Here is a 57671-nt window from a genome sequence, read left to right on the forward strand (position 1 = left end):
GCGCTCGCCAGCAGCGGTGGCGCCAGCAAACGACTGGCAGTCATCGATTACAACTACCGCTACCGCTTCGAGGGCGCCGCAACGGACATGACCAGCGGCGATGCCGCGCTGAAGCAGATCATCGAGTCCTTCCGCCCGCTACAGCCGAAGGAAAAGCAGGCGGCAGAGCCCCACTACGTTCACTACTACCAGGTCCCGCGGGGGGCGACCTTTGCCAGTATCGCAGCGGGCATCAAGGTGCCCGATGCGGAAAACAAGTTGCGCCTGCTTAACGGGATGTACCCGCGGGGAGAGCCGCGGACCGGCGACTGGATCAAGGTCATCCGCTAGGCGCGGCAAATCGAGGCAGCCGCACGGGCCCGGGATAGGCAGGCCCTGCCGCACTCTGCTATTGTGCACCTCGCCCGGTAATTTCTGCTGAAGGATCAGGCACATCGGCACAAAACCCCATAGCGCAGCCAGCGATCGCATTTGCCGCATTTGCCGGACACTCGCGGTGCTCCTGTCCCTGCCCTACCTGTTTTACTCCCTCAATTCCGGCATCACCATCACCAACGACGGCAGCCATTTCGCCCTGCTGGATGCCCTGCTGCACGACGGCAGCGCGGAACTGAAGAACCCCCGGCAGTTCGCCTTCGGCGACAGCGCGCTGTATGAAAACCGCTACTACTCGGATCGCAATCCGGGTCTCGCCTTCTTTACCTACGCGGAGACGCTCCTGCTGATGCCCATCCGGGGCTGGTTCTACCCACTACAACTGGACCCGAGGATAAGCCCGCGTTACAACGAAGCACAGCGACAACTCATCCCCGGGGTAATGCTGGTACCCGCCTTCGCTGCCAGCGCCCTGTTCGCAGGAATGATCGCACTGTGCCGCACCCTCGGCGCGAATCTTCCCACTGCACTTAGCGCAGCGCTGATGCTGTGCCGGCAGTGCTGGCCGGACTGGTGCCGGTTTTCACCGGGGCGCTGCGGGCAAGGGAGCGCCGGGGCGCGGCACTGACCCTGGCCATCAGCATGCTGCTGGTGGTGATCGGCGCCGCCGGCGTATTCGCTGCCTATGGCGGGTGGAAACTCCTCGCGGCCAGGGGGGTTCCGCCGCGCGGCCAGGACCCCGGGGGCGGGCTTCAGTTTTCGCTGATTTCCTGTACCAGCACCCAGGGCGGCGCTACCACCGCCCAGAGCGTAACATCGGCCTCGTACCAGGCGAGCGCCTGCTCGTCATGGACGGCGATGATCTGCTGGTCGGCGATCCAGGCCTGAAACTGACTCGTGTTATCGAGGCCGAGCTGAACCGCGACTTCCACCAGGTTGAGACCGGGAGCAATACGGATCACGTTGCCGTGGGCATAGTAAGTCTGCAGTTCGTGCCAGCGGATTTTCGCGGTCTGGCTGTGGAACTCCTGGCGCAGGAAGGCTTCGTAGTCCGCTTCCTCAGCCATACTTCGCGTCCGCCACGAAGGGGTTGCTGCGGCGCTCCTCGCCGAAGGTGGAGGTCGGGCCGTGGCCGGGCACGAAGGTGATGTCGTCGCCCAGCGGGAACAGCTTGCCGCGGATGCTGGCGACCAGCTGGTCGTGGTCGCCGCGGGGAAAGTCGCTGCGGCCAATGGATCCCTGGAAGAGGACATCGCCGACCCAGGCGAGTTTCTGCGGCCGGTAGTAGAACACCACGTGCCCCGGGGTATGGCCGGGGCAGTGCAGCACCTCGAAGACCTGCTCGCCGACGGTGACGGTATCGCCGTCGTTCAGCCAGCGGTCCGGCTCGAAGGCATCGGCGTGGGGGAAGCCGGACATCTTGCACCACTCGGGCAGTTTATCCAGCCAGAAGCTGTCTTCCTTCTGCGGCCCCTCGATGGGGACTTCCAGTTGCTTGCGCAGGACGTCCGCTGCAGCGCAGTGGTCCATGTGGGCGTGGGTGAGAATGATCTTTTCCACCGTCGCGTCCATCTTTTCCACGGCTGCGAGGATGCGCTCGATATCGCCACCCGGATCGACGATGGCCGCCTTGCCGGTGGCCTGGCAGCGGATGACGGAACAGTTCTGCTGGTAGGGCGTGACCGGCACGACCGTACACTGAATTGACATGTTTACTCTCGAAAACAGGTTCGCTGGGAGTTCAGGATACCACAGGGCGGGGCACCGCCATTCAGTGCCCCGAACCGTGTGAGGGCCGCGCCGAGGCCTCCATGTCCGCGTAGGGATCGTCGTAGATCTTCTGGTTGAACTGCCCCTCGCTGCGGGCAACCACCACCGAGACCATGGCGTCGCCGGTCACGTTCACCGCCGTACGCACCATGTCGAGGATGCGGTCCACACCGATGATCAGGGCGATGCCCTCCAGCGGCAGGCCGGCCTGGCGCAGCACCAGGGCGAGGGTAATCAGGCCCACGCCGGGTACCGCGGCGGTGCCGATAGACGCCAGGGTCGCGGTCAGGATTACCGTCAGGTAAGCACCCAGTGACAGGTCCACGCCGTAGACCTGGGCAATGAACACGGTGGCCACACCCTGCATGATTGCGGTGCCGTCCATGTTGACGGTGGCACCCAGCGGCACGGTAAAACCGGCGACGGAATTATCCACGCCGAGGCGTTTTTCCACTGTACGCAGGGTGACCGGCAGGGTCGCGCCGGAGGACGCTGTACTGAAGGCGAAGGCCCAGACCGGGCGCATCTTGCGGATCATGACCAGCGGCGAGACCCGCACCAGCAGGCTGAGGATCAGGCTGTAGACCCCGAGCGCGTGCAGCAACAGCACAGCCAGCACCGTCAGGACGTAGGCGCCGAGATCGAGGATCGCGGAGAGGCCGAGGTCCGTGAACAGGCGCGCCAGCAGCGCCAGCACCCCGTAGGGCGCCAGGCTGATCAGGATTTCCACCATCTTCATGATCACCGCATCCATGTCCTCGAAGAACCCGGCGATGCGCCGGCCGTGCTCGCCGGCATGCGAAATGGCATAGCCGAACAGCAGGGCGAAAACGATGATCTGCAGCATGTTGCCCTCGGCCATCGCCGCCACCGGGTTAGAGGGGAAGATATTGATGATCACCTCGGTGAGCGGCGGCGGTGACTTGGCTTCGAAACTCACATCGCCGGCCAACTCCACCCCGGAGCCGGGGCTGACGATACGCGCGACCAGCAGCGCCAGGGAGATGGCGATCGCGGTGGTCGCGAGGTAGGCGAGGATGGTCTTGATGGCGATCGGCCCCATGCGGGCGCTGTTGCCGAGGGAGGCGGAACCGCAGACCAGCGAGACGAACACCAGCGGCACCACGAGCACTTTCAGCGAGGCGATAAACACCTTCCCCACCACGTCGAATACACCGTCCACCAGCCAGGTTCGCACCCAGGCCTGGTGGGCCGCCGTCAGGGAGTCAGTGGCCAACAGCAGGTTGAGCACCGAACCCACCACGATGCCGACCACCATGGCGATGAGTATGCGATTGGTAAGACTCACTTGCCGCATTCCCCCGTCTGGTAGCTGGTGACCTGGTCATCGGCACAGGCGTTGCACGCCGAGGCGTACTGCCTGGTGGCGCCGGCGAGGGTATTGGCGCAAACCGGCGCCCACTCCATGGTACAGACCTGCGGCCGGGGAGTGGCACAGGCGGTGCCACCGGGGCCCGCGCCGGAGGAATCGACGATAGGCGCCGGCTCCGCGCGGCCGCCGAAGCCACAGGCAGTGAGTAAAAAAGCCAAAAGACACACGGAACAGGCACCGAGGGCGCTGCGCATGGGAAGGACTCCAAGGGATGTTAATAATGCACAAAGACTATCATCACTTGGGCGCGAGCGCAGCCGATGGGGGCCCCATTATGGCTGTGGAAAGATGATTAGGAGGAAATTTCAGGGTTCGGGCAGGAATAGGGAGCCCCGGGGGACGCGGGCGTGAGGCCCGCGCCCTGTTCCGGCGGCTCCGGCAGGAGAGTGATATCGATCAGGCCGCGGGAGCGACCCCCAGCCGGCCCTCCTGGTAGTCGCGAATCGCCTGCTCGATCTCCTCGCTGGTGTTCATCACGAAGGGTCCGTAGTGGGCGATCGGTTCGCGCAGCGGTATCCCGCGCAACAGGATCAGTCCCGCGCCCTGCTCACCGGCGGTCAGCGGCCAGCGATCCCCGGCGCTGGTGACCAGCATCCGGCCCGCCGGCTGGCTGCCGTCGCGGGTGGCGATCGCGCCGTCGTAGACATAGGCGAGCACGTTCTCCTGGTCCGCCAGCGCCAGTTCGACCGAAGCGCCCGGCGCCAGCTGCAGGTCCAGCAGCCCGGCAACCTCCGCCAGAACCTGCAGCGGCCCCGTGACCTCGCCGCCCGGGCCGAAATCCCAGTGGCCGGCGATGGCGGAGGCGCGGAAGCCCGCCCCCTCGAGGTGTGACAACTCCGCCTCCGGCACGTCTCGGTACTGCGGCTCGGCCATTTTCTGCACCGCCGGCAGGTTCACCCAGATCTGGAAGCCGTGCAGTTCACCGGTGTCCGGGGTGGGCATTTCCGAGTGGATCACCCCGCGCGCCGCCGACATCCACTGGGCGCCGCCCCCGCGAATCTCGCCGCGGTTGCCCTGGGAGTCCTGGTGGATGATGCCGCCGCGCTTCATATAGGTCAGCGTCTGCATCCCGCGGTGCGGGTGGGGCGGAAAGCCGCCGATAAAATCCTCCCGCGAGGTGGACCGCAGTTCGTCCAGCATCAGTATGGGATCCATCCCCGCGTGGCCCATGCCGACGATGCGGGCAATGGCCACCCCGTCGCCATCGCGGCTGGGTTGGGCGGGACGTACTTCAATTACCTTGCGCTGTGTCATTTCGAGACCCTCCTTGATTGCCTGCAATAACGTCTTGCGTTGGGCCCAGATTATTGTCGTATTAGACGAAATAAAATCGCATAATTTAGCCACATTTGTTCTAAATATTAGGACGATTTATGAATACCCATCGCACAACCCTCGAGCAGTGGCGCATGTTCCAGGCGGTAGTGGAACACGGCGGCTTCGCCCAGGCCGCCGAGGCGATCCACAAGAGCCAGTCCAGTATCAACCACGCGGTGCACAAGCTGGAAGCACTGCTGGGCCTGCAATTGCTGGAGGTGGTCGGGCGCAAGGCGCAGCTCACCAAGGCCGGCGCCCTGATGCTGCGGCGCGCCGAACAGCTGCTGTCCCAGGCCGGCCAGCTCGAGGCCGTGGCCGGCAGCCTGGCCACCGGGGTGGAGGCGGAGGTGCGGGTGGCGGTGGATGAAGTCTACCCCAACTGCCCGCTGGCGGACGCCCTGCAGGCACTGTCCGAGGCCTATCCCAACACCCGGGTGCAACTGCACGAGACCGTCCTCTCCGGCGGCGCGGAACTGCTCACCGCGGGCGCGGTGGACCTGCTGATCAGCGGCCAGACACCGCCCGGCTTCCTCGGCGAACCGCTGATGCGGGTGGAGTTCATCGCCGTGGCCCGCCCCGATCACTCCTTGTTCGCCCTGCAGCGCGAACTCACCCTGCAGGACCTCGAGCAGCAGCGGCAGGTGGTGGTGCGGGACTCGGCCCGCCATACCAGCGTGGACTCGGGCTGGCTGGGCGCCGAGCAGCGCTGGACGGTCAGCCACATCACCACCTCGGTGGAGATGGTCGAGCGCGGCATGGGCTTCGCCTGGCTGCCAGGCTCGCGTATCGGCGCTGCCCTCGCCGCAGGCCGCCTGCAGGAACTGCCGCTGGGCGCGCAGTCCCGACGCTACGCCGAGCTCTACCTCATTTACGCCGACCGGGACCGCGCCGGCCCGGCCACCTGCCGCCTCGGGGAACTGTTCGCCGCGGCCTGCGCCAAACGGCGCTGATCAGTCGAGATCGCGCGGCCGCAACAGGCACTGCAGGCGCGCGCAACCGGGCTGCAGGTCCCGCCAGCTATCCACGGCCAGTTCCAGGCGGGCATAGGCCGCGGTGGGCAGGTTGTCCAGCTGCGCGTCTGCGGCCAGCCAGTTGACCAGGTCGGTGAGCGCGGGGTTGTGGCCGACCAGGAACAGGCTGTCGGCGCTGTCGTCACCGCTGAGCAGCCAATCGACCAGGTCCTCGGCATCGAATGTATACAATGCCTCTACGGTAGAGTGCTCAACGTCCGCCAGTGCCGGCCAGCCCTCGCACACGCCCTGCAGGGTGAGTTGCGCCCGCCGCGCCGGGCTGGCGTGTATGGCCATCGGCGCCAGTTGCGCGGACAGCGCCGCCCCCATGCGCGGCGCATCCCGGTAGCCACGCGGGCTCAACCCGCGCTCGCGATCACCGAGGCCCGGCTCATCCCAGGCTGATTTGGCGTGACGCAGCAGGTGCAGGGTCTTCACAATGGCGTCCCTCCGGGGATCACTTCGCTTCTGGACAGGGCATACCGTCGCCGGGAACTGCTATGCTGGCGATAGTCCAATTAAAGCGCACAACGGTGTTTCCAGTATGCAAATCGGTGTCATCTATCCACAAAAAGAACTCCGCGGCGACCCGCAGGCCGTGCGCCTGATCGGGCTCGCCAGCGAGGCCATGGGCTTCGATGCCCTGGTCGCCTACGACCACGTACTCGGCGCCAGCCACGACCGCGAGCCCCCGCTGCAGGGCCCCTACAACGAACACGACCCCTTCCACGACCCCTTCGTGATGTTTGCCTACCTCGCCGGGATCACCGAGCGGATCGAATTCGTCACCGGCATCCTGATCCTGCCCCAGCGGCAGACCGCGCTGGTCGCCCGCCAGGCGGCGGACCTCGACCTGCTCTCCGGCGAGCGCTTTCGCCTGGGTGTCGGCATCGGCTGGAACTATGTCGAATACTCCGCCCTCGGCCAGGACTTCAGCACCCGCGGCAAACGGGTGGGCGAACAGGTGGCCCTGCTGCGCCAGTTGTGGCGCGAACCCCTGGTGGACTTCCACGGCGAGTTCGACCGCATCGACCGCGCCGCGCTGCTGCCCCGGCCGCGGCGGCAGATTCCCGTCTACATGGGCGGCTTTGTCGATATCGCCCTGCAGCGGGCCGCGAAAATCGCCGACGGGTTTATCTTCGCCGATGGCGCCGCTGACGCCTTTGAGCAGTTGCCGCGCCTGCAGTCTCTGTTACAGGCTGAACAGCGCGACGGCGCGGACTTCGGTTTCCAGTGCAACATGCTCAGGGCAAAATCGGCCCGGGAGGTAGCGGACACGGTGTGCCGCTGGCAGGAGGCGGGCGGGACCCATGCCGCCATCAATACCATGGGCATGGGTTTCACCACCGCCGACGCCCACCTGGACTACCTTGATAAGGTGGCCGACGCCCTGGACAAGGCCGGGTTCAGTCTCGCCTGACCTGTCCGGCGGCACAATAACAATAAGCGGGCCGGTCCCTGACCAGGCCCTTGAACGGCACCGGGGCGCCCGCTCCCCGGTCATGTCGCGAGGAACCAGTATGCTCAATCGCTTTGAAGGGAAAGTCATCGCCATTGCCGGCGGCTCCGGTGGTATCGGCAGCAGTGTGGCAAAACGCCTCGCCAGTGAGGGCGCCGCCGTCCTGGTCGGCGACATCAATTTCCCCGCCGCGCAGCAGACCGCCGTCGAGATCGCCGAGGCGGGCGGGATCGCCACCCCCATGACCCTGGATATCGGCGATGAAACCAGCGTGCAGCACTTTGTCGCCGCCGCGACACGGCTCTACGGTGGCCTCGACGGTTTCCACGTCAATGCCCTGGACAGCTCCCGCGCGGCGGGCGACACGGACGCAGTGGCCATGGATATGGCGGATTACGACGCCATGACCGCGGTCAACATGCGCGGCTATTTTCTCTGCACCCGCCACGCGGTGCCGGCGCTGGTCGCCCGCGGTGGCGGGGGCCTGCTCTACACCAGTTCCGGTTCCGCCTACGCCGGGCTGGACAGCCGCCCCGCCTACTCGATGATCAAGAGCAGTATCCACGCCCTGGCTCGCCACGTGGCCAGCCGCTGGGGCAAGCAGGGGGTGCGCAGCAACGTGATCGCACCGGGGCTGATCATGCACCCTGCGGCGGAGGCCGCTGTCGGTGCCGACTACGGCGAAAAAGTCCTGCAGGGCCTGCCGGTCACGCGCCTCGGCAAACCCGAGGATATCGCGGCGATGGCGGCGCTGCTGCTGTCCGAGGACGGGGCGTTTATTACCGGCCAGGTGATCAGCGTGGACGGCGGGGCCTCGATGCGGCCCTGAGGCGCCGACCGTGCCCGGCCGGCAATTGCGGGGCTTGGCCGCAATTACATAGATAGCGTACACTATCTTTGGCTGGACGCAGGCGCGCCAGCCATCCTCGAATCGCGTGTCACCTGAGCCAGCCCCTTCACCCGGAGTGCGGCGGAACGCGCCCCGCTTAACGGAACCCGAGCAGCCATGACGACAGACAATAATATTCTCGGCTACCTGCAGGACCTGCAGAGAGCCGTCGACAACCTGGACAATACCTGGCGCCCGGAGGATCCCGCCTACCGCGCGGACGTCTACCGGCAGACCATGACCAGCCTCTCCTATGCCTATTTCGCCTACTTCCACGCCGATGCCGAGCACCCCGACTGGGCGCCCCTGTGGAACCCGGTGTACACCCTGCAGCCCAATCCCGACGACATCTACCTGCAGTCGCCGATTCGCGGCGACCTCAGCTACCGGGTTTCCGGCAACCGCGGCACCTGCAAGATTCTGTCTTTCACCACCCAGAAAGTGCTCTCCGGCACCGTCGACCAGATGCCCCAGCCCAGCGGCCACAACGAGGTGGACTGCAGCGACCTCGGCCTGGCATTGGGCGAGGACTTCGAAGTCATTTTCAGCGCCGCGCGCCCCGCGGGCTACACCGGCAAATGGGCGCCCATCGACCCGGAGGCCGGCGGCATGATGGTGCGCTTTCGCAGCTACGACTGGCTGAACGAGGTTGACCCGACCCTGTCCATCGAGTGCCTCGACCCGGTGCCGCCGAAGCCGCGGCTCTCCCCGGACGAGATTCTCGAGCGCATCCGCGAGATGGCGAAATTTCCCGCGCGCAAGACCAAGCTCTACTACGCCATGCAGAACGGCGTGAAGGAGCGGGTCGGTTTCAACGTCTTCGAACCCATCCGCTATCCCGGCGCGCTGGTCAAGCAGACCTACTGGCCGGCCTGCTTCCAGTTCGAGCCCGACGAGGCGCTGATCATCGAGACCGAGCTGCCGGCGCGACGCCCCTACTGGAACATCCAGCTCAACGACCCTTATTTCAACGCCCTGGAGTATGTCTACCGGCTCTCCAGCACCAACGGCCACTTCGCCAAAGTGAGTTCCGACGGCAAGTTCCGCGCGGTGATTTCACTGGAGGATCCCGGCGTGCCCAACTGGCTGGACCCCGCGGGCTACACCGAGGGCGGCATCTACGGCCGCTGGTACGACTGCGACAGCGAACCCTTGCCGACACTGACCCGGGTCAAACTTGCACAACTGCGCGAACACCTGCCGGCGGATACACCGGTGGTCACAGCAGAAGAACGCGCCGAAGAACTGCGCCTGCGGGTGCGCGCCTGCCAGCGCCGGAGGAGATGGTAATGATCAGCGAACAACTGGATTTCGGCGGCAAGGTCGCCATTGTCACCGGCGGCGCCACCGGCATCGGCTACGCCACCGCCCTGCAGCTGGCGCGGCTCGGCGCCAGCGTGGTGATCGCCAGCCGCACCGCGGAGGAACTGGAGGCCGCGGCGCAGCGCATTGCCGAAGCAAGCGGGAGCCGCTGCCTCGCGGTGCCCACGGATGTCAAAAACGAGGCGGCGGTGGTCCACCTGGTGCAGCGCACGGTCGATGAATTCGGCCAGGTCGACATCCTCATCAACAACGCCGGCGGCACCCGCATGGGGCCGCTGGAAAACATTCCCTCCCGCGGCTGGGATTCGATCTTCGAACTGAACACCCGCTCGGCCTACGTCGCCACCCGCGAGGCGGGACGCCACATGATCGCGCGCAAGTGCGGTGCCATCGTCAATATCTCCTCCAATGCGGGGATTACCGGGGTCAAGGGCGGCGCCCACTACTCCGCCGCCAAGTCGGCCCTGCAGATGTTCACCACGGTGACCGCCGCCGAGTGGGGGCGCCACGGCATCCGCGCCAACTGCGTGGCCGCGGGGATGATTGCCTCGCCCCGCGCCGCCGCAGCCTGGGAGGCGGCGGGCCTGGACGAGAAGGCCATGGGCGCGGGCATTCCCCTCGGCCACCCCGGCACCCCGGACGAGATCGCCAACATGATCGTCTTCTTCGCCAGCGACGCTGCGTCCTACATCACCGGGCAGACCGTCGCGGTGAACGGCGGGCCGTCGCTGGGCGGCATCGAGCTGGACTGAGCGACCATGGACCTCTCCTATGACCCGCCCGCCAGCTTCCGCCACACCCTGGACCAGTTGCACGCCACCGTCGCCCGCGAAGTGGGCAGCGACGACTTCGGCCCCGGCGACTACCTGCCCGGCCTGAAGGCTTTGCTGCAGTCGATGGACTACGACCCGCAGTTCTCCGAACAGGGACGCCGCGTGGCCTGGGGCATGGTGGTGGGCGTGCTCAGGGGCCGCGCCCAGGCCTTCCGGGCGATGGCGGAAAACCCCGGCTTTGACACCACGCCGATCACCAGCCCGGTGGTCATAACCGGCGTACCGCGCACCGGCACCACCGCCCTGCACCGCCTGCTGGCGGTGGACCCGCGCTTCCAGGGCCTGCAGACCTGGTTGCTGGATTCCCCGATGCCGCGACCGCCGGTGGCTGCCTGGGGGGATTACCCGGAGTTCCAGAAAAGCGTCGCCAGCATCGAGGCACGCTACGCGGCGGCGCCGCAGAAGCGCGCCGCCCACCACATCGCCGCGGAGGAAGTACACGAGTGCTGCATGCTGCTGCGCCAGTCCTTCGTCTCCAACATCTGGAGTTGCGGCTGGTCGGCCCCCAGCTACGACGCCTGGTGGCAGTGCCAGGACGAGGTCGCCGCCTACGACTATTACCGTCGCTGCGTGCAACTTATCGGCAGCAGCGAACCACACAAACGCTGGCTGTTGAAAAACCCCGGGCATATCGAGCACCTCGACCTGCTGTTCGCGGTATTCCCCGACGCCAGGGTCATCCAGACCCACCGCGACCCGGCGAAGGCGGTACCCTCGCTGGTCTCCCTGCTGATGCAGCTCTACCCGATCATGGAGAGCGGCGACCCGCAACTGCGCGGCGAGGTAATGCTGCGCCGGGAGGTGGCCAAGTGGGCCCACGCCGTGCGCAAGGCGGAGCGGGTTCGCGAACAGTACCCGGGACAGGTGCTGGATATCGTGCACGCGGACTTCCACGCGCAGCCGATGGCGGTGCTGGATACGATCTACAGTTTCATCGGCATGGACATTCCCGACAACACCCGCGCGGCGTTCGCCCGGCGGATCGAGGAAAAGCCCGAGCTGCAGCACGGCGTCCACCGCTACGATATCGCCGACTACGGCATGAGCGAGGCCGAGGCGCGGGAGCCCTTCGGGGACTATATCCAGCGCTTCGATCTCGCTGAACATAACAAATGAAAGAGGTATTCCGATGAAAGCGGCAATCTACCCCGGCGACGGCAGGGCCATCGCCATCGAAACCCTGCCCGACCCGGAGCCGGGTCCCGGCGAGGTCATTATCAAGGTCGAGCGCTGCGGCATCTGCGGCACCGACCTGACCATGACCAAGGGCGGCCAGTGGGACTACGGCAGCGGCGTGCAGTTTGGCCACGAGTACGCGGGCGAGATCATCGCGCTGGGCAGCCAGGTCAGCGGCTACCGGGTCGGCGAACGCGTCGCGGTGCAGCCCTCGGTGGCCTGCGGCGAATGCCACGCCTGCCGCAGCCACGGCAACACCATCCTCTGCCAGTCGCGGCTGGGCTCGGCGATGCACGGCTTCGCGGAACTGGCGCGGGTACCGGTCAGCGTCGCCACCCGCCTGCCCTCGGTACTCTCCGCGGCGGACGGCGCGCTGATCGAACCGCTGGCGATCAGCCTCTACGGCGCGCAACTGGCGCAGATCAAATCCGGCGAGCCAGTGCTGGTGCTCGGCGGCGGCACGGTGGCGCTGTACGCGATCTACTGGGCGCGGCGACTGGGCGCCGGGCGGATTGTCGCCATGTCGCGCTCGGCGCGGCGCAGGGACCTGTCGCTGGCCATGGGCGCCGACCAGTTCATCGCCTACGGCGACAACGAAATCGGCGAGGTCATCGAAGCGCTGGGCGCCCCGCCGGCCATCGTCTTCGAATGCGTCGGCGCCGAGGGCCTGTTGCACAAGGCGGTGATGCACGCCGCGCAGTTCGGCCGGATCATTTCGCTGGGTTTTTGCACCGCGCCGGACACGGTAATTCCCGCCCTGGCCTCCTACAAATGCGCTTCGATCCAGTTTTCCGTGGGCTACACGATGGGCGAGTTTCTCTACATCGCCGACCAGATGGACAAGGGTCACTGCGACCCCAAGGTCATCGTCAGCAACGAAATCGGCCTCGACGCACTGCCCGCCATGTTCGATACCCTGCGCGGTCCCAATGACGAGACCAAGGTGCACGTGTGCTGCGGCAGCTGATTACCAGCGCCGGCGGCGCTGGCAACCGCGTACCCGGCGGCGCAGCTCCCCGGCCCTTGCCTCCGGGCTGACCACCGGCGTATCCGTCGGCAGGTACTGGCGCAGTTCGGCAAATTTCACCCGCTTCAGGGTCGGTGTCGGACAGCTGTCGCAGTCGTACCAGCGGCCGTAGATCGTGCCCTCGGTGTAGCCCGCGGGGTCCAGCCAGTTGGGCACCCCCGGGTCCTGCAGGGAAATCACCGCGCGAAACCTGCCGTCCGCATCCAGCTGCGCAAAATGCCCGTTGGTGCTGGAGAGGCGGTAGACGTATTCAACCGCGTTGAAATAGGGGTCGTTGAGCTGGAAGTTCCAGTAGGGGCGCACCTCGGGCACGTCCGTTTCTAGGATCAGCGCCTCATCCGCATCGAACTCGAACACCGCTGGCAGGTAGACCTGTTTGGACAGGGCGCCACCCAGCGGGGCGGGCTGGAAGACGTTGACGCCCGCGGTGGCCCGGATCTGGTTCTGCATCTGGTAGAACAGGCCCATCGCCGCAGCCGGCATCGCCGCCATCTGGCGGATGCGCAGGAGGATGTCCTGCGGCGACAGCCGCGGTTTTGGCGGCACCGGGTCGAGGCACTCGATCGCCAGGTTGGCGTCGATCTCGTGCAGCCAGTCGTAGCTGCGCTGGCGCACCATCAGCACCGAGGCCCCCGGCCTGATCTGCAGCCAGTTGCCGCCGTAACCCTCGGGGCGCTGCGCGCTGAGCAGAATCTCGAATTCACCGTCGGCGTCGATCTGGAGATCGCGATCATCGAGGTCCGCGTAGCATTTGCCGGTGGTGTCGATTTCGCCGGGCAGGCCCGGCAGCGCTGCCTGGGTGTTGAAGGCCAGCATCTTCACCGTGCCGCGGGAACCGCTCACCCGGTAGCGGTAGTCAGTACTGACCGGCGCGTAGAGGTAGATGTCGTCCGGGTTGGGCTGCAGGGTGTAGACCGGGTTCCACAGGGGCGCCCAGTCGGGATGCTCCGGCGTCGCGTGGAAGAAGGCGAAATAGCCATAGGAGAACTGCATCATGATCTGGCGGTAGACGTCCGCGCGATAAGCGGGATCCTCCGGCCGCCAGGTGTTGGCGATCTCATCCACCGCCCGTTCGAGGTCGGCGAGGTAGTCCGCCAGTGGTCCGATAGCATTCACGTGCTCAGGTCCTCGCGACGCTGTCGAAGAAATTCATCCCGAGCTCGCTGGCAAACAGGTATTCGAGATAGTGTTCCAGCCCCGGGACCTCGACGAAACACACTTCCACCAGCGGGTTGCTGCTGTGCGAGGCGATGCGCAGCTGGTTGTTTTCCGCATTGGCGAGCAGGGCGTCCCACTGGGCCTGGCTCTGTACCAGGTAACCGAGGTGGTGGTGTTTCAATACAAATTCCTCGGTCCTGGGCAGGCGGTCGGAAAAGATCTCCGATCCCGGCCCCTGTGGCTCGATCAACTCATACATGATCGAACCCACCCAGGCGAAGTCCGCCTTGATAAACCCGCCGTCCGGGGTCTCCCCCTCCAGTCGGGTGAATTCGCGGATGCCCAGCCGCTCGCGGAACAGGCGCCCGGCCCGTTCGATATCGGTGGTGACGTAGGCCATCTGGAAATGCTCCAGGCACAGGACCCCGTTCCCACTGTCGAAATCCGCCGCCGGCCGGTTCAACTTGTATGGCATGTTTCTCTCCGTCAGTTCAGGGGCCCGGGAAGGCCCTCACTTTATGATAGTAAATACTATCATAAGCTACCATCCCCGCCTGCGCATCAGTCCTGCAAGAACGGCTGCTGACCCCACTGCCGGCGGCTGAACAGGAACACGGCAACCAGGCCCACCACGGCGAACAGCAGCAGGCTGCCAAATATCTCCACCGCGGAAGCGCCCGCGGCGATCATCCAGCCGCCGTAGACCGGGGCCAGGGTGGCGCCGAGGCGGCCCATGGCGCTGGCCGCACCGATCCCGCCGGCGCGCAGCTCCGCCGGGTAGATGGCCGCCGCCAGCGCGGCGATGGCGTAGGAGACGCCGATCACACCGGCGCCGATCAGGGCGATCAGGGTCATCCACAGCAGCACCTCGGGCGGCGCCACGGTGAGCCCGATCGCCCCGGCCCCGGCGACGACAAAACCGCTGTAGAGCGCCAGGCCGGTATGCTGCCTGTCCACCAGCCAGCCGATGACGAAACCGCCGACCACCCCGCCAAAACTGAAGTACATGATGCCGCGCACCGACTCGGCGATCGGCCAGCCGTACATCCGCATCAGCGTGGGCAGCCAGCTCGACACCACGTACATGGAAAACAGGCAGACGAAATACAGCAGCCAGAGCAGCAGCGTGGTGTAGCGATAGCGCAGCGCCAGCAACTGGAAGATGTTGTGCAGCACGCCACCGGCGAGCGGCCGGCCGGCCGCACCGGGCACCTGGCGGGGGAAGACACTGCCCGGCAGGCCCTGCCACAGCAGCGGCAACAGCAACAAAGGCACCAGGCCGCCGGCGTAGTAGAGCCCCTGCCAGGCGTAGTGCTCGATCACCGCCGGGGCCAGGAAGCCGCCGATGATACTGCCCACCGCGGACATCGAATACACGCAGATGGTGATCCGCGTGCGCCACTGCGGCCGCGCCACCTCGGAGGCCAGCGCCAGGGCGTTGGTGATACTGGCGCCCATGCCCAGCCCGGTGACAAAGCGGAACCCGGTCAGCTCGAGAACGCTGGATGACAGCGGCGAACCCAGGCTGGCGACGCCGACCACCGCGAAGCTCGCCAGCAGCACCGGCTTGCGTCCGTAGCGATCCCCCATGGGCGCCAGGAACACCGCCCCCAGCGCCATACCCAGCACCGTGGCCGCCAGCGCCGGGGTGAAGGCCGCCGCCTCCAGACCCCAGTCGTCCACCAGCAACGGCACGCTCACCGGCGCCACCAGTACGTCATAGCCATCGAGCATGCAGACCAGCGAACACAGCAGGACCACCCACCAGTGACGGACCGAGGAGAGGGATTGCAGGGGGGTGGCGGATGGCGCGCAGGCATTGTCAGGGTGGACCACGGTGACTACTTCTCCGGTTGCTGTCGTTATCGTTAAGTGGGTAGAAGTCAGCTGCTTTTCGGCCGGCTCAGGTTCCGTACATCGACCGGGGCACTCATTGCACGGCGGTTAATCAGTGGCCGGGTATACGAGGGATCGTCCGGCGTACGGCTGGGCCTGCCATTGGCCTGCAGGTCGGGAATATTCTGGAACAGCGGCACCTGGCTGCCTTCGACAGCGCCCGACCACTCCATGATGGTGTAGCGAAAAGCTACCTTCCACAGGCCCTCGCGGCGTTCCAGGCGGTCGAGGTAGCGACCGCCGCCCACCCAGTTGGAACCGTCGCGGTTGAGGCCGTGATAGAAAAAGTAGGTCTCTGTGTGCGCGCTGTCGCCATCGATCTCGCAGTAGTGATTCAGCAGGTTGTGCAGCGTGGACAGCTGCCCGTGCTCGTGCAGTTCCGCGCCCTTGTCATAGACCTCGCCCGGCGGGCCTACCAGGCTGCCGGCATCGATCACGGCATCAGTGTGATAGGCGGACAGGAATTGCTCCCGGTCGAAGCGGTCGATGGCCCGGCTGATGCGGTAGAGGCAGTCGAGTATCTCCTGCCGGTCCAGCAATTGCGTCAGGCGGGCGCTATCAACGCTGCGGTGCTCACTCATCGTTCAGCTCCGCTCGAAGTTCATCGCGCTGCGCACCGATTCCTCTTTCAGGAACATGGGCATATTGTCATCGGTGAGGTGACACCACTTGATGTTGCAGCCGCCGTCGGCAATCAGGCACTGGCCGGTCATGAAACTGGCGAGGTCGGACAGCAGGAACAGCACCGGCCCGGCGATCTCCGCCGGCTCGCCATAGCGACCCATCGGGATGCCCCGGCGCAGGCGCTGGGGGTCGGTGGACAGGTTCGCGGTCGGCGTCATCACCGGGCCGGGCGCCACCGCGTTGACCCGGACGCCCGAGGTAGCCAGCTCCAGCGCCATGGTTTCCACCACCGAGCGGATCGCCGCCTTGCCGGCGCCATAGCCCACGTTATAGGGGGAGGAGGTCATGCCGTTGATCGAGGAAATCGCCACGATCGACCCACCCCGCCCGGCGCGCTGCAATTCGGCTGCCACCGCCTGGCTGATAAAAAACATGGAGTCCAGGTTGAGTTGCAGCTGGGCGTGCCAGTGCTCGCGGGACAGCCGGGTGGCGGGTCCCCAGGTCGGCGGTGGGGCGCCGCCCACCACGGTGACCAGCCCGTGCAACTCGCCGGGGCACTGGGCCACGCAGTGCATGATGGCCTCGATGCCGGCATCGCTGAGCGCATCGGCAACGCAGGCGGTAACTGGCAGTCCCTGTTCGCGCAACTCGCTGACCACGGGGTCGAGACGGCCGGCATCGACATCAACGGCGACCACCGCGGCCCCGGCCTGCGCGGCCAGTTTGACCACCGCGCTGCCGATGCCATTGCCGCCACCGCCGGACACTATGATTTTTCGCCCGGCGAGCAAACCCGCCAGGGCGGTGCTGGGAACTGACATCCGGCGACTCCTTTTATTATTCCGGTCTGATCAGGGATTACACGAGTACCGCTTGAGCGCGCTACCAGTCAACATTTTTCGGCAAAAAATTGTTCCACCGGCCTCCCTCGGGCCGGCAACCAGCCGGCAGGCAGAGGCGGCGCAGGGACAATTCACCGGGAACCAAGTCGGGCTATACTCCTGAGTACAGCCGTTTTGCCTCGAGGGCGCCCCCATGCTCCAGTCCGTCAACCTGCGCGATTACATGATCCCCAATCCGGTGAAGGTCAAGCCGGACGACAATCTCCTGACCGCCATGCAGATGATCCTCGACAACAAGATCTCCGGCCTCTGCGTGGTCGACGAGGCGGGCAACCTGGTCGGCATACTCTCGGAAATGGACTGCCTGCGGGCCGTGCTCACCGCCACCTACAACAAGACCAGTGTCGGTGCCGTGCGCGACCATATGGCGCGGGACAACCTGGTGGTGGCCCACCCGGACGAGGACATCGTCGACGTCGCCCAGGACATGCTGGCCAAGAACAAGCGCCGCCGCCCGGTGGTGGAAAACGGCAAGCTGGTGGGCCAGATTACCTGCCGCCAGCTGCTGTCGGCGGTGCGCAACTTCCAGGGCGCCTGAGCGCTTGCGCCAGGCGTATCAGAGGCGGCTGACGCTGACCACCTGCTGCAGGGGGGGCGCCGAGGGGCCAAACTGGGTGTAGAGGGCGACGTCCGCCGCATCGCGGCCATAACCAATGGCGACATAACCGCACTTTTCGCTATTCTGGGTCGCGTCGAAGGTATACCAGCGCCCGCCGACAAACGCCTCGAACCAGGCGTGCATATCCATCGGATACAACCCGTGCAGGTAACCCACCACCATCCGCGCCGGAATGCTCAGGGCCCGGCACAGGGCGATGCCCAGGTGCGCCAGGTCGCGACATACGCCGGACTGGCGCGCATTCACCTCGATCGACGAGATCGGCACGCTGCTGCTGCCCGGAATGTATTCAATGTTGGCGCGCAGCCAGTTCTCGATGGCCGCCACCTGGTCGTAGCCCAGCAGGCATCCCGCAGTGAGTTCCAGCGCCATGCTGCCAAAGCGGTCCGACTCGCAAAACCGGCTCGGCAACAGGTAGTTCAGCACGGTTTCCGGCAGGTTACACACATCCACAAAGGCCGCGCCGGGGGCAGAATCGAGCAAGTCCGGGGTCTTCACCTCAGCCGCGGTGGATATGGCGAACGCCCCCGCGGGCGCCACCAGTCTCTGGCAGAGGTTGCCGTAGACATCCGTGAACTCGGTGACCGGCACGGTCGGCGAGATGTTGTACTCCTCACGGGCAATCCACTGCTGTGCTCCACTGCGAGGCCGCAACATGAGGATAAACGAGGTAGGCACCTCGAATTCGAAGTTCAATTGACAGGAGACGTGCAACCACATGCCGGTGTCCATATTGGCTGGAAAGGCCGGGCGCCAGCGGGATAGCGGCGCCGCGAAACGTCCATCAATAATAGGGCCGAAGAGGGACTCTCCACAATCCGCATCACCACTTTCGGCCCCGTGGCCCGAAAGCGCCCTTCAACTCGCGGGGACAGCCGTTCCAATCGCGGCGTACTCGCGAATCACCTCGAGGAACTGTGCCCCGTACTTGTCGAGCTTGCGCTCGCCGACGCCGCCAATCCGCCCGAACTCCTCCAGCGACCCGGGAAGCAGCGCGCACATTTCCTGCAGGGTGCGGTCGTGGAAAATGATGTAGGGCGGAATCCCCTGCTCCTCCGCAAGGCTGCGGCGGCGCTCGCGCAGGGCTTCCCACAGGCCGACGTCGATATCCTCCGGCAGGGCTTGCCGGGTCTGTTGCTTCGCCGCCTTGCGCACGGGGTCGCGGCGCAGGTCGAGCCGCTCCTCCCCGCGCAGCAGCGGCCGGCAGTTGTCGCGCAGGCGCAGGGCGCCGTACCGCTCCATATCGACACTCAGGAAGCCGCGGGCGACCAGTTGCCGGAACACCGAGCGCCACTGGTTGCCGTCGAGGTCACTGCCGACCCCGAAGGTGGGCAGCGCGTCGTGCCCGAACTGCTCCACGCGCTCGGTGCGCTGGCCGCGCAGCACGTCCACCAGGTGATTGACACCAAAGCGCTGGCCGGTGCGCCAGGCCGCCGACAGCGCCTTCTGCGCCGCCTCGGTGCCGTCCCAGGTGGAGACCGGCTCCAGGCAGGTATCGCAGTTGCCGCAGGCCTGGTCGAGGGTGTCACCGAAGTAGTGCAGCAGGGCCTGGCGCCGGCAGCTGGTGATCTCGCACAGGCCGAGCATGGCGTTGAGCCGCTGCTGTTCCGCCCGCTTGTGTTCCACGCTGCCCTCGGAGGCATCCATCATCTGCCGCAGCTTGATGACATCCTGCAGGCCGTAAACCATCCAGGCGTCCGCGGGCTGGCCGTCGCGGCCGGCGCGGCCGGTCTCCTGGTAGTAGGCCTCCACGGTCTTCGGCAGGTCGAGGTGGGCGACAAAGCGCACGTCGGGCTTGTCGATACCCATGCCGAAGGCGATGGTGGCCACCATCACCACCCCCTCCTCGCGCAGGAAGCGCGCCTGGTGGGTGGCGCGCAGGCGGGCGTCGAGGCCGGCGTGGTAGGGCAGCGCGGCAAAGCCCTGCTGGCAGAGCCAGGCGGCGGTTTCCTCGGTCTTGCTGCGCGACATGCAGTAGACGATACCGGCGTCCCGCGGGTGCTCCTCGCGCAGGAAGCGCAGCAACTGCTGCCGCGGGTTGTGCTTGAGCGCCACCCGGTAGCGGATGTTGGGCCGGTCGAAGCCGGCGATGAACTGGCGGGCATCCCCGAGGTCGAGGCGGGTCAGGATTTCCTGCCGGGTGCGGGCGTCGGCGGTGGCGGTCAGGGCAATCCGCGGGATATGCGGATAGCGCTCGTGCAGCAGGCTGAGCTGCAGGTAATCGGCGCGGAAATCGTGGCCCCACTGGGACACGCAGTGGGCCTCGTCGATGGCGAACAGGGCGATGCGAGCCCGGTCCAGTAACGCCTGCATGCGCGGCTGGATCAGGCGTTCCGGCGCCACGTAGAGCAGGTCGAGCTCCCCGGCGAGCAGGGCCGCCTCCACCGCGCGGGCCTCCTCGGCGGGCAGGCTGGAATTCAGGTACCCAGCGCGCACCCCGAGCTGGCGCAGGCTGTCCACCTGGTCCTGCATGAGGGCGATCAGTGGCGACACCACCACCCCGCAGCCGTCCCGTACCAGCGAAGGCACCTGGTAGCACAGGGACTTGCCGCCCCCGGTGGGCATCAGTACCAGCGCATCGCGACCGGCGCACAGCTCGCCGACGACTTCGCCCTGCAGCGGGCGAAACGCATCGAAACCGAAGGTGGATTGCAGAACCTGGAGGGCGGGGTCGAATGACATGGCGGCAGTATAACCCGAGCGCTGCACCGGCTGGGCGTCAAAAGCGCTCGCCGGGGCACAAATTCCACCGTGTTCCCGGAGCGACCCATGCAGCGGCGTTCGCCGGATGCCAACTGCCCTGTCCTTGTCTACACTGACAATCGAGCCAACTGCGTTGGAGGCGACATGGACATTCAGGTTGGGGGCGTATTCGGCCTGCTGATTCTGATCGGCGATATCTGGGCCATCATCAATATTCTCGGCAGCAGGAGCGAGACTCTCCACAAGCTCCTGTGGATCCTGCTGGTCATCTTCCTGCCCCTGGTTGGGCTGGTGATCTGGTTCTTCGCGGGACCGCGGTCCAACAGCGGCTAGCTGTTCTGCTGCCGGTTCGGGTGGCGGCCTGACGGGCGCTGCACGTCTTCCTGCGATACCTGGTCTTGTTTGGGTGGGGTGGGGTGGGCGGCCCGGCGGCCGCCAGACCGCCAGACCAACCGACACGCCAACCCCGGGGGCCGCAGGCTGTCCTCGCCAGTCCCGACTAGACATAAGTCACGCGGAAATTCCATATCGAATTGCCCTGCGCCTTGACGCATAATCCCCCTCCGAATCCATCCCGAAGTTTCACTCCAATCGCGGTAGGCACTGAAAAAAACAGCATGACTAACAGCATCTCCCGGCGGATCGCCGACGAACTCGCCGTGGGCGAAAACCAGGTCAACGCGGCTATCGGCCTGCTCGACGAGGGCGCCACCGTGCCCTTCATCGCCCGCTACCGGAAAGAAGTCACCGGCGCGCTGGACGACACCCAGCTGCGGACCCTGGAAGAGCGCCTGCACTACCTGCGGGAAATGGAGGAACGGCGCGGCGCCATCCTCGCCAGCATCGAGGAACAGGGCAAGCTGACCCCGGAGCTGAAACAGTCGATTCTCGGCGCCGAGACCAAGCAGCGCCTCGAGGACCTCTACCTGCCCTACAAGCAGAAGCGCCGCACCAAGGCGCAGATCGCCCGCGAGGCCGGGCTGGAGCCGCTGGCGCTGGGGCTGCTGGAAGACCCCAGCCAGGACCCGGAGGCGCTGGCCGCGCAGTACCTGAACCCGGAAGCGGAAATCAAGGACAGCAAGGCCGCCCTCGACGGCGCCCGCCAGATCCTCATGGAGATGTTCGCCGAGGATGCCGACCTGCTGGCCAAGCTGCGCGCCTTCCTCGAGGAGCACGCCCTGCTCGCCTCGCGCATGGCCGACGGCAAGGAACAGGAAGGGGCCAAGTTCCGCGACTACTTCGAACACACCGAAGCGCTCAAGGGCGTGCCCTCCCACCGCGCCCTGGCCATGTTCCGCGGCCGCCGCGAGGGCGTGCTCAACCTCAACCTGGTAATGGACGCCGAGGAAGACCTGACCGCCACCCATCCCTGTGAGGGCATGGTGGCCGAGCACGTGGGCATAAAGGACCAGGGACGCCCCGCCGACGGCTGGCTGCGCGACACTGTGCGCTGGACCTGGCGGGTGAAACTGCTCACCCACCTCTCAACCGACCTGCTGGGCAAGCTGCGCGAAGCAGCGGAGGAAGAGGCCATTCGCGTCTTCGCCAGCAACCTCAAGGACCTGCTGCTGGCGGCCCCCGCCGGGCAGAAGGCCACCATCGGCCTCGACCCGGGCCTGCGCACCGGGGTGAAAGTGGCGGTGATCGACGCCAACGGCAAGGTGCTGGACCACGGCGCGATCTTCCCCAACCCGCCGCAGAACAAGATCCGCGAGGCCGAGGCCGTGTTGCTGAAGATGATCCGCGCCCACGACGCGGAGCTGATCGCCATCGGCAACGGCACCGCCAGCCGCGAGACCGACCGCTTCGTCGGCGACCTGTTGAAGGCCAACCCCGACCTCAACTGCCGCAAGGTGATGGTCAACGAGGCCGGTGCATCCGTTTACTCTGCTTCAGAATTTGCCGCTAAAGAATTCCCCGACCTCGACGTCACCATCCGCGGCGCCATCTCCATCGCCCGCCGCCTGCAGGATCCGCTGGCGGAACTGGTGAAGATCGACCCGAAATCCATCGGCGTCGGCCAGTACCAGCACGATGTCAGCCAGGTGCAGCTGGCCCGCCAGCTGGACGCGGTGGTCGAGGACTGTGTGAACGCGGTGGGCGTGGACGTGAACACCGCCTCCATTCCCCTGCTGGCGCGGGTCTCCGGCCTCAGCCAGAGCATCGCCGCCAACATCGTCGCCCTGCGCGACGAGCAGGGCAGCTTCGCCGACCGCCAGGCGCTGCTGAAAGTCTCCCGCTTCGGCGACAAGACCTTCGAACAGGCCGCCGGCTTCCTGCGTATCCAGGGCGGCAGCAACCCGCTGGACGCCTCGGCCGTGCACCCGGAATCCTACGCGGTGGTGGAAAGCATCGCGGCAAAACAGGGCCGCGAGGTCAGTAGCGTGATCGGCGACAGCAGTTTCCTGCGCGCGGTCAACGCGGCGGACTACGTCACCGACAGCGTCGGCCTGCCGACAGTGAAGGACATCCTCAGCGAGCTGGACAAGCCCGGCCGCGACCCGCGCCCGGAGTTCAAGATGGCCAGCTTCCAGGACGGGGTGGAGAAGATCTCCGACCTGCGCCCGGACATGGTGCTCGAAGGCACGGTTACCAATGTGACCAACTTCGGCGCCTTCGTCGACATCGGCGTCCACCAGGACGGCCTGGTGCACATCTCCGCCCTCTCCGAGAAGTTCGTCAAGGATCCGCGCGAGGTGGTGAAGGCCGGTGATATCGTCAAGGTGAAGGTCATGGAAGTGGACGAGCCGCGCAAGCGCATCGGCCTGTCCATGCGCATGTCCGACAAGGCCGGCGAGCAGGCGGAGCAGCGCGGCGGACGCCGCGATGACAAGCGCCGCGGCGGCGGCAAGCCGCAACAGCAGCGGCAGCAGAAGACCTCGGCACCGCCGGCGAACAACGCCCTGGCGGCGGCGTTCGCCAACGCGAAGAAAGGGCGCTAGGACGCGCCCTCAGGGCGTTAAGGTCCGCGTGCAGCGCACTCGCGCGGAATCGCTCTTGGAGACCACAGTGACCGACTGGTAGCTGAAGGGGATCTGGTACGCCTCATTCGGCGCGGCCTCTGTGGAAGCCCAGTAGGACCCCAGCGCATAGCCTCCCACTGCCACCCTGTTCAGGTACATCGACGACAGCTCGTGGGCGGCTGGCAGGAACCAGTCGGTGTAGCAGGCATTGCCCGCCTGGCAGGGGGTATTGCCCTGTGAGTCCACCTCGTAGTCGGCGCACAGCTGCGCAGCATAGGGCGTGCCGCCATTGTTGCCGAGCACCGCGACGATCTGCGCCGTATTCCCCGCGCCATTGCCCAGGGATTGCGCGCCGGTCGCCGTGCCGAACCCGCCCCACTGGATGCCTGCGCTGCTGTCGGCCGTCGCCGCCACCAGGCTGTTCCCGCCATTCAGCGCCGTGATCACGCCGCCGCCGGCCGCCTGCCCCACCGCGGTCGCGAGATAGGTGAAGCCGCTGGCGAGGGTGGCAGTGCCGGCGGGCGCGCTCACTGCGACGTCCACCGCGCCGGCCGCGTGCGCCGGCGCGACTGCCGTGATGGTCGTGCTGCCGACCACGTTGACGCTGGTCGCCGGCACGCCGTCGAAGGTGACCCCGGTCGCGCCGGCCAGGTTGGCGCCGGTAATCGTCACGCCGACCTGACCGCTGGCGCTGCCGGAGGCGGGACTGATCGCACTCACCTCCGCCAGAGACGTGTAGAAATTGCGACACACAGTGTCCACGTCCACCCGGCAGCTGTCGCCGTCGGCGAGGACCAGCCCTGCCGCACAGGCGGACGGCACCGGTGTCGGGGCGCTGCCGGCGGGCAGCAGTACGCCCGACAGCCCGCCGGGGAAGCACTGGGCGGAATCCGGCTGGGTGATCGACGCGACCCGCAGCGCGACGCCCGATGCGTTGGTGAAATCCGCGACCTCGAAGCCGGCGATGTCGCCGCCCGAAGGTATCTGCGTCACCGGAATGGACAGGGTCTCGCCCGCCGGGTCGCTAAAGGTGAGCAGCAGCTGCGCCCGCAGCTCTGCGCTCTGGGCGAAGAGGCCGGCGCAGATAGCGGACACCAGCAGTGGCAGCGCTCGCCCGAAGCTGCGCCCCCGGCACAGCGCCAGCAAGCCCAGCGCCAGCAGCGCCATGGACAACATGCCGAGCAACCAGCCGGCATCGACCGGGACGGGGCTGGCAACGGCTGCCGCCGATGGCGCAGTGGTAAGCTGCTGCCCGAACGCAGAAGTCCCCAGGCCCAGAAACAGAACTGCGCAACCACGCCCGCGCTGTGAACAACCCATACACTTCTCCTTGTGCACCCACCACGGGGACTGCGGCTACGAAAAAAAGGATTGTACAAACTGACTTTTGTAGGAATCGATCAATAACTGGAGATTTTTACATTGGGGAATCGGTGCGCTCCCCTCACTCCCAGCCCAGTTCCGCCGCCGACAGCGATACCGCCGGCGGCCCCGCCGGGTTATAGCGCCCGCGCAGCCAGCCGCTGCTCGCCTGCAGCGCCCCGGGACTGGCGTACAACAGGGGCAGTTCCACCAGCGCGGAATCGCCGGCCCGGTTCAGGGTCACCAGGTGGCCCGGGCGTCCCTGCAACGCGGTCACCTGCAACTGGTCCCACTCCACCGCCACGCCCAGCGCTGGCTGGCGCGCCAGTTCCGAGGCCAGCGCTTCCAGCTCGCGCATCAGCTGGCCGCACAATTCGCGCCGCGTGTTCAGGTTGGCCGTACCGGGAAAGTTCACCCGCAGGTTGCGGTAAACACAGGCCGCGGTCCCCGGCCCGAATTCCCAGTTGAGGTTGACCGGGGCCGGCGGCGGCGCCAGCGGTATGGCATCCACAGCGACCAATTGCTCGCAGACACCGGGGCGGCAGAAGCGCGCCAGCACGGCCTGTTCATAGGCCGCCTGCTGCTCCGGTCGCGGGTGCGCGAGGATCACCACACGCCCGGCCACGTCGAGGAAGGGCACATCGTTGGGGTGCCGCTGCATTGCCAGCGGCGCGCCGGCTTCCAGGGTTTCCACCAGCGGCAGCAACTGCATGGCATAGCGGTCTACCGCGCCGGCCCAGGAACGCAGGGTGCGGGCGTCGGCTTCCTCGGTCTCCCGTGCCTGGCGGCGGGCGAGATCCGCCTCCGCCAGGTAGGTTTCGGTGAGCTCGAGGATGGCGACGCTGGCAAAGCGCGCCCGCAGCGACTGGTCCTCGCTCGCCGCGAGTGAACTCACCACCCGCTCAAAGCGCGATTCGGCGTGTACCGGCAAGGCTGGAATCAGCGTCATCGCCAGCAGCAGGCCGCGCGCACTACAGGAGATTAGGCGCATCCGCTATTCCCTCTCGGCTTCCACGACATGCGACGCGCCGTCGAACTCGTAGGCCATGGCACGCAGCAGGTTGCGCTCGACCACCAGGAAGACGACGAAATCCGGCCGCTTTTCCCGCACAAATTTCCGCAGGCGCTCCCCGTTCAGCAGGTAGGCAATGTGGGCGTGCCAGACAGTCTGGAAGCTGTGATTGAAATATTGTGATACCGCAATGCCGAACGAGTCCTGCACCAGCAGCAGGGATCTGGCATTCAGGGCATCCGTGTTGCGCAGTTCACGGGCAAAGAAATAGGTGGGCACCACCGGCTCGTCGCCCACCGGCACACAGTCCGTGCTGCCCCTGAAGTCCTGGTCGAGCTTGATAAAACACTGCGCCGGCGCGCGCCGGTGAATCCGCTGTTCATACCACTGGTCGTAGTCCCCGGGCAGCAACTGGTTGATACGCAGTAGCTTGGCGAGCCCCGTGGCGGGGCCTCGTGCCAGGGTGAAACTCACATCGCTCTCCTCGAGAGCCCGCAGTTGCGGGTCCTGGGCGGCCAGTGCCTGCATGACTGCCGCATAGCCGGAAAATGCCGCGGGTGCCGTCCAGTGGGAGTCGGTGCGGTTGTAGAGCACATCGCGACAGCATTTCCCGGCGCCGATGACCGGTGCGGTGTCCACGATCTGTACACCCCCCGCGAGCGCCGCCGCCACCAGGCGCTCCCGGGTAGCGTCCTTGCCGAAGGGCAGCCAGGCGGGCGCGAATTCCGGGTAGATGGTGTGCTTGTTGGGCGCTATCGCAAACAGCGAACCCACCCCCTGGGCCTGTAACCAGTCCTGCCGCTGCAACAATTGCCCGGACCAGCGCCCGGTGGACACCGGCGGCGGTGAGCCATCGCCACCGGCCGCCGCGGAGGCCACCCCTTCGAACTTGTCACCCAGGTAGAGCCAGCCCTCCCTGCCGACCAGGGCAAAGCGCGGCTGCACGCTGATCCCCGAGCGGTAGAGTGCCAGCGCCACGCGCTCACTGATATGCCCGTTCTCGAACAACAGGTGCAACCGCTCCGCCGTGCCGCCCCGCGCGAAGCGCCGGGCTTGCTCTTCAGTCCACTGCTGCAGGTTCCAGGCCGCATAGGTCGCCAACAGGCCAATCACGATGGCCACGAACGCCACAATCTGCCGGCTAGAAGTTGAAATAGAGGAATACACTGGGACTTCCCGCAAGAAGGAACAGGACTGCCAGGGCGAATGCGCAGGCGGCGATCACGATTTTCCAGTTGGGCAGCGCAATGGCACCCGCATCGTAACCCGACTGCTCCATGCTGTTACGCGCGAACACGGTCGCCAGCAGCACCAGCGGCGCCAGCCACAGCAGGGACAGGTTCAGCCCGCCGACGACAATCGAATACAGCGGATTGTCCGCCTGTTGCATCGCCTGGTACAGCAGCACACCGGACAGGCCGCTGTCCGCCGGGGAAAACATGGCGCCAATAATCCGTTGCGCTGTCGCCAGGTCCGGCGCGCGGAAAAACACCCAGGTGATGTTGATGAAATTGAAAGTCAGCAACCAGCCCAGCCAGCGCGGCATGGGGCGCGCGAATGTACTCCACAGGCGCTGAACCACCATCGCCAGCCCGTGCATCCCCCCCCAGACGATAAAGGTCCAACCCGCTCCGTGCCAGATACCGCCGACGAGAAAAGTCAGCAGCAGGTTGCGCAGGGTTTTCCTGGTTCCCGACTGGCTGCCCCCCAGCGGGATGAAAACATAATCACGCAACCAGGTGGACAGGGTGATGTGCCACATCCGCCAGAACTCCCTGATGCTAGAGGCGCGGTAGGGCGACAGGAAATTCACCGGCAGGCGAATACCGAACAACAACGCCGCGCCGATCGCCATATCCGAGTAACCGGAAAAGTCGTAATACAGCTGGAAGGTATAACTGAGGCTGGTCAGCCAGGCATCGGAGCGGCTCAGCACGGCCTGGCTGAAACCGGCGTCGGCGAGCGGTGCGAAGGAATCGGCGACACAGACCTTCTTGAACAGGCCGAGGGCAAAAATGAACAGGCCCTGTGCTGCCAGGGCGCTGCCGGCAACGGAGTTGCCGCCGGCGGCCACCGCCGCGAACTGCGGCATCATCTGCTTGTGGTGGACGATGGGCCCGGCGATCAATTGGGGAAAGAAGGTGACAAATACGCAGTAATTGACGAAACCGTATTCATGGGCGAAACCCTTGTAGCAATCGACGAGGTAGGCGATTTGCTGGAAGGTAAAAAAACTGATCGCCAGTGGCAGCACCAGTGCGGCCATTGAAAAATCACTACCGCCCAGGGCGTTGAACAATTCCAGCAGGAACCCGGCGTATTTGAAGTAGGCCAGCACGCCCAGGTTGAAGAACAGGCCCAGTCCCAGTAACGCGCCGGCGTGCCCCCTGCCCTCCCGTGTCTTTGCCAGCGCGATACCGAGGTAGTAGTTCACCACGATGGACAGCAAGAGCAGCGGCAGGTATTCCAGCTTCCAGTAGGCATAGAAATACAGGGAAGCGATTACCAGCCAGGCCTTTGCTGCGCCGGCTCGCCCCAGGCGCAGCAAACAATGATAGGCGAGTACCACCAGCGGCAGGAACAGGAACAGGAAGGTGGTGGAATTGAACAGCATCGGGGCCCGGGCGGCGGTTATTGTTGTGGGTAAAAACGCGAAAGCTTACTACCAAGCCGCCGAGGAATCACCTGCACCGGCATCCGGGGAGTTTGGCACTGGCCTGCTGGCGCGAAGAAATATCCCGCGCAACTACCAGCCGGCGGAGCCCCGCGGGCATTCCCGCGGCCAACCGGGCGACTGCGGATTCAGTGCTGGGCCAGTGGCGTCCTCACGCCACTGCTCCGGGTCCACGCGGTAGTAGTCTTTCAATACCCGGAACAGTTCGGGATAGGCCCTGGCCATGGCCCGGGGGCGTTCGTAGAACAGCTCGGTGATGACCGCAAAGAATTCCGCCGGGTTGGTCGCGCCGTAATCGTCGATCAAGCCGTGGCGGCCGTGGTGAAGCTGGTTGCGCAGGTGCTCGAACTCGTGTCCCAGTACCGCGGACCACTGCCGGTAGCCCTCGCGGGTGTAGAGCAGCGGCGCGCCGTCGGCGCTGCCGTCTTCCTGGTCGAGTTGGTGGGCGAATTCGTGCAGCACCACGTTGTGACCGTCGCTGTTATCGAGCAGGCCCTGCTGTACGCTGTCCCAGGCCAGTACCACCCGCCCGTTGCTCCAGGAAACACCGAGGAACGAGGTTCTCGCGTGGGACACCAGGCCGTCCTCATCGTGCTGCGGCTGGCGGTTGCGAAAGGCCGTGGGAAACAGGTAAATCCAGCGCAGGCCGCGGAAACCATTGGTGGGACGGTTCAGTAACAGGGTACAGGCCTGTGCTGCGATAACCACCCGCATCTGCTCGGTGACTTCCAGCCCCTCACAGCCGCTGAACCGCTTGTCGTAGAGGAATGCCTGTACCTGTTGACGCAGTTCGCACTGCAGCGACGCGGGCATCCGGGCAAACCATGGCAACTGGTGCAGGAAAGCCTCCCAACCGGGAGGAAAGGGCTGGGCCAGGGCCCGGCGGCGGCGGTAGCGAGGCAGCCAGACGAACAGGGCGGCGCCCGCCAGGCCCAGCAGCAGGCAGAACAGGACCCACTGGAGAAAGCTCATCGCAGTCTACTCCACCGTGCAGATCCGGTTGCGCCCGGTTTGCTTGGCCTGGTACAGGCTGCGATCCACCCGTTCAATGAACGCCAGCGGATCGTCGCCGCGGTCAGGTACGGTACTGCCGACGCCGAGGCTGATGGTCAGGTTGCCCCCGGCACGAGAGCGGGCATGGGGAATCGCCTCCCGGCGCAGCAGTTCCTGGCAGCGCTGGGCCACCATCTGCGCGGCTGCGGCCTCGGTTTCCGGTAACACCCAGATGAACTCCTCGCCGCCAAAGCGGGCAAAGAAGTCCCGTGGCCGGCGGGCGGCGTTTTCCAGCAGGTTGGCGACCCGCCGCAGGCATTCGTCACCCTGGATATGCCCGTAGTGGTCGTTGTATTCCTTGAAAGCATCGATATCGAGCAGGATCAGCGACAGCGGCTGGCGGCTGCGAATCGACTGCGACCACTCGACATCCATGATCGAGTCGAACATCCGCCGGTTGGCGATGCCGGTCAGGCCGTCCTTGTAGGAAAGCTCCTCCAGTTCCTGCTGTACCCGGGCCAGTTTCTCCTCAGTGCGCTTGCGTTCACTGATATCGAACATAAAGCCGACCAGGGCCTCCACCGAACCGTCCTCCCGGCGCACCACGTGGACCACGTCGCGAATCCAAACGTACTCGCCATCACTGGTCAGGGCGCGATAGTCCGCCTCGTGGTCGACACCGGACTCGGATTGCGACACGCAGTAGTTCACTACCCACTCGCGGTCCTCCGGGTGCATGCGCTCCGCCCAGTCCTCGACGCTGACCCAACTGGACTGGCGCCAGCCGAGCAGCGATTCGATCTGCGGGCCGATGTAACTGAACTGCATGGTCGCCCAGTCAATGCGCCAGGGAATGGCGCGGGTCGATTCGAGCAGGGTCCTGTAGATGCCTTCGTCATCCTGCTGTGCGGGTACTTCCTGTTTGGTCATGGCTCAACTTGTTAAATCGGGAAAATCTGCGGGTACTGAATAGTACATGCTGGGGCCACAGGCAAGGGCGGCGAGGTGAAAACGGGAACTGGCGCCAGGTTACAGCCTGGTCATCGTCACGACCGGGGCCCGGTCGCAGCGATCATTCGAGCTCGCTGTGCACAATGCGGGAATTCACCTTGCCATCCTTGACAGATTCCAGCACAACGTCGAAGCCCCACAGGCGTTGCAGGTGCTTGACCACCTCTTCCCCACTGGATTTCTCCAGGGGACGGCCGCGGTGCATGTCGTGGCGCAGGGTCAGGGAGCGGTTGCCGCGTACATCCACGTTGTAAACCTGGATATAGGGTTCGAGGTTGCCGAGATCGTAATTGGCGGAGAGCGCCTCGCGCACCATCTGGTAGCCGGCGTCATCGTGAATTGCGGTGACCTCCAGGTAATCGCGGTCCGAGTCGTCGAGTACCGCAAACAGCTTCAGGTCGCGAATCATGTGCGGCGAGAGAAACTGCAGGATGAAGCTCTCGTCCTTGAAATCGCGCATCGCGAAATCCATCGTCTCCCGCCAGGGAGTGCCGGCGATATCCGGAAACCAGCGGCGGTCTTCCTCGGTGGGGTTCTCGCTGATGCGGCGCAGGTCCTGCATCATGCCGAAACCGAGGGTGTAGGGGTTGATGCCGCTGTAGTAGGGCGAATTGAACGGCGGCTGGTAGATCACTGCGGTGTGGTACTGCAGGAACTCCATCATGAAACCGTCCGTCACCAGCCCCTCGCGGTACATTTCATGAATGATATGGAAGTGCCAGAAGCAGGCCCAACCCTCGTTCATCACCTTGGTCTGGCGCTGGGGATAGAGGTACTGGGACACCTTGCGCACGATGCGGATGATTTCCCGCTGCCAGGGCTCCAGCAGGGGGGCGTTCTTCTCGAGGAAATACAGGATGTTTTCCTGCGGCTCCTCCGGGTAGCGATGTTGCTGGCGGTGGTCCGCCACCCGGTCCGAAACCGGTATCGTCTTCCACAGCTCATTGACCTGCTGCTGCAGGATGATCTCCCGCTCCTCGCGCTTTTGCCGCTCCTCCGCCACCGACATCGGGTAGGGGCGCTTGTAACGGTCGACGCCGTAGTTCATCAGCGCGTGGCAGGCATCGAGGATTTCCTCGACTTCCTCCACACCGTGGCGCTGCTCGCACTCGGCGATGTAGTTCCGCGCAAACACCATGTAGTCGATGATCGATTCGGCGTCGGTCCAGGTGCGGAACAGGTAGTTGCCCTTGAAAAAGGAATTATGGCCATAGCTGGCGTGGGCGATGACCAGCGCCTGCATGGTGAGGGAGTTCTCCTCCATCAGGAAGGCGATGCAGGGGTTGGAGTTGAACACTATCTCGTAGGCCAGCCCCATGTGCCCGCGCTTGTAGCTGTTCTGCACCGCGAGGAAGTGCTTGCCGAAGCTCCAGTGGTGATAGTTGATAGGCATGCCGGATGAGGCATAGGCGTCCATCATCTGCTCCGAGCTGATGATCTCGATCTGGTTGGGATAGGTATCGAGCTTGAAATCCCCGGCGATCCGGGCGATTTCCCGCTCGTAGTCCTGCAGCAGTTCGAAGGTCCAGTCGGATTCTGTCGACAGTGGTTCGCGCGTCATGCAGTCTGCTTCCGGAACAGTTCGTGGAATACCGGATAGATGTCCCCCGGACCGGTAATGTGCTGCATCGCGAACACATCGTTCCAGCGCTCCAGCAGGGTGGAGTAGATATTCCACAGGGGCTTGTCGCCAGCGTCGGTAATTTCCACGTAGGCGTAATACTGGCAGAGCGGCAGCACTTCGTTGATCAGACGCAGGCAGCGCTGGGCGTCGTCGGGCCAGTTGTCACCGTCTGAGGCCTGGGCGCCGTAGATATTCCACTCCGTCGGGGAGTAACGCGCCTCGATAATGGTTTTCATCATCTCCAGCGCACTGGACACCACGGTACCGCCGGTCTCGCGGGAATTGAAGAACTCGTCCTCATCCACTTCCTTGGCCACCGTATGGTGGCGGATGAAAACCAGTTCCGTGCGGTCGTAATTGCGCGACAGGAACAGGTAGAGCAGGATGTAAAAGCGCTTGGCCAGATCCTTGATCGACTGGTCCATGGAACCGGAGACGTCCATCACGCAGAACATCACCGCCTTGGAGTGCGGGATTGGCTCGTGATAATGCCGGTGATAGCGGATATCGACGTCGTCGAGGAAGGGGATGCGGGACAGCGCCTCGCGCAGTTCGCTGATGCGCGCCTCGATCTCCTCGCGGCGCTCGGCAGATTCCTCCGGCAGTTCCGCCAGTTCCTTTTCCAGTTCCCGTAGCTCGGTGCGCCGCCCGGCGCCGAGGGCTATACGCCGCGCGGTGGCCGAGCGCATGGAGCGCACCACGCTGAGATTGGAGGGCGGCCCGGCGGAGGTGAAGCCACCGCGCAGGCGCTTGAACTCCTCCTGGCCCGAGAGCAGGCGCTTGGTCAGGTTGGGCAGTTCCATATCATCGAAGAGGACGTCGAGAAACTCGTCGCGGTTGATCTGGAACACGAACTCATCCATGCCCTCCCCGTCCGCGCTACCCTGCTGGCCGCTGCCGCCCCCGCCACTTTCCGGGCGCGGGATGCGATCGCCGCGCGTGTACTGGTCATTGCCGGGAACCACATGGGTAATCCGGCCACCGGCGCCGTGATGGAAGCGGGGTTCGCCGATATCCTTGCTGGGGATGGCGATTTTCTCGCCGCGATCATTGTCGGTAATATGGCGGCCGCGCAGGTTCTCACTGACCGCTTCCTGTATTTGCTGGCGATAGCGGCGCAGGAAGCGCTGCCGGTTGACGGTGCTTTTCTGTTTCGGGTTGTTCCTGCGGTCGATCAGAAATCCCACGTTGTCCTCCGATCGCGACTGTATTCAGTATCGGCACTGCAATGCAATATAGACCTCGCTGCCCTTCCAGCTTTGACAAGACTTTGGGGCAACGGTTTCCAGCCCGCTTCACCGGCACGACAAAAACCGGGCAACCCGCCTGCCAACGCGAATTACGGCTAAGCAGGCTAAAAGTTGGTCCGAAGGCGGCTTCGTAGTTCGGCGTGTATTCACACGGTGGTATTTGCCGACACGCCGTGAACCCGTCCATGGGGGCTCGGGCTCGGCATCCATGCCTCGCACGGTCGGCAAATACCACCGTGTGAATACCCACCTTACTTCATACCAAACTTCTACTTTGGCACATCAAGTGCCAGGAAAAATCTACTGCGACTTGCGCACCCTCAGGTACCACTCCGACAGCAACCGCACCTGTTTCTCGGTGTAGCCGCGGGCAACCATCCGGTCCACGAAGTCGGAATGCTTCTTCTGGTCCTCGGCGGATGCCTTGGCATTGAAGGAAATGACCGGCAGCAGGTCTTCGGTGCTGGCGAACATCTTCTTCTCGATAACGGTGCGCAGTTTTTCGTAGCTGGTCCACCTCGGATTCTTGCCGGCATTGCTGGCCCGGGCCCGCAGGGTGAAGTTGACGATCTCGCTGCGGAAGTCCTTCGGGTTGCTGATACCGGCGGGCTTCTCGATTTTCTCCAGTTCGTCGTTGAGCGCGGAGCGGCTGAGCATCTCGCCGGTTTCCGGATCGCGGTACTCCTGGTCCTGCACCCAGAAATCGGCGTAGGTGACGTAGCGGTCGAACAGGTTCTGGCCGTACTCGGCATAGCTCTCCAGGTAGGCGGTCTGGATTTCCTTGCCGATGAATTCGACGTAGTTCGGCGTCAGCCATTCCTTGATGAAGTTCAGGTAGCGGTCGTGCACCTCCGCCGGGTACTGTTCCTGCTCGATGGCCATCTCCAGCACATAGAGCAGGTGCACCGGGTTGGCGGCGACTTCCACCGGATCAAAGTTGAATACCTGCGACAAGACCTTGAACGCAAAACGGGTGGACAGGCCGTCCATGCCCTCGTTGACGCCGGCGTTGTCGCGGTATTCCGCGATCGACTTGGCTTTCGGATCGCGGTCTTTCAGCGATTCGCCATCGTAGATACGCATCTTGGAATAGATGCTCGAGTTCTCCGGCTCCTTGAGACGCGAGAGCACACTGAACTGGGCAAGTATGTCGAGGGTGTCGGGCGCGCAGGGCGCCTCGTGCAGGGAGCTGTTCTGCAACAGCTTCTCGTAGATCTTGATCTCCTCGGTCACCCGCAGGCAGTAGGGCACCTTGACGATGGATACCCGGTCGATGAAGGCCTCATTGTTCTTGTTGTTCTTGAACGACTGCCACTCGGACTCGTTGGAGTGGGCCAGCACGATCCCCTCGAAGGGGATGCCGCCGATACTCTCGGTACCGTTGTAGTTGCCTTCCTGGGTCGCCGTCAGCAGCGGGTGCAGTACCTTGATGGGCGCCTTGAACATCTCGACGAATTCCATCAGGCCCTGGTTGGCGCGGCACATGCCGCCGGAGAAGGAATAGGCATCGGGGTCGTTCTGGGCGAAGTGTTCCAGCTTGCGGATGTCCACCTTGCCCACCAGTGAGGAGATGTCCTGGTTGTTCTCATCGCCGGGTTCGGTCTTGGAAATACCCACCTGGTCCATCACCGAGGGGTACATCTTGACCACCCGGAACTGGGTGATGTCACCGTGGAATTCGTGCAGGCGCTTGACTGCCCAGGGAGACATCACCGACTTCAGGTAGCGGGTGGGTATATTGTACTCCTCCTCGAGGATCGCCCCGTCCTCGTCCGCGCTGAACAACCCGAGGGGCGACTCGTACACCGGCGAGCCCTTGATGCAGTAGATGGGCTGCCGCTCCATCAACTGCTTGAGGCGCTCCGCAAGTGAGGACTTACCACCGCCGACGGGTCCGAGGAGGTAGAGGATTTGCTTGCGCTCTTCCAGGCCCTGCGCCGCGTGGCGGAAATAGGAAACGATTTTCTGGACCGCTTCTTCCATGCCGAAAAACTCGTGGAAGGCGGGGTAACGCTTGATGACCTTGTTGGCGAATATCCGGCTGAGCCGGGGATCCTTCGAGGTGTCGACCAGCTCGGGATTACCGATTGCCAACAACATCCGCTCTGCGGCGGAGGCGTAAACGCTTGGATCGGATTTGCACAACTCCAGGTATTCCTGAAGGCTGTACTCCTCTTCCCGCGTCGCTTCGTAGCGGTCCTGGTAGTGATTGAACAGGCTCATCGTCCACTCCTCCCTGTCTTTGGGCAAAGACAAAAACCACTTGAGGTTGAGTTTCAGCATACAGGAAATTGCGTCGGCTAGAAGAGGAAAAGAAAAAATAAAAAGCGTGATTTTTACGACAATGCGTTTTTTAATGGGTGTTCCCTGATGCGCTGCGCTGCCCGCCCCGGTCACCGCGCACTCGCGACCAAACCGCAGCCCGCCATCTTCCCTCGCCTTGCCGTGTAGGCTACATTCAGCGAATGTTTGAAGCGTTTATTTTCCTCCTCGCCGCGGTCATCGCGGTGCCCATCGCGCGGCGCCTCGGCCTGGGCTCCGTCCTCGGCTACCTGGTCGCCGGCGCCGTTATCGGCCCTTACGCGCTGGCACTCGTCGGCAGCGATATCGAGGAAGTCATGCACTTCTCCGAACTCGGGGTGGTGATGATGCTGTTCCTGATCGGCCTGGAAATGGAGCCGGCAAAACTCTGGCGCATGCGCCTGCCGATACTCGGCATGGGTGCGGCCCAGGTGTTCAGCACCGCCGCCGCGCTGGTCGCCCTGGCGCTGGCCTTCGGCCTGGGCTGGCGGGAAGCGCTCGCCATCGGCTTCATCCTCGCGCTCTCATCCACGGCCTTCGTGCTGCAGATGCTCTCGGAAAAGGGCCTGCTGAAAACCGAGGGCGGTCGCTCCGCATTCTCCGTGCTGCTGTTCCAGGACATCGCAGTGATTCCCATGCTCGCCCTGCTGCCGCTGCTGGCGGAGCATGCGATCGACGACGGCGAGAACTATTTCCACGAGGGACTGTCCGGCTGGCACCACACCCTGGTGGTCGCCGCGGTCATCATCGGTATCATCCTCGCCGGGCGCTTCCTGGTGCGCCCGCTGTTCAACATGGTTGCCTCGGCGCAGATGCGGGAGCTGTTCATCGCCACCGCCCTGCTGCTGGTGACCGGCATCACCCTGCTGATGGAGCAGGTGGGGCTGTCCGCGGCCCTCGGTACCTTCCTCGCCGGCGTGGTGCTGGCGGACAGCGAATACCGCCACGTGCTGGAGGCAGAAATCGACCCCTTCAAGAGCCTGCTGCTCGGCCTGTTCTTTATCACTGTCGGGGCCAGCATGGACTTCCACCTGCTGGCGGACAGACCCCTCGACATCGCCCTGCTGGTGACCGCCCTGATCGGCATCAAGGTGATCGTGCTGCTGGTGATCGGCAATGTCTTTGCGCTGGCCCGCGACCAGCGCTGGCTGTTCAGCCTGGCGCTCGCCCAGGGCGGCGAATTCGCCTTTGTGCTGTTTGCCTTCGCCACCTCGCTGTCGGTGATTCCCGAGGCCATGGCCAGCACCCTGATCCTCGCGGTCGCCCTGTCGATGGCAATCACGCCGCTGCTGATGCTGTTCTACGAACTGTGGCTGCGTCCCCGGCTGATCAGCCAGTCCGGCGAGGAACGGCCCTCCGCCGACACCATCGACGACGGGGCGACCCCGGTCATCATCTGCGGCTTTGGCCGCGTCGGCCAGATCATCGGCCGCCTGCTGCGCACCAGCGGCTTCCAGGTCACCGTTCTCGACCACAGCGTCGAGCAGGTCGAACTGGTGCGGCGCTTCGGGCACAAGGTGTTTTTCGGCGACGCCTCGCGCCCGGAACTGCTGGAGGCGGCCGGTATTCGCGATGCCCGCTTGCTGGTGCTGGCGCTGGCCGATCCCGACAGCACCCTGCAGATCGCCCAGTACGCCCGCAAGCACTGCACCCACCTCACCATCATGGCCCGCGCCATCGGCCGGCGCGAAGCCCAGAAACTGCTGCGCGCGGGGGTCGACGTGGTGGTCCGGGACACCTTCCACTCGGCCATGCAGCTCGGTCAGCAGGCCCTGCAGTTCCTCGGACTGGACGAGGCCCAGAGCCGGGAAAAGGCGGACACCTTCCGCAGTATGGACGAGGCCCACCTGCTGCAACTGGTGGATTTTGTCGACGACGAGAAGGAATACATCAACCGCTCCAGGCAGAACAGCCTGGAGCTGGAACGCGTGCTGCGCGCCGAGGCGGAAGAAGCCGCGAACTGAGCAGCCCGCAAGCGCCCCCCAGCAGCCTGCATTCCCGACCGCCCCCAAGCGCCTGAAATATGATTTGGCGGGAATACAAAACTGTAATATATTCAGCTTTTAAGGCGGTCACGCCTTAGCTACAGCACCTGATCTAACAATAATTAATAGGTAATTATCTTTATCGCACTCACCCCCCGACTTGTCCCGGGCTTGATGCGATATCTCCTGGGCCAGCCGGTGGAACCATGCTCGCCACTCTCACAGGAGATAACAATGAATAACCGTATCATGCAACGCGCAGTACTCCTCGCCATCGCCGGCGCCGGCTGTGTGCCGGCAATTGCCCAGCAAACCGCCGAAACTACCCAACCCACCCTTGAGATCGTCGAGGTCATCGCCCAGCGCAGCCGGGAGCGGCTGGTAGACGTGCCGATTTCTATCACCGCGCTGAATGACGACCAGTTGCAGCGCTCGGGCATCGAATCCACCCGCGACCTCGGCCGCCTTACCCCCGGGCTGGAGCTGACCTTCAACGGCGGCTACCTGCAACCGGCCATCCGCGGCGTCACCTCCGCCGGTTCCGACGCCGGTGACAGCTCCAATGTGGCCATGTACCTCGACGGGGTCTACATGGCCTCCCAGGCGTCCCAGTTGATGGACCTGCCGGACGCCCAGCAGATCGAAATCCTCAAGGGCCCCCAGGGCACCCTGTACGGCCAGAACGCCACCGGCGGTGCCATTATCATCACCACCCGCGCACCCAATACCGAGGAATTGGAGGGCCGCATCAGCGCCAGCTACGGCGACTACGACGATGCGGAAATCAAGGGGTATATCAGCGGTCCCCTCGCGGATATGGTCGCCGGCAGCCTGGCCTTCGCCTACCGGGAGCGGGACGGCTACCGCGACCAGATTGTCTTTGGCGGCAGCGACAAGGGGCTCGATTCGCAGATGCTGCGCGGCAAGCTGCTGTACCAGCCGAACGACTCCATGGACTTCACCCTGAGCGGCTTCTGGTCCGACCGCGAGGACAGCAGCCTGTATGCCGGCCAGGCCTGGGAGCGCAACTCCGTGGGCTACCTGTTCTACCCGGGCGCCCCCTTCCCCGACGCCAAGGAAACTGCCTACAGCTTTACCACCGACAGCGATTTTGAAGCCTGGGGCGCCAGCCTGCTGGCCAACTTCGAGTTGCCCTTTGGCACCCTGACCTCCACCACCGCCTACGTGGATACGGAGGTGAAGCAGTGGGCGGACGTCGACTACAGCCCGGCCAACTACGCTGACGTTTCGGTCAACCAGTTCCAGGACAACTGGGTGCAGGAGTTCAACTTCGTCTCGGAGCAGTTCGGCAAGTGGCGTTTCAGCGGCGGCCTGTTCTACCTCAATGGCACCGACAGCTTCGACCCGAACATCTTCCGCCTGCAGTCCCCGCCGACCCTGGCGCCGGTACCCGAGGGCCCGACCGTGTACACCTCGATTTCCATCGGCCACATCGAGAAGGAAATCATGGCGATCTACGCCGAGGCCAACTACGACATTACCGAGGCACTGGCGCTGACCGTCGGCGGCCGCTACAGCGAGGAGGACCAGGACACCTGGTCCAACGGCGGCGGCCCGGGTATCGAGGAACTCCCCTCGCCCTACAACACCGAGAGCTTCAGCCAGTTCACCCCGCGGGTCACCCTGCGCTACGCGCTGTCCGACAACTCCAACGTCTACCTGAGCTACGGCGAGGGCTTCAAGAGCGGCCTGCTGAGCATCGCGGCCTACGACAGCCCGCCGGTCAAGCCGGAGAAACTCGACGCCTGGGAAATCGGCTACAAGGGCTATCCCACTGAGAGCCTCTCGCTCAGCGCGGCGGCCTACTACTACGACTACAGCGACCTGCAGGTAGCGCGCTATATCGCCCCGGACTACATCTACCAGAACGCCGCCTCGGCGGAAATCCACGGTGCCGAGGTCAACGCCGGACTGGAAATCACCGAGAACCTGGTACTCTCCGCCGGTATCTCCTGGCTCGACGCCGAGTACACCGACTTCCCCGAGGCCGGCATCTTCGCGCCCTCCCCGACCGGCGGCAATATCAACGTCAACATCGACGCCAGCGGCGAGGCGATGATCCGCGCACCGGACTGGACCGGCTTCATCAACGCCAACTACACCAGGGACACCGCCATCGGCCAGTTCGGCGCCTTCGCCTCCTGGTACTACAACGACGGCTTCAACTTCGAGGTATCGGGCCGCATCCATCAGGAGTCCTACAGCCTGCTGGACGGCGAACTCTCCTACACCCCGGCCGCCGCACCGCGCCTGAAACTGGCCCTGTGGGGCCGCAACCTGACCGACGAGGACTACCTGCAGAGCCTGCTGCAGACCGCACTCGCCGACGGCGTCAGTTACGGCGCACCGCGCACCTACGGGGTCCGGCTGGAGTTCACTCTCTGACGTTGAACTGAACGCCATTCCACCCGGTATGCGCCAGTACTGGTCCATGCCGGGTGGCTTGTTCTCTGGATCCATACGGACCCGGTGACGGAGGTGACAACTCGCGGGGCGGTGCACTGAATCCGAGACTCAAGCCCAGGCCCGCAAAACAAGCTGCACCGATTAGCGTGCTACCACCGAACCCGCCTCGAGTTCCGCCGCATCCGGCGTGGACCCCAGGCTGAACAGGGCCACTGCGCTCACGGCCATCAGCCCCATGGTCAGGTAGAGGAAACTCGCATAACCACCGTAGAGGTCGTAGGCCACCCCTGCACCCAGCGGACCGAAAGCCACCCCCAGCGACAGCGCCATGACCATGGCCCCGTAGAGCGCGCCGAAGTTGCGCAGGCCGAAGTACCTGGCCGCCAGGTAGGCGATCACATCGACCTCCGAACCGAGGGTCAGGCCGAAAATTGCCGCCGCCACCGCCTGGCTCAGTGGGTTGGACCCGTCCAGCAACAGCAACATGCAGGCGATAATGGGAATGATAAACGCGACACCACCCACCAGGTGACCGGGCAGGCGATCGAGCAGGAAACCGGTGCCGAGGCGGCCGATCACCGAAAAGACACCCACCAGGGAGGCGACCCCCGCCGCCGCCAGTGGCTCGGCGCCGGCATCGGTGAGAATCGGCACGAAGTGCACCACAATGCCGATGGCCGTGAAGGAAAAGAAGCCGCCGGCCATGACCAGTTTGTAGAGCGCCGGGGAGCGCAGGCCCTGGCCGAGGCTGACCCCGCTGAGGGCTTTCACTGTATGAGTCACCGGCGTCTGCGGGTTGCCGAGCCTGTCGTTGGCGCCGCGGAAACTGATGAATAGAACCGGAAACACCAGCGCGATCCACACCCCCGCCATCAGCGTGAAGGCCTCGCGCCAGCCGGTCTGGGCGATCAGCCAGGTGGCGAGAACGGGAAAAATGGTTGCGCTGAGGGAGGCGCCGGACAGGGTAATGGCCAGGGCCAGGCCGCGGGAATGCTCGAAACGGCTGGTCACCGCGCTGGTCCAGACGGTGGCCTGCACGAACAGGGTGGACACCGCGAGCAGGCCCCACAGCATGACCCAGTTGGTCTCGGTGCCCGTCGCGGAACCCAGCAGGGCGACGCACGCCGCCATCATCAGCGCGCCGAAAAGGCCCACCCGGCGCGGCCCGATGCGATCCACCAGCATACCGATGGGGATGCAGAAAATGGCGCTGAAAAATGCGGCGATGGTAATGCCCGAGGACACCCGCGCCCGGGACCAGCCGAACTCCTGTGAAATCGGTTCGATAAACGGTCCCATGGCGTAGACGTACATGACGGCCGTGGCATAGCCCAGTCCGGCGGCAAATGGCAGCGGCCAGAATTTGCGCCACTCGGCCAGGGCGGTTGCGGATAACAGCATTCTTTTTCTCCTGTCGTGCTTTTGTCGTTCGGCAAGGGTAGCGGGCGTTATTATTCCCAACATGGCGGTATTTGATAAGCCATACAGGCCCGACGTTCGCCCCCGGCACGGACAAGCGACCACATCGACCTGACGCACCCCGACCCGGCTCCCCTCAACCCCGCGGACTCCGGCCCGTTGACGGTTTGGCCAGCAAATCTGGCCGGATTGGTAATTGCCGGAAAAGACCCGCCCGGCGAAGCTGTCTCTCGCCCCCGCACGGAAATCCGCCGCCCCGGGACAGGCGCCCAATAATTACAATCGACGGGAGAACCCCCATGGCATCAGGCTTCCCCAGCAGGTCCCGCCTGGTTTTCGGCATCTACCTGCTGGCACTCATCATCGCGCTGGAACTGGTATTACACCACTACCAGCTGCCGGCGTGGCCAGTATTCCTGGTGATGATTTTCTTTTTCGAGACGCACATGAACCCCGGGCGCGCGCCGCACCTCCTGCTGGGCGGATTGGCGGGCATCTGCTGTTTCGTACTGACGGTGTATTTTGTCGACCTGGCGGGCACGGCCCTCGGGGCGTGGCCGGCAAAGCTGCTGTTTGTCTGCCTTGTGGTGTACGCCATAGTCGCGCTGGGCGAAGTCTGGCCGATGCTGTTCAACAACTACGCGTTCATGTTCTACCTGGTCAGCGGGCTCGCGGCCCGCGATACCGCGCTCGCGCCTGCGCCCCTCGTCTGGATGGGGCTGGTTATCGGCGGAGGGGCGATCGTTATCGCCGCTGTCCTGTTGATCGGGCAATTGATGTCAAAGTCTGCCGCGAAAACAAAGGCCACGGGGCAGTAAACCCCACCCGGGGCATACCCGGACAGCCGGCCCTCGCCAGGCCCGTGCGCATCGGGCCTGATTTCACCGGCTGATTGATGAAACACCGGAGTTATTCGTCTTAAGCGACGTATACCGCCAGTGAATCAATCAACCTGGGAGAATTCATGCCTTTTATGCCCGCCCTCAAGCACCTTGTGCTGGCTGTCAGCCTCGCCGCAGCAGCCGCCACAGCCACCGCCCAACCCCGTGAACGCAGTGAAATTCCCGACCAGTACAAGTGGGACCTCTCCTCGATGTACGCCTCTGCCCAGGCCTGGGAGGCGGACGCAAAGCGCCTGCAAGCCCTGATGCCGAAGATCAAGACCCACCAGGGCCACCTCGGCGATAGCGGCGCCGCACTGCTGGCGGCGATCCAGCAATACGAGGAACTCAACCTGCTGATGGAGCGCCTGTACGTCTATGCGGGAATGAAGTCCTTCGAGGACATGCGCATTGGCGACAACAGTGCCCGCTACTCCCGCGCCCAGGCGCTGGAGGCCGAGCTGAACACCCTCACCGCCTTCATGTCACCGGAGCTGCTTGCAATCCCCGAAACCGAGTTGAACCGGATGGTCGCAAGCACTCCCGGCCTGCAGGTCTATCGCCACTTCCTCGACGAGCAGGTGCGTATGCGCCCCTACACCCTGTCCGAGAAAGAGGAATCCCTGCTGGCCATGGCCTCCGACCCCCTCGGCAAGTTCAGCAGCGGCTTCTCCGCGCTGGAAAACGCGGACATGGTATTCGGCAAGGTCAGGACCCCCGATGGCACCACTGTCGAACTGACCAAGGGGCTCTACGGTTCGGCGCTGTACAGTGACGACCGCGCCTACCGGGAGGCGGCCTGGAAGGGTCTCTTCAGCACCTACGAGCAGTTCGGCAACACCCTGGCCGCCAACTATGAGGGCCACGTCAAGGGCCGCATTTTTGCCGCCAGGGCCCGCGGCTTCGATTCGGCCCTGCAGGCGGCCACCTACACCAACGGCATCCCGCAGGAAGTCTATTTCAACGTGGTAAAAGTGGCCCGCGAGGGCGCTCCCCAGCTCCAGCGCTTCCTCGAACTGCGCCGCAAGGAACTCGGCGTCGAGCAACTGCAGGTCTGGGACATGTACGCACCGACCATCGAGAACGCCTACGGCGAGATCGACTTCGAGGAGGCCAAGAACATCGTCGCGGAGGGCCTCAAGCCACTGGGCGAGGATTACATCGCGCTGTACTGGAAGGGCTTCGACGAGGGCTGGGTAGACGCCTTCGAAAGCGCCGGCAAACGCGGCGGGGCCTACTCCTGGGGCATGTACGACTCCAAGCCCTACCTGTCGATGAACTACCAGGGCAACCTCAACGACGTGTCGACCCTGGCCCATGAGTACGGCCATTCCCTGCACTCCTACATGGCGCGCCAGGCACAGCCCTACCTGTACGCCGACTACCGCACATTCATCGCGGAAATCGCCTCCATGACCAACGAGGCGATCCTGTTCCAGAGCATGCTGGCACACGCCGAGACCCCGCAGGCCCGCGCCTACCTGCTGCAGCAGTACCTCGACGAGTTCCGCGGCGGCTTCTTCCGCCAGGCCTCCTTCGCGGACTTCGAGATGCAGGCCCACGCCATGGCGGAGCGCGGCGACGCCCTGACCAAGGACTCGCTGAACCAGCTCTACGCGGATGTCTTCAATGCCTACTACGGTGACGCGGTGGTCGTCGACCCCCTCAATGCCAGCGAGTGGAGCCGTATCCCCCACTTCATGCGCACCGACAACTTCTACGTCTACCAGTACGCCACCTCCTTTGTCGCCGCCAACGCGCTGGCCAGGGCGATCCTCGAGGAGGGCGAGCCGGCACGGGAGCGCTTCCTGGAGATGCTCCGCTCGGGCAGCAGCGACTACCCGATCGAGTTGCTGAAGAAAGCCGGGGTTGATATGACCTCCCCCGAGCCGATCTACGCTGCCCTGGGTGTATTTGAGGACCTGGTCGACCAGCTGGAAGCCACCCTCGAGCAGATTTGAGCCCCAAACCGCCCGGACCGGCCTGCGGTCCGGGCGGTTTTGCTTTACAGAACTTTACGCGACTTTCTCCACACCCCCCGGTTTCGGGGATTCACCCCTTCAGCTGAATACGGTAGTCTGGAACCTGGCGGCAATGCCGTTGTGGCAGGCCGCAGCAGGTATATGGCAAAACGACGGGGCAAGCTGTAATGGGTAGTGCTCGGCTGGGCATGGCGGTATTTCTGGCGGTTTCGGCCTGCCTGCAGGCAGCGGAACCCCCACTGCAACCCGCCGAAATGCCCGCGCAATCCCCTGTCGACCCCAATTCTCCAGCAGTTATGGCAGCAGCGCCCCACCGCGCGACCAGTATCAAGCTCGACCAGCCCGTTGTAACCGCTGAGCCCGAGCCAGGGGCTGACCCGGAAGTGGTACCGGCGGACGCGGACAGCCCCAGTCCAGCGCCAGCCAGGGCGCCATCGGTGGAGCTCGACAAGCCGGTCATCGCCGAACCCTCTCCCGAGACCACCCCCGAGCCAGCTGCCCCGGTACAGGCCGCCACGGAGCAGGCCGCCCCCGAAGAAGCTGGCCCGGAAACGGCGTCCCCGGACCCCGCCGCTCCTGAACAGCCAGCCCCTGAACAACCAGCCCCTGCCACGGCGGACCCGGCGCTGGCGACCGCAGCGCAGGCGCCCGACCCCCAGGACCCCCTCACGGTAGTGGCAGTCGAGGAAGCCCCGGCGGACACTGCCGAAGAACCCGCACCCGCGGAGGAGCCCCAGGCCACAGAGGATCCGGCGCTGCTGATACTCGGCACCGAAGTTCCCCGGTCCACGGCCACGCGGCTGTCCTGGTCGCCCAGCCAGTCCCTGGACGGCATTGCCACACCCACGCCGGTACTCATCGTCAACGGGGCTGAGCCGGGACCCGTGCTGTGCCTCACCGGGGCCATTCACGGCGACGAACTCAACGGCATCGAGATCGTCCGCCGCGCCCTCTACAATCTCGATCCGGAATCCCTCAGCGGCACGGTCATTGGCGTGCCCATCGTCAACCTGCAGGGTTTTCACCGCAGCTCGCGCTATCTCGCCGACCGCCGCGACCTGAACCGCTATTTCCCGGGTTATCCCGAGGGCAGCTCGGCGTCGCGTATCGCCTACTCCTTCTTCGAGGAGGTGATCCGCCACTGCGACGCGCTGGTGGACCTGCACACCGGCTCCTTCCACCGCACCAACATGCCCCAGCTGCGCGGCGACCTGCGCGACCCCAGGGTGCGCGAACTGACCGAGGGTTTCGGCAATACCGTGGTCCTGCAAAGCCGCGGCGCGTCCGGCACCCTGCGCCGGGCGGCGGTCAATGCCGGCATTCCCGCGGTAACCCTCGAGGCGGGCGGTTCCATGCGCCTGCAGCAGAGCGCGGTGAACCACGGCGTCAACGGTATCACCACGCTGATGAACAAGTTGGGGATGATCAAGCGCTTCAAGCTGTGGGGCGACCCGGAGCCCATCTACCACCGCTCGCTCTGGGTGCGCGCGGAACAGGGCGGCATCCTGCTGGGCCACGCCAGACTGGGGGACAACGTCAGCGAGGGCGACCTGCTGGGCAGCGTCACCGACCCCATTACCAATATCAGCACCAACATTTTCGCACCCCGTGACGCGCGGGTGATCGGCATGGCGGTCAACCAGGTGGTGCTGCCGGGCTACGCGGCGTTCCACCTCGCCTTTGCCACGCCCAAGGCGGAGGTCGAGAAAATGGCCGAGGATCCCCTGCAGTTTATCGAACCGGCCGGCCAGCGGGTGGGCGAAGCGGCCGTACCGGTGGCCGAAACGACCCCCAGCGAGTTCCCCGAACCCAGCCTGGATGAAGACCCCGACGCACCGCAAAGCACAGAAGAGCCGATGATTGCGGCGGACCTCGACGATTACGACGAGTGAGCGGTTTTCCCGGGTAGTCCATCCTGCCGGTCGGCGCCTGGCAGCTTCCTGTGGGCGACCGCTGACCAGGCAGATATCTACCCTCCCGCGAGGTGCTCGCGGAAAAACGCGCTGATCCGGCCCCGCGCATCGGCGGCATCGCGTGCGTTGAATTTTAGCGCCAGGAGTTTGCCGAGAATCCTCGGCACCAGCGTGTGGTGGTCGTCCATGAACGAGTGATAGGCCTCCGGGTACTCCTTCACATCGTGGGGTACCTGGTTGAGGGTCAGCGCCTGCTCGATCTTGTCCGCCGCGCCGGCGAGGTTCTTGTCCTTTCCTGCGTAACTGGCGATCACCGGGCAGGCATCCCGGAAAATTTCCTCGAGGTCGCCCTTGGGCAGCATCCCGTAGTTGGGGGCCGAGGCCTGGAAATCGTGGCCCGAGGCCAGCATGATGCAGAAGCCGCCGCCCATGCAAAAGCCGATCACGCCGATATTGCCACTGCAGTCATCCCGCGCCGCCAGCCACTGGCGCACCGCGTCGATATCGTCGAAGGCCGGGCCTGAGCCGTTCATCATGTCGGTCATGGTGGCTTTCACGCACTTCAGGGTCCCGCCCCAGGAATAGAGGTCCGGCACCACCGCGACGAAGCCCTCGCTGGCCAGCCAGTCGGCGTGGCCCCTGGCCACCGGCGTCAGCCCGAAGACGTCGTGGATGACCACCACGCCCGGGAATGGCCCCGCGCCGGCGGGCACGGCGAGGTAACCGTCCAGCTGGTGGTGGGGTGTTGGCAAGGTCACGTTATTGCTCATGCGGTGGTCTCTCCCTGGAGTTTGTTATTGTCGACAGCTCTAACTGTAGCCGCTTCGCGCCCCGGCACAAGACCGCGCCCGCCGGGCGACGACTTCAGCAGCTACCCGCCAGCAACCCGCCGTCGATATGGAATTCCGCGCCGGTGATATAGCTGGATTCATCGGATGCCAGCATCACCGCGACCGGGGCGACTTCCGCGGGCGTGCCAAAGCGGCGCATCGGGGTACCCGCCACAAAAGCGTCCATATGGGCCTCCCGTTCCGCGCCACTCCCCAGCACCGGTTCCCACAGCGGGGTCATGATCGACCCGGGGTGAATCGAGTTGCAGCGGATATCCAGCTTTTTTGATGCGCAGTACAGCGCAACGCTCTTGGTGTGGTTGCGCACCGCCGCCTTCGAGGAGGCGTAGGCAGCCGCGCCGGGCACCCCGATCATGCCCGCGCGCGAGGACATGTTGATAATCGAGCCCCGCCCGGACCGGCGCATCGCCCGGATCGCGTACTTGCAACCGAGAAAAGTGCCGTCGAGGTTGATCCGGTGCACCGCGCGCCAGTCCTCGAGGTCGGCGTTTTCCGGGTCCTGGGGCGCACTGCCATCACCCACGCCAATAACACCGGCGTTGTTCACCAGGATGTCCAGGCTGCCAGCAGTTTCCAGTACCTCGTCGATGACCTGCGACCAGTTGGCCTCGTCCACCACATCCAGGTAATGCCAGTCCCCGCCGATCTCCGCGGCCAGTTGGCGTCCCGGCTCCGCCGCCACGTCAGTGACGATGACGTGGGCTCCTTCGCGGGCAAATGCCCTGCAGATCTCCTCGCCGAGGCCACTGGCGGCGCCGGTCACCAGCGCGGTCTTGCTCTTTAATCGCATACCTGTTTATCCGCTTATTGTATTGGCCCGCCATCTTATACCGATCCAAAGAAAAAAGGCCCACCCCGCCAGGGTGGGCCTATAGTCAGCGATACGGGCAGCAGGTCGGTAACCTGCTCACTCTCTCCGGTCAAACTGTGCAAGCGCGGTGACGCACAACCCCTTCAGTGTCGTCATCTACGCCACTCACCGTCGCTTGCTCTACCCACAATTTTCTACCCTAAGGAGCTTCGGCGATGTGCGTATCCGTCAGCGCACGGATATAGGCCGCAAGGGCGGCTTCCTCCTCGGGGTACAGATCCAGGATACCAACTCCTGCAAAAGTTCCCGGATTCGGAAATTCAGGCTCGGGCCAACAAACATTTGCCATCGCCTCCGCCTCGGTGGCGTCAATAATTTCAGGCACTACGTCTTCGCAAGCTGGCTTGAGATCCCGGGTACCGTAGAAATTGATAATCCCTTCCAGGCTTTTGAAGTAACCGTTATGAGCAAAAGCCTTGACGAACCCCGCGTCGTGCAGATTGTCACCCTTACCCACTTCCCGCATGGTCGGTGTTCTGAAGCGACCGGGCACGGTCAGCCTGTCGTTGGGGCGGTCTGAACGGAATGACACATGATCGAATATGCCAGTCACCTCTCCCTTGAGTGTGTTCGGGATTTGGCGATTAAAGGGTATGCCGATAATGTGATAGGCTTGGTCAGCGTAACCCTGTCGCGGCTCGGTACCGTCATCAAGGCCGGGGTTATCGCTGTGACATTCAGAGCACTGGGCATTGGTACCTACTCCATCGTAACTTGCGGGTCCGCCACCCAATGGCCCAGATGAATTGCCACGAAGGGGCCCCGGGTTGCCATCGTTAAGGTCATCTGCAGCCGTCGCGACACCGTAAAACAGGTCATGACCGCGGTTTATCTTACGAATTTGTTCATCGGGCAAGCCGAGCCCCACAAACGCGAGAGGAAATTGACCCCATGTAGTGACGTCTGGTTTAGCTTCGGCGAGATCAAGGCAGTCCTGCGCCGAGGCGTATTCGGAAAAGCCTGCATCGCCGCCACAATCCAGCTCTTTATATAAGGCCAGATCGCGAAGAGAACTGAACGCATTGACATCAGGCGATCCCTGATACGCCGACAGTGAGAGCGCGATGCGCTTGAAGGCGACCCTGAAAGCGGGGTTGTCTTCGGGTTCTTCCTCGCAGTTAATTCGTTCTCCAAAAGCCTGCCGGTACAAACGCTTGTACTTTGCAGTCTTGACCTGCTGACATACTTTCTTCTCACCCGCATTTTGCTCGATACCAAATTGCGCAGGGTTTAGCGCCTGATCTGTAAGCGGCCCAAGGAAGTCCGAGTATTCTGCGAGGTAGATGCCATCCAACTGCAACTCCTCCCAGGAAACAGACTCACTGACGGCTCTATCCCCCTCGGGGTAAGTGCCAAAGGGTTCGGTCCCCTCGGCGCGGCCGTCCCAGAACAAGCCACTGCACCAGCGACCACCGCCGGGATTCCCAATATTGCAAGGCTGGAAATGGCGCACAAAACTCGCGTAAGCTACCGTAGGAGGCTTTATCTTGCCCCGCGCGTGCGGCAAGGCCCCCGGGTTCCCCACCGGACCAAGGTTGACGGCGGCGTCAGGGAAAGTCCAGCCTCGCTCAGGAGCGTGACAGGACACGCAGCCCTGTTTGTTGCCCGGCGTGGACAGCGACTCGTCAAAAAATACTTCTTTACCCAGATCAGCCAGTATCTGTTGCTGGGGGGTATACACCAGAGGCTGGGCATTGCTCCCGGCAGCCAAAAAACCCAGCGCGGCACCGAGCACCAACATATTTTGAGTGCAAGCTTTCAATTTTATCTTCACAACAGTTCCTCCCTTGAACGACACACGAACACCCTTTCTCGAGCATGAAGCGAATAAACCATACTGGGAGGGCCGGAACCCTGCCCCACTATCCAATATCCAATCGTGCCCTCGTTGCGAATTACCCGGGTTGATGGATATACGATCAATTCACGCGCAAAGTAAGTCGAAAAGACTTTTCAGTAAGGAGCAACAGGACCCCCACGACCGGGGGTTGAGAAGTGAATTTCGTCTTCCTGACGCGCTTACCTCATAGAATCGCAAGCACACCCAGAAGACGAGCTCCGTATCACTCAAAAATTATAATTACAAGAATTTACTTGAGATTTGACGAATAATAGTAGTCGAGCTTGGCCAATTATCCATGTAATTTTCAGGGATAATGCGTGCTTTTTGTGACACGCATCACACTTCTTACCCATCGAACCTGAAATAGCTTTTGACTGATGTTGAACCCTGTACCTAGCCCAAAGAGGATATTGGCTTTCGCGGGCCTACAAAAAAGGGCCCACCCTGGCGGGTGAGCCCTTGTCTTTTCGCAGTCTGTCGACGTTGCGACAGGCCTCCGATCAGTCGTCGGCCTGCAGGGCCTCGGACAGTGCCGCTTCGATCTCCTGCGCCGACACGGAGGACTCGGACGCGCTTTCACGCTTGCGCTTGCGCTCGTCGTGATAGGCAAGGCCGGTACCGGCGGGGATCAGGCGACCCACAACGACGTTTTCCTTCAGGCCGCGCAGGAAGTCGCGCTTGCCGGTCACCGCCGCTTCGGTCAGTACGCGGGTGGTCTCCTGGAAGGAGGCCGCGGAGATGAAGCTCTCGGTTGCCAGCGAGGCCTTGGTGATACCCAGCAGCTCACGCTCGGAGTTGGCGGGGACCATGCCCTCGGCCAGCAGGCGCTCGTTCTCCTCGAGGAAGGTGGTGAATTCCACCTGCTCGCCCTTGATCAGGGTGGAGTCGCCGCTGGAGGTGATGATCACCTTGCGCAGCATCTGGCGGACGATAACCTCGATGTGCTTGTCGTTGATCTTCACACCCTGCAGGCGGTAAACCTCCTGGATCTCGTTGACGATGTACTTCGCCAGCTCCTCGATGCCTTTCAGGCGCAGGATATCGTGCGGGTTCGGCGGTCCCTCGGAGACAACTTCACCACGCTCAACGAATTCACCTTCGAACACCGACATGCTGCGCCACTTGGGAATCAGCACTTCATAGGTATCGGATCCGTCCGGCAGGGTCTGCCCGTCGGTCGGGGTGATCACCAGGCGGCGCTTGCCCTTGGTCTCGCGACCGAAGGACACGGTACCGGAGATCTCCGCCAGGATGGCGGGTTCCTTCGGCTTGCGCGCCTCGAACAGGTCGGCAACGCGCGGCAGACCACCGGTGATGTCGCGGGTCTTGGAGCCTTCCTGCGGGATACGCGCGATGACGTCGCCCACACCGATTTTCGCGCCGTCTTCCAGGCCCACCAGAGCGTGGGGCGGCAGGAAGTAGTGTGCCGGCACGTTGGTGTTCGGCAGGAACAGTTCCTCGCCCTTCTCGTCCACCAGGGTCAGGGCCGGACGGATGTCCTTGCCCGCCGCGGGACGCTCACCGGCTTCCATCACGGAGATGCTGGACAGGCCGGTCAGTTCGTCGGTCTGGCGCTTGATGGTGATACCTTCTTCCATCCCGCTGAACTTGGCGAAACCCGCCACCTCGGTGACGATCGGGTGCGTGTGCGGGTCCCAGTTGGCAACGATGGCACCGGCGGTGATCTTCTCGTTGTCCTTGACCTTCAGCACGGCACCGTAGGGCAGCTTGTAGCGCTCGCGCTCGCGACCCAGGCCGTCGAGCACCGACAGTTCACCGGAGCGGCTTACCGCCACCAGGTTGCCGTCGTTGTTCTCGACCGTCTTCAGGTTGTGAATACGCACGGTACCATCGTTCATCACCTGGATGTTGTCCTGGGCAGTCTGCCGGGACGCCGCACCACCGATGTGGAAGGTCCGCATGGTCAGCTGGGTACCGGGTTCACCGATCGACTGCGCCGCAACCACACCGATCGCCTCGCCGATATTGACGCGGTGACCGCGGGCCAGGTCGCGACCGTAGCAGTAGGAGCAGATGCCGTGGCGGGTTTCACAGGTGATCGGCGAGCGCACTTCGATCTCGTCGATACCCATTTCTTCCAGCCGCTTGATCCACAGCTCGTCGAGCATGGTGCCGGCGGTGATGGCGATTTCGTCATCGGAGCCAGGCTTCATCACGTCGCGGGCGACGATACGACCGAGCACCCGGTCACCCAGGGATTCGATGATGTCGCCGCCGTCGATAACCGGGGTCATCAGCAGGCCGGCGTCGGTGCCGCAGTCTTCCTCGGTCACGACCAGGTCCTGGGCCACGTCGACCAGGCGACGGGTCAGGTAACCGGAGTTCGCGGTTTTCAGTGCGGTATCCGCCAGGCCCTTACGGGCACCGTGGGTGGAGATGAAGTACTGCAGTACGTTCAGGCCCTCACGGAAGTTGGCCACAATCGGGGTTTCGATGATCGAGCCGTCCGGCTTGGCCATCAGGCCGCGCATACCCGCCAGCTGGCGGATCTGGGCCGGTGAACCCCGCGCGCCGGAGTCGGCGTACATGTAGACGGAGTTGAAGGAGGGCTGCTCCTCTTCCTCGCCTTCGCGGTTGATCACCGTCTCTTTCGACAGACCTTCCATCATGGACTTGGAAACCAGGTCGTTGGCGCGGGACCAGATGTCGATCACCTTGTTGTACTTCTCGCCGTGGGTCACCAGGCCGGAAGCGAACTGCTCCTCGATCTCCAGTACCTCGGCTTCGGCGTGATCGATGATCTCGGCCTTGGCGTCCGGAATCTCGAAATCGTTAACGCCAATGGATGAACCGGAGCGGGTGGAGTACTCGTAGCCGGTGTACATCAGGCGGTCGGCGAAGATAACAGTCGCCTTCAGGCCGACAGCGCGGTAGCACTGGTTGATGATGCGCGAGATCGCTTTCTTGGCCATGTTCTGGTTGACCATGTCGAAGCCGATCCCGGTGGGCACAATCTCCCACAGCAGGGCGCGGCCGACAGTGGTGTCGGCGATGAAGGTGCGCTCGATCGGGTCACCCTCGTCCTGCACCACGGTCTCGGTGATACGCACTTTCACCCGGGCCTGCAGGTGGGCGTGACCGGCCGAGTAGGCGCGGTGCACCTCGGAGACGTTGGCAAATGCCATGCCCTCGCCCTTGGCGTTAACCCGCTCGCGGGTCATGTAGTACAGACCCAGTACCACGTCCTGGGACGGCACGATGATCGGCTCGCCGTTGGCGGGCGACAGGATGTTGTTGGTGGACATCATCAGCGCGCGCGCTTCCAGCTGGGCTTCCAGGGTCAGCGGTACGTGTACCGCCATCTGGTCGCCGTCGAAGTCCGCGTTGTAGGCGGCACACACCAGCGGGTGCAGCTGGATGGCCTTACCCTCAATCAGTACCGGTTCGAAGGCCTGGATACCGAGGCGGTGCAGGGTCGGCGCGCGGTTCAGCAGTACCGGGTGCTCGCGGATAACCTCGGCGAGGATGTCCCACACTTCCGGCGGCTCGCGCTCGACCATTTTCTTGGCGGCCTTGATGGTGGTCGCCAGGCCACGGGCTTCCAGCTTGCCGAAGATGAAGGGCTTGAACAGCTCCAGCGCCATCTTCTTGGGCAGGCCGCACTGGTGCAGGCGCAGGGTCGGGCCCACCACGATCACGGAACGACCGGAGTAGTCGACGCGCTTGCCCAGCAGGTTCTGGCGGAAGCGGCCCTGCTTGCCCTTGATCATGTCGGCCAGGGATTTCAGCGGGCGCTTGTTGGAGCCGGTGATGGCGCGGCCGCGGCGACCGTTGTCGAGCAGCGCGTCCACGGATTCCTGCAGCATGCGCTTCTCGTTGCGCACGATAATGTCCGGCGCATTGAGGTCAAGCAGACGCTTCAGGCGGTTGTTACGGTTGATCACCCGGCGGTACAGGTCGTTCAGGTCGGAGGTCGCAAAGCGGCCGCCGTCCAGCGGTACCAGCGGACGCAGGTCCGGCGGCAGTACCGGCAGGGCGTTCATGACCATCCACTCGGGCTTGTTGCCGGAGCTGGCGAAGGCTTCCATCAGCTTCAGGCGCTTGGACAGCTTCTTGATCTTGGTCTCGGAGTTGGTGGACGGAATCTCTTCCCGCAGGCGGGCGATTTCCTGTTCCAGGTCCAGCTGCTTCATCAGGTCCTGGACAGCTTCGGCGCCCATCTTGGCGGCGAATTCGTCACCGAACTCTTCCATCGCCTCGTAGTACTCTTCATCGGAGAGCAGCTGGCCGAGTTCCAGGGTGGTCATACCGGGATCGGTCACCACGTAGGATTCGAAATACAGCACCCGCTCGATATCGCGCAGGGTCATGTCCAGCAGCAGGCCGATACGGGACGGCAGCGATTTCAGGAACCAGATGTGGGCGACCGGCGAGGCCAGTTCGATGTGGCCCATGCGCTCGCGGCGCACTTTGGCCAGCGCCACTTCCACGCCGCACTTCTCGCAGATCACGCCGCGGTGCTTGAGGCGCTTGTACTTGCCGCACAGGCACTCGTAGTCCTTCACCGGGCCAAAGATCTTGGCGCAGAACAGGCCGTCCCGCTCCGGTTTGAAGGTGCGGTAGTTGATGGTCTCGGGCTTTTTCACTTCGCCGAATGACCAGGAGCGGATCATCTCCGGCGACGCCAGGCCGATACGGATAGCGTCGAACTCTTCCGTCTGGCCCTGGGCTTTAAGCAGATTCAATAAGTCTTTCAAGGTCTTTCCTCCGCGAGGTTATGTCGTCGGTCAATTACTCGTTCTCAAGCTCGATATCGATACCGAGAGAACGGATTTCCTTGACCAACACATTGAAGGACTCGGGCATGCCCGGCTCCATACGATGGTCGCCATCGACAATGTTCTTGTACATCTTGGTCCGGCCGGTCACGTCGTCGGATTTCACCGTCAGCATTTCCTGCAGGGTGTAGGCCGCGCCGTAGGCTTCCAGCGCCCATACTTCCATCTCACCGAAGCGCTGGCCACCGAACTGCGCCTTACCACCCAGCGGCTGCTGGGTAACCAGGCTGTAGGAACCGGTGGAACGGGCGTGCATCTTGTCATCCACCAGGTGGTTCAGCTTCAGCATGTACATGTAGCCGACCGTCACCTTGCGATCGAAGGCGTCGCCAGTGCGGCCGTCGAACAGGGTGAACTGTCCGCTTTCCGGCATGTCAGCCAGCGCCAGCAGTTCCTTGATGGACTCTTCCGCGGCACCGTCGAAGACCGGCGTCGCCATCGGCACGCCACCGACGAGGTTGCTGGCGAGTTCCAGGATCTCCGCATCGGACAGGGACTTGAGGTCTTCCTCGCGGCCCGCGCCGTTGTTGTAGATAGCCTCGAGGAACTTGCGCACCTCGGCCACCTTGCGCTGCTCGCGGATCATCTGGTCGATTTTCACGCCCAGGCCCTTGGCGGCCATGCCCAGGTGGGTTTCCAGGATCTGGCCCACGTTCATCCGCGAGGGTACACCCAGCGGGTTCAGTACGATGTCGACGGGCTCGCCGTTTTCGTCGTAGGGCATGTCCTCGACCGGCATGATCACGGAGATCACACCCTTGTTACCGTGGCGGCCGGCCATCTTGTCACCGGGCTGGATGCGGCGCTTGATCGCCAGGTACACCTTGACGATTTTCAGCACGCCGGGGGCCAGGTCGTCGCCGGACTGCAGCTTGCGCTTCTTGTCCTCGAAACGCTCTTCCAGCAGCTTGTTCTGCTCCTCGAGCTGGCGCTTGGCGGAGGCCAGGGCCTCGTTCAGGTCGGCGTTGTCGAGCTTCAGCTTGAACCACTGCTCGCGTTCCAGTTCCGCCAGCACCTTGTCGTTCAGCGCGGTGCCCTTGGACAGGCCGGCACCGCTGACCGTCTTGGCGCCGTTGATCAGGTTGGCCAGGCGGGCGAAGGTCGCCTCTTCGAAGATACGGTACTCTTCTTTCAGGTCCTTGCGGAACTCGTCCAACTGGTGCTTTTCGATCTGCAGGGCGCGCGGGTCTTTTTCCAGGCCGTCGCGGGTGAACACCTGCACGTCGATGACGGTACCCTTGGTGCTGGAAGGCACGCGCAGGGAGGTGTCCTTAACGTCGGAGGCCTTCTCACCGAAGATCGCACGCAGCAGTTTCTCTTCCGGGGTCAGCTGGGTTTCGCCCTTCGGCGTCACCTTGCCTACCAGGATGTCACCAGCGTCCACTTCAGCGCCGATGTAGACAATGCCGGACTCGTCCAGTTTGGACAGCGCGCTCTCACCGACGTTGGGAATATCCGCGGAGATTTCCTCCGGCCCCAGCTTGGTGTCGCGGGCGATACAGGTCAGTTCCTGGATATGGATGGTGGTGAAACGGTCTTCCTTCACCACTTTCTCGGACACCAGGATGGAGTCCTCGAAGTTGTAGCCATTCCAGGGCATGAACGCGATGCGCATGTTCTGGCCCAGGGCCAGTTCACCCATGTCTACCGAGGGACCGTCGGCGAGGATGTCGCCGCGGTCTACAGCGTCGCCCTGCTTGACTATCGGGCGCTGGTTGATACAGGTGTTCTGGTTGGAGCGGGTGTACTTGGTCAGGTTGTAGATGTCGACCGGCGCTTCGTCCACACCGACGTCGGCATCGTTGACCCGTACCACGATGCGGCTCGCATCCACGGAGTCGATCACCCCGGCGCGACGCGCGACCACGCAGACGCCGGAATCAGAGGCCACGTAGCGCTCCATACCGGTGCCCACCAGCGGCTTGTCGCTCTTCAGTGTCGGTACCGCCTGGCGCTGCATGTTCGAGCCCATCAACGCGCGGTTCGCGTCGTCGTGCTCGAGGAAGGGAATCAGCGCGGCTGCCACGGAGACCACCTGTTTGGGCGATACGTCCATGTAACCGATGTCTTCCGGCGGCTTGACCGTGAATTCGTTCATGTAGCGAACGTTGACGATTTCGTCGGTGAAGCGGTTGTTCTTGTCCAGCGACGCGGAGGCCTGTGCAATCACGTGTTCCGCTTCGTTAATGGCGGAGAGGAACTCGATCTCGTCAGTTACCTGGCCGTCCACCACCTTGCGGTAGGGGCTCTCCAGGAAGCCGTAGTCGTTGGTGCGGGCGTAGGTCGCCAGCGAGTTGATCAGGCCGATGTTCGGACCTTCAGGGGTTTCGATCGGGCACACGCGACCGTAGTGGGTCGGGTGTACGTCGCGCACCTCGAAGCCCGCGCGTTCGCGGGTCAGGCCGCCCGGGCCAAGCGCGGAAACGCGGCGCTTGTGGGTCACCTCTGAAAGGGGGTTGTTCTGGTCCATGAACTGGGACAACTGGCTGGAACCGAAGAACTCTTTTACCGCGGCAGACACCGGCTTGGCGTTGATCAGGTCCTGGGGCATCAGGCCCTCGGACTCGGCCATCGACAGGCGCTCCTTCACGGCGCGCTCGACGCGTACCAGGCCCACGCGGAACTGGTTCTCTGCCATCTCCCCGACGGAACGCACGCGGCGGTTACCCAGGTGGTCGATGTCGTCGACCATGCCCTTACCGTTACGGATGCCGACCAGGGTCTTCAGTACGTCGACGATGTCTTCCTTGTCCAGTACGCCGCTGCCGATCACTTCCTCGCGACCCAGGCGGCGGTTGAACTTCATGCGGCCGACGGCAGACAGGTCGTAGCGATCCGCGGAGAAGAACAGGTTCTGGAACAGGTTTTCCGCAGACTCCTTGGTCGGCGGTTCGCCGGGGCGCATCATGCGGTAGATTTCCACCAGCGCTTCGAGTTCGTTGCGGGTGGTGTCCAGGCGCAGGGTATCGGAGACGAACGGACCGCAGTCCAGTTCATTGGTGTACAGGGTCTCGATACGGGTGATGCCCGCAGCCA

Annotated in this window: 45 protein-coding genes (2 of these 45 running past the window's edge); 17 read left to right on the top strand and 28 right to left on the bottom strand. The window is 64.1% G+C overall.

Going from position 1 to position 57671, the window contains the following annotated elements; all coding sequences use genetic code 11:
• Positions 1 to 330, top strand: the 3' portion of a protein-coding gene (locus ACNKU3_RS13180) for a M48 family metalloprotease (RefSeq protein WP_418259938.1). The gene continues 1047 nt to the left of window position 1, outside the view; 330 of the gene's 1377 nt are visible here — the last part of the coding sequence; its start codon lies off the left edge, out of view; it ends in the stop codon at positions 328 to 330.
• Between the two features lie 166 nt (positions 331 to 496).
• On the top strand, positions 497 to 1003 hold the full coding sequence (locus tag ACNKU3_RS13185) for a hypothetical protein (RefSeq protein WP_418259939.1): 507 nt from the start codon (positions 497 to 499) through the stop codon (positions 1001 to 1003).
• Between the two features lie 124 nt (positions 1004 to 1127).
• Here ACNKU3_RS13185 and ACNKU3_RS13190 read toward each other — a convergent pair whose 3' ends face one another.
• From ACNKU3_RS13190 to ACNKU3_RS13210, 5 genes are all read right to left on the bottom strand, one after another.
• Positions 1128 to 1442: a DUF2288 domain-containing protein gene (locus ACNKU3_RS13190; RefSeq protein ID WP_418259940.1), complete on the bottom strand. Its 315-nt coding sequence runs from the start codon at positions 1440 to 1442 to the stop codon at positions 1128 to 1130.
• Positions 1435 to 2085: an MBL fold metallo-hydrolase gene (locus ACNKU3_RS13195; protein WP_418259941.1), complete on the bottom strand. Its 651-nt coding sequence runs from the start codon at positions 2083 to 2085 to the stop codon at positions 1435 to 1437. The genes ACNKU3_RS13190 and ACNKU3_RS13195 overlap by 8 nt, the downstream gene beginning before the upstream one ends.
• 61 nt (positions 2086 to 2146) lie before the next feature.
• Complete coding sequence (locus ACNKU3_RS13200; protein ID WP_418259942.1) at positions 2147 to 3454, bottom strand: dicarboxylate/amino acid:cation symporter; 1308 nt, start codon at positions 3452 to 3454, stop codon at positions 2147 to 2149.
• On the bottom strand, positions 3451 to 3732 hold the full coding sequence (locus ACNKU3_RS13205) for a hypothetical protein (RefSeq protein WP_418259943.1): 282 nt from the start codon (positions 3730 to 3732) through the stop codon (positions 3451 to 3453). The genes ACNKU3_RS13200 and ACNKU3_RS13205 overlap by 4 nt, the downstream gene beginning before the upstream one ends.
• Positions 3733 to 3934: 202 nt before the next feature.
• Positions 3935 to 4792: a pirin family protein gene (locus ACNKU3_RS13210; RefSeq protein ID WP_418259944.1), complete on the bottom strand. Its 858-nt coding sequence runs from the start codon at positions 4790 to 4792 to the stop codon at positions 3935 to 3937.
• A gap of 119 nt (positions 4793 to 4911) precedes the next feature.
• On the opposite strand from ACNKU3_RS13210, the gene ACNKU3_RS13215 reads away from it, so the two are divergent.
• Entirely contained in the window at positions 4912 to 5805 is an 894-nt protein-coding gene (locus ACNKU3_RS13215; RefSeq protein ID WP_418259946.1) for a LysR family transcriptional regulator, read from the top strand.
• On the opposite strand, the gene ACNKU3_RS13220 is transcribed toward ACNKU3_RS13215, so the two are convergent.
• A complete protein-coding gene (locus ACNKU3_RS13220; RefSeq protein WP_418259947.1) occupies positions 5806 to 6303 on the bottom strand; it encodes a SixA phosphatase family protein in 498 nt (165 codons plus the stop codon). It lies immediately after the preceding gene.
• 106 nt (positions 6304 to 6409) lie between these two features.
• Here ACNKU3_RS13220 and ACNKU3_RS13225 point away from each other — a divergent pair, with 106 nt between their 5' ends.
• The 6 genes from ACNKU3_RS13225 to ACNKU3_RS13250 all read left to right on the top strand — a co-directional run bounded on the left by ACNKU3_RS13225 (position 6410) and on the right by ACNKU3_RS13250 (position 12512).
• Positions 6410 to 7285: an LLM class F420-dependent oxidoreductase gene (locus ACNKU3_RS13225; RefSeq protein ID WP_418259948.1), complete on the top strand. Its 876-nt coding sequence runs from the start codon at positions 6410 to 6412 to the stop codon at positions 7283 to 7285.
• 100 nt (positions 7286 to 7385) lie between these two features.
• Entirely contained in the window at positions 7386 to 8153 is a 768-nt protein-coding gene (locus tag ACNKU3_RS13230; protein WP_418259949.1) for an SDR family NAD(P)-dependent oxidoreductase, read from the top strand.
• Positions 8154 to 8330: 177 nt separating this feature from the next.
• A complete protein-coding gene (locus ACNKU3_RS13235; RefSeq protein WP_418259950.1) occupies positions 8331 to 9503 on the top strand; it encodes a hypothetical protein in 1173 nt (390 codons plus the stop codon).
• Positions 9503 to 10288, top strand: coding sequence for an SDR family NAD(P)-dependent oxidoreductase (locus ACNKU3_RS13240; RefSeq protein ID WP_418259951.1), 786 nt, complete (start codon positions 9503 to 9505; stop codon positions 10286 to 10288). The genes ACNKU3_RS13235 and ACNKU3_RS13240 overlap by 1 nt, the downstream gene beginning before the upstream one ends.
• Before the next feature lie 6 nt (positions 10289 to 10294).
• Positions 10295 to 11485 (top strand): sulfotransferase family protein, encoded by a 1191-nt coding sequence (locus ACNKU3_RS13245; protein ID WP_418259952.1) that lies wholly within the window; start codon positions 10295 to 10297, stop codon positions 11483 to 11485.
• 13 nt (positions 11486 to 11498) lie between these two features.
• The gene (locus ACNKU3_RS13250; protein ID WP_418259953.1) at positions 11499 to 12512 is read left to right on the top strand and encodes an alcohol dehydrogenase catalytic domain-containing protein; all 1014 of its coding nucleotides are present in this window, start codon (positions 11499 to 11501) and stop codon (positions 12510 to 12512) included.
• Here ACNKU3_RS13250 and ACNKU3_RS13255 read toward each other — a convergent pair whose 3' ends face one another.
• The 5 genes from ACNKU3_RS13255 to ACNKU3_RS13275 form a co-directional block, all read right to left on the bottom strand.
• Positions 12513 to 13688 carry a DUF1214 domain-containing protein gene (locus ACNKU3_RS13255; RefSeq protein ID WP_418259954.1) on the bottom strand — a complete coding sequence of 392 codons (1176 nt, stop codon included), beginning with the start codon at positions 13686 to 13688 and terminating at the stop codon, positions 12513 to 12515.
• Between the two features lie 4 nt (positions 13689 to 13692).
• Positions 13693 to 14205, bottom strand: a complete 513-nt coding sequence (locus ACNKU3_RS13260) for a VOC family protein (protein ID WP_418259955.1) — start codon at positions 14203 to 14205, stop codon at positions 13693 to 13695.
• Between the two features lie 86 nt (positions 14206 to 14291).
• Positions 14292 to 15566: an MFS transporter gene (locus ACNKU3_RS13265; protein ID WP_418259956.1), complete on the bottom strand. Its 1275-nt coding sequence runs from the start codon at positions 15564 to 15566 to the stop codon at positions 14292 to 14294.
• 47 nt (positions 15567 to 15613) lie between these two features.
• Positions 15614 to 16207: a nuclear transport factor 2 family protein gene (locus ACNKU3_RS13270; RefSeq protein ID WP_418259957.1), complete on the bottom strand. Its 594-nt coding sequence runs from the start codon at positions 16205 to 16207 to the stop codon at positions 15614 to 15616.
• Positions 16208 to 16210: 3 nt separating this feature from the next.
• Entirely contained in the window at positions 16211 to 17071 is an 861-nt protein-coding gene (locus ACNKU3_RS13275) for an SDR family NAD(P)-dependent oxidoreductase (RefSeq protein WP_418259958.1), read from the bottom strand.
• A gap of 214 nt (positions 17072 to 17285) precedes the next feature.
• Between ACNKU3_RS13275 and ACNKU3_RS13280 the strand changes: the two genes are divergently transcribed.
• Positions 17286 to 17690, top strand: a complete 405-nt coding sequence (locus tag ACNKU3_RS13280) for a CBS domain-containing protein (protein WP_418259959.1) — start codon at positions 17286 to 17288, stop codon at positions 17688 to 17690.
• 18 nt (positions 17691 to 17708) lie between these two features.
• Here the strand turns inward: ACNKU3_RS13280 and ACNKU3_RS13285 are convergent, their stop codons facing one another.
• Together ACNKU3_RS13285 and recQ are read right to left on the bottom strand one after the other, a co-directional pair.
• Positions 17709 to 18491, bottom strand: a complete 783-nt coding sequence (locus ACNKU3_RS13285; RefSeq protein ID WP_418259960.1) for a transglutaminase domain-containing protein — start codon at positions 18489 to 18491, stop codon at positions 17709 to 17711.
• 138 nt (positions 18492 to 18629) lie between these two features.
• A complete protein-coding gene (gene recQ, locus ACNKU3_RS13290; RefSeq protein ID WP_418259961.1) occupies positions 18630 to 20453 on the bottom strand; it encodes a DNA helicase RecQ in 1824 nt (607 codons plus the stop codon).
• 165 nt (positions 20454 to 20618) lie between these two features.
• Here recQ and ACNKU3_RS13295 point away from each other — a divergent pair, with 165 nt between their 5' ends.
• Both ACNKU3_RS13295 and ACNKU3_RS13300 read left to right on the top strand, forming a co-directional pair.
• The gene (locus ACNKU3_RS13295; protein ID WP_418259962.1) at positions 20619 to 20807 is read left to right on the top strand and encodes a PLDc N-terminal domain-containing protein; all 189 of its coding nucleotides are present in this window, start codon (positions 20619 to 20621) and stop codon (positions 20805 to 20807) included.
• A 284-nt stretch (positions 20808 to 21091) separates the two neighbouring features.
• On the top strand, positions 21092 to 23416 hold the full coding sequence (locus ACNKU3_RS13300; RefSeq protein WP_418259963.1) for a Tex family protein: 2325 nt from the start codon (positions 21092 to 21094) through the stop codon (positions 23414 to 23416).
• A gap of 9 nt (positions 23417 to 23425) precedes the next feature.
• On the opposite strand, the gene ACNKU3_RS13305 is transcribed toward ACNKU3_RS13300, so the two are convergent.
• The 9 genes from ACNKU3_RS13305 to ACNKU3_RS13345 form a co-directional block, all read right to left on the bottom strand.
• On the bottom strand, positions 23426 to 24757 hold the full coding sequence (locus ACNKU3_RS13305) for a midcut-by-XrtH protein (protein WP_418259964.1): 1332 nt from the start codon (positions 24755 to 24757) through the stop codon (positions 23426 to 23428).
• 124 nt (positions 24758 to 24881) lie between these two features.
• Positions 24882 to 25790 carry a hypothetical protein gene (locus ACNKU3_RS13310; protein ID WP_418259965.1) on the bottom strand — a complete coding sequence of 303 codons (909 nt, stop codon included), beginning with the start codon at positions 25788 to 25790 and terminating at the stop codon, positions 24882 to 24884.
• A 3-nt stretch (positions 25791 to 25793) separates the two neighbouring features.
• A complete protein-coding gene (locus ACNKU3_RS13315) occupies positions 25794 to 26933 on the bottom strand; it encodes an alginate O-acetyltransferase AlgX-related protein (RefSeq protein WP_418259966.1) in 1140 nt (379 codons plus the stop codon).
• Positions 26934 to 26952: 19 nt separating this feature from the next.
• Entirely contained in the window at positions 26953 to 28425 is a 1473-nt protein-coding gene (locus tag ACNKU3_RS13320) for an MBOAT family O-acyltransferase (RefSeq protein ID WP_418259967.1), read from the bottom strand.
• Positions 28426 to 28557: 132 nt separating this feature from the next.
• Positions 28558 to 29457, bottom strand: a complete 900-nt coding sequence (locus ACNKU3_RS13325) for a zinc-dependent peptidase (protein WP_418259968.1) — start codon at positions 29455 to 29457, stop codon at positions 28558 to 28560.
• Between the two features lie 6 nt (positions 29458 to 29463).
• On the bottom strand, positions 29464 to 30408 hold the full coding sequence (locus ACNKU3_RS13330; RefSeq protein WP_418259969.1) for a diguanylate cyclase domain-containing protein: 945 nt from the start codon (positions 30406 to 30408) through the stop codon (positions 29464 to 29466).
• Between the two features lie 142 nt (positions 30409 to 30550).
• A complete protein-coding gene (locus tag ACNKU3_RS13335; RefSeq protein ID WP_418259970.1) occupies positions 30551 to 32050 on the bottom strand; it encodes a SpoVR family protein in 1500 nt (499 codons plus the stop codon).
• The gene (locus tag ACNKU3_RS13340) at positions 32047 to 33300 is read right to left on the bottom strand and encodes a YeaH/YhbH family protein (protein ID WP_418259971.1); all 1254 of its coding nucleotides are present in this window, start codon (positions 33298 to 33300) and stop codon (positions 32047 to 32049) included. The genes ACNKU3_RS13335 and ACNKU3_RS13340 overlap by 4 nt, the downstream gene beginning before the upstream one ends.
• Positions 33301 to 33663: 363 nt before the next feature.
• Positions 33664 to 35586: a PrkA family serine protein kinase gene (locus ACNKU3_RS13345; RefSeq protein WP_418259972.1), complete on the bottom strand. Its 1923-nt coding sequence runs from the start codon at positions 35584 to 35586 to the stop codon at positions 33664 to 33666.
• Between the two features lie 242 nt (positions 35587 to 35828).
• On the opposite strand from ACNKU3_RS13345, the gene ACNKU3_RS13350 reads away from it, so the two are divergent.
• On the top strand, positions 35829 to 37628 hold the full coding sequence (locus ACNKU3_RS13350) for a monovalent cation:proton antiporter-2 (CPA2) family protein (RefSeq protein WP_418259973.1): 1800 nt from the start codon (positions 35829 to 35831) through the stop codon (positions 37626 to 37628).
• A gap of 255 nt (positions 37629 to 37883) precedes the next feature.
• Entirely contained in the window at positions 37884 to 40055 is a 2172-nt protein-coding gene (locus ACNKU3_RS13355) for a TonB-dependent receptor (RefSeq protein WP_418259974.1), read from the top strand.
• 162 nt (positions 40056 to 40217) lie between these two features.
• Here ACNKU3_RS13355 and ACNKU3_RS13360 read toward each other — a convergent pair whose 3' ends face one another.
• Positions 40218 to 41477, bottom strand: coding sequence for an MFS transporter (locus ACNKU3_RS13360; protein ID WP_418259975.1), 1260 nt, complete (start codon positions 41475 to 41477; stop codon positions 40218 to 40220).
• 317 nt (positions 41478 to 41794) lie between these two features.
• Between ACNKU3_RS13360 and ACNKU3_RS13365 the strand changes: the two genes are divergently transcribed.
• The 3 genes from ACNKU3_RS13365 (at position 41795) to ACNKU3_RS13375 (ending at position 46250) form a co-directional block, all read left to right on the top strand.
• Positions 41795 to 42313 carry a hypothetical protein gene (locus ACNKU3_RS13365; RefSeq protein WP_418259976.1) on the top strand — a complete coding sequence of 173 codons (519 nt, stop codon included), beginning with the start codon at positions 41795 to 41797 and terminating at the stop codon, positions 42311 to 42313.
• A gap of 146 nt (positions 42314 to 42459) precedes the next feature.
• Complete coding sequence (pepF, locus tag ACNKU3_RS13370) at positions 42460 to 44337, top strand: oligoendopeptidase F (RefSeq protein WP_418259977.1); 1878 nt, start codon at positions 42460 to 42462, stop codon at positions 44335 to 44337.
• Positions 44338 to 44654: 317 nt separating this feature from the next.
• Positions 44655 to 46250 carry a succinylglutamate desuccinylase gene (locus tag ACNKU3_RS13375; RefSeq protein ID WP_418259978.1) on the top strand — a complete coding sequence of 532 codons (1596 nt, stop codon included), beginning with the start codon at positions 44655 to 44657 and terminating at the stop codon, positions 46248 to 46250.
• 77 nt (positions 46251 to 46327) lie between these two features.
• Here ACNKU3_RS13375 and ACNKU3_RS13380 read toward each other — a convergent pair whose 3' ends face one another.
• From ACNKU3_RS13380 to rpoB, 5 genes are all read right to left on the bottom strand, one after another.
• Positions 46328 to 47041, bottom strand: coding sequence for a dienelactone hydrolase family protein (locus tag ACNKU3_RS13380; protein ID WP_418259979.1), 714 nt, complete (start codon positions 47039 to 47041; stop codon positions 46328 to 46330).
• A 94-nt stretch (positions 47042 to 47135) separates the two neighbouring features.
• Entirely contained in the window at positions 47136 to 47912 is a 777-nt protein-coding gene (locus ACNKU3_RS13385; protein ID WP_418259980.1) for a glucose 1-dehydrogenase, read from the bottom strand.
• Between the two features lie 220 nt (positions 47913 to 48132).
• Positions 48133 to 49767, bottom strand: a complete 1635-nt coding sequence (locus ACNKU3_RS13390) for a cytochrome c peroxidase (RefSeq protein ID WP_418259981.1) — start codon at positions 49765 to 49767, stop codon at positions 48133 to 48135.
• 569 nt (positions 49768 to 50336) lie between these two features.
• Complete coding sequence (gene rpoC, locus ACNKU3_RS13395; protein ID WP_418259982.1) at positions 50337 to 54554, bottom strand: DNA-directed RNA polymerase subunit beta'; 4218 nt, start codon at positions 54552 to 54554, stop codon at positions 50337 to 50339.
• Positions 54555 to 54588: 34 nt separating this feature from the next.
• Positions 54589 to 57671, bottom strand: the 3' portion of a protein-coding gene (gene rpoB, locus ACNKU3_RS13400; RefSeq protein WP_418259983.1) for a DNA-directed RNA polymerase subunit beta. It continues 991 nt past the right edge of the window; only the last 3083 of its 4074 coding nucleotides appear in the window; the start codon falls outside the window, past its right edge; its stop codon occupies positions 54589 to 54591.

This window comes from Haliea sp. E17 (genome assembly GCF_048323675.1).
In the GTDB taxonomy this organism is placed as follows: Bacteria; Pseudomonadota; Gammaproteobacteria; order Pseudomonadales; family Halieaceae; genus Mangrovimicrobium.

Excerpts from the sequence above, each read along its gene's own strand:
- ACNKU3_RS13235 (WP_418259950.1), top strand. The coding sequence starts at position 8,331 with ATGACGACAGACAATAATATTCTCGGCTACCTGCAGGACCTGCAGAGA.
- ACNKU3_RS13305 (WP_418259964.1), bottom strand. The coding sequence starts at position 24,757 with ATGGGTTGTTCACAGCGCGGGCGTGGTTGCGCAGTTCTGTTTCTGGGC.
- ACNKU3_RS13195 (WP_418259941.1), bottom strand. The coding sequence starts at position 2,085 with ATGTCAATTCAGTGTACGGTCGTGCCGGTCACGCCCTACCAGCAGAAC.
- ACNKU3_RS13190 (WP_418259940.1), bottom strand. The coding sequence starts at position 1,442 with ATGGCTGAGGAAGCGGACTACGAAGCCTTCCTGCGCCAGGAGTTCCAC.
- ACNKU3_RS13215 (WP_418259946.1), top strand. The coding sequence starts at position 4,912 with ATGAATACCCATCGCACAACCCTCGAGCAGTGGCGCATGTTCCAGGCG.
- ACNKU3_RS13345 (WP_418259972.1), bottom strand. The coding sequence starts at position 35,586 with ATGAGCCTGTTCAATCACTACCAGGACCGCTACGAAGCGACGCGGGAA.
- ACNKU3_RS13335 (WP_418259970.1), bottom strand. The coding sequence starts at position 32,050 with ATGACGCGCGAACCACTGTCGACAGAATCCGACTGGACCTTCGAACTG.
- ACNKU3_RS13240 (WP_418259951.1), top strand. The coding sequence starts at position 9,503 with ATGATCAGCGAACAACTGGATTTCGGCGGCAAGGTCGCCATTGTCACC.
- ACNKU3_RS13250 (WP_418259953.1), top strand. The coding sequence starts at position 11,499 with ATGAAAGCGGCAATCTACCCCGGCGACGGCAGGGCCATCGCCATCGAA.
- ACNKU3_RS13330 (WP_418259969.1), bottom strand. The coding sequence starts at position 30,408 with ATGACCAAACAGGAAGTACCCGCACAGCAGGATGACGAAGGCATCTAC.
- ACNKU3_RS13210 (WP_418259944.1), bottom strand. The coding sequence starts at position 4,792 with ATGACACAGCGCAAGGTAATTGAAGTACGTCCCGCCCAACCCAGCCGC.
- ACNKU3_RS13300 (WP_418259963.1), top strand. The coding sequence starts at position 21,092 with ATGACTAACAGCATCTCCCGGCGGATCGCCGACGAACTCGCCGTGGGC.
- ACNKU3_RS13230 (WP_418259949.1), top strand. The coding sequence starts at position 7,386 with ATGCTCAATCGCTTTGAAGGGAAAGTCATCGCCATTGCCGGCGGCTCC.
- ACNKU3_RS13225 (WP_418259948.1), top strand. The coding sequence starts at position 6,410 with ATGCAAATCGGTGTCATCTATCCACAAAAAGAACTCCGCGGCGACCCG.
- ACNKU3_RS13280 (WP_418259959.1), top strand. The coding sequence starts at position 17,286 with ATGCTCCAGTCCGTCAACCTGCGCGATTACATGATCCCCAATCCGGTG.
- ACNKU3_RS13355 (WP_418259974.1), top strand. The coding sequence starts at position 37,884 with ATGAATAACCGTATCATGCAACGCGCAGTACTCCTCGCCATCGCCGGC.
- ACNKU3_RS13205 (WP_418259943.1), bottom strand. The coding sequence starts at position 3,732 with ATGCGCAGCGCCCTCGGTGCCTGTTCCGTGTGTCTTTTGGCTTTTTTA.
- ACNKU3_RS13325 (WP_418259968.1), bottom strand. The coding sequence starts at position 29,457 with ATGAGCTTTCTCCAGTGGGTCCTGTTCTGCCTGCTGCTGGGCCTGGCG.
- ACNKU3_RS13385 (WP_418259980.1), bottom strand. The coding sequence starts at position 47,912 with ATGCGATTAAAGAGCAAGACCGCGCTGGTGACCGGCGCCGCCAGTGGC.
- ACNKU3_RS13285 (WP_418259960.1), bottom strand. The coding sequence starts at position 18,491 with ATGTGGTTGCACGTCTCCTGTCAATTGAACTTCGAATTCGAGGTGCCT.
- ACNKU3_RS13350 (WP_418259973.1), top strand. The coding sequence starts at position 35,829 with ATGTTTGAAGCGTTTATTTTCCTCCTCGCCGCGGTCATCGCGGTGCCC.
- ACNKU3_RS13245 (WP_418259952.1), top strand. The coding sequence starts at position 10,295 with ATGGACCTCTCCTATGACCCGCCCGCCAGCTTCCGCCACACCCTGGAC.
- ACNKU3_RS13320 (WP_418259967.1), bottom strand. The coding sequence starts at position 28,425 with ATGCTGTTCAATTCCACCACCTTCCTGTTCCTGTTCCTGCCGCTGGTG.
- pepF (WP_418259977.1), top strand. The coding sequence starts at position 42,460 with ATGCCTTTTATGCCCGCCCTCAAGCACCTTGTGCTGGCTGTCAGCCTC.
- ACNKU3_RS13295 (WP_418259962.1), top strand. The coding sequence starts at position 20,619 with ATGGACATTCAGGTTGGGGGCGTATTCGGCCTGCTGATTCTGATCGGC.
- recQ (WP_418259961.1), bottom strand. The coding sequence starts at position 20,453 with ATGTCATTCGACCCCGCCCTCCAGGTTCTGCAATCCACCTTCGGTTTC.
- ACNKU3_RS13360 (WP_418259975.1), bottom strand. The coding sequence starts at position 41,477 with ATGCTGTTATCCGCAACCGCCCTGGCCGAGTGGCGCAAATTCTGGCCG.
- ACNKU3_RS13270 (WP_418259957.1), bottom strand. The coding sequence starts at position 16,207 with ATGAGTGAGCACCGCAGCGTTGATAGCGCCCGCCTGACGCAATTGCTG.
- ACNKU3_RS13260 (WP_418259955.1), bottom strand. The coding sequence starts at position 14,205 with ATGCCATACAAGTTGAACCGGCCGGCGGCGGATTTCGACAGTGGGAAC.
- ACNKU3_RS13375 (WP_418259978.1), top strand. The coding sequence starts at position 44,655 with ATGGCAGCAGCGCCCCACCGCGCGACCAGTATCAAGCTCGACCAGCCC.
- ACNKU3_RS13275 (WP_418259958.1), bottom strand. The coding sequence starts at position 17,071 with ATGTCAGTTCCCAGCACCGCCCTGGCGGGTTTGCTCGCCGGGCGAAAA.
- ACNKU3_RS13380 (WP_418259979.1), bottom strand. The coding sequence starts at position 47,041 with ATGAGCAATAACGTGACCTTGCCAACACCCCACCACCAGCTGGACGGT.
- ACNKU3_RS13365 (WP_418259976.1), top strand. The coding sequence starts at position 41,795 with ATGGCATCAGGCTTCCCCAGCAGGTCCCGCCTGGTTTTCGGCATCTAC.
- ACNKU3_RS13310 (WP_418259965.1), bottom strand. The coding sequence starts at position 25,790 with ATGCGCCTAATCTCCTGTAGTGCGCGCGGCCTGCTGCTGGCGATGACG.